At 44.8% G+C, this 57,671-nt stretch carries 48 protein-coding genes, 4 tRNA genes, 1 other RNA gene and 1 pseudogene (2 of these 54 cut by a window edge); 6 read left to right on the top strand and 48 right to left on the bottom strand.

The window, feature by feature from the left end; all coding sequences use genetic code 11:
* On the bottom strand, positions 1 to 45 hold the 5' end (the start) of the coding sequence (locus DU002_RS11210) for a hypothetical protein (RefSeq protein ID WP_114338480.1). It extends 327 nt beyond the left edge of the window; 45 of the gene's 372 nt are visible here — the first part of the coding sequence; it begins with the start codon at positions 43 to 45; its stop codon lies beyond the left edge, outside the window.
* Positions 46 to 95: 50 nt separating this feature from the next.
* Positions 96 to 593: a hypothetical protein gene (locus DU002_RS11205; RefSeq protein WP_114338479.1), complete on the bottom strand. Its 498-nt coding sequence runs from the start codon at positions 591 to 593 to the stop codon at positions 96 to 98.
* A gap of 243 nt (positions 594 to 836) precedes the next feature.
* On the opposite strand from DU002_RS11205, the gene DU002_RS11200 reads away from it, so the two are divergent.
* Entirely contained in the window at positions 837 to 1,331 is a 495-nt protein-coding gene (locus tag DU002_RS11200) for a M48 metallopeptidase family protein (RefSeq protein ID WP_114338478.1), read from the top strand.
* 12 nt (positions 1,332 to 1,343) lie between these two features.
* Here the strand turns inward: DU002_RS11200 and DU002_RS11195 are convergent, their stop codons facing one another.
* From DU002_RS11195 to DU002_RS11180, 4 genes are all read right to left on the bottom strand, one after another.
* Positions 1,344 to 3,557, bottom strand: coding sequence for an EAL domain-containing protein (locus tag DU002_RS11195; RefSeq protein WP_158538035.1), 2,214 nt, complete (start codon positions 3,555 to 3,557; stop codon positions 1,344 to 1,346).
* A gap of 143 nt (positions 3,558 to 3,700) precedes the next feature.
* Complete coding sequence (locus tag DU002_RS11190; protein WP_114338476.1) at positions 3,701 to 5,926, bottom strand: cation:dicarboxylate symporter family transporter; 2,226 nt, start codon at positions 5,924 to 5,926, stop codon at positions 3,701 to 3,703.
* A 136-nt stretch (positions 5,927 to 6,062) separates the two neighbouring features.
* Positions 6,063 to 9,149, bottom strand: a complete 3,087-nt coding sequence (locus tag DU002_RS11185; RefSeq protein ID WP_114338475.1) for an AAA family ATPase — start codon at positions 9,147 to 9,149, stop codon at positions 6,063 to 6,065.
* Positions 9,146 to 10,309 carry an exonuclease SbcCD subunit D gene (locus DU002_RS11180; RefSeq protein ID WP_114338474.1) on the bottom strand — a complete coding sequence of 388 codons (1,164 nt, stop codon included), beginning with the start codon at positions 10,307 to 10,309 and terminating at the stop codon, positions 9,146 to 9,148. Before DU002_RS11180 ends, DU002_RS11185 begins: the two co-directional genes overlap by 4 nt.
* A 255-nt stretch (positions 10,310 to 10,564) precedes the next feature.
* Between DU002_RS11180 and DU002_RS11175 the strand changes: the two genes are divergently transcribed.
* Entirely contained in the window at positions 10,565 to 11,422 is an 858-nt protein-coding gene (locus DU002_RS11175) for a PA4780 family RIO1-like protein kinase (RefSeq protein WP_114338473.1), read from the top strand.
* A gap of 67 nt (positions 11,423 to 11,489) precedes the next feature.
* Here DU002_RS11175 and DU002_RS11170 read toward each other — a convergent pair whose 3' ends face one another.
* From DU002_RS11170 to DU002_RS11125, 10 genes are all read right to left on the bottom strand, one after another.
* Positions 11,490 to 12,005, bottom strand: coding sequence for a YehS family protein (locus DU002_RS11170; protein WP_114338472.1), 516 nt, complete (start codon positions 12,003 to 12,005; stop codon positions 11,490 to 11,492).
* Between the two features lie 258 nt (positions 12,006 to 12,263).
* Positions 12,264 to 12,836, bottom strand: a complete 573-nt coding sequence (locus tag DU002_RS11165) for a hypothetical protein (RefSeq protein ID WP_147271842.1) — start codon at positions 12,834 to 12,836, stop codon at positions 12,264 to 12,266.
* A 252-nt stretch (positions 12,837 to 13,088) separates the two neighbouring features.
* Complete coding sequence (locus DU002_RS11160; RefSeq protein WP_114338470.1) at positions 13,089 to 13,823, bottom strand: VpsP family polysaccharide biosynthesis protein; 735 nt, start codon at positions 13,821 to 13,823, stop codon at positions 13,089 to 13,091.
* Positions 13,807 to 14,520 carry a tyrosine-protein phosphatase gene (locus tag DU002_RS11155; protein ID WP_114338469.1) on the bottom strand — a complete coding sequence of 238 codons (714 nt, stop codon included), beginning with the start codon at positions 14,518 to 14,520 and terminating at the stop codon, positions 13,807 to 13,809. Before DU002_RS11155 ends, DU002_RS11160 begins: the two co-directional genes overlap by 17 nt.
* Positions 14,517 to 16,745 (bottom strand): GumC family protein, encoded by a 2,229-nt coding sequence (locus DU002_RS11150; RefSeq protein ID WP_114338468.1) that lies wholly within the window; start codon positions 16,743 to 16,745, stop codon positions 14,517 to 14,519. Before DU002_RS11150 ends, DU002_RS11155 begins: the two co-directional genes overlap by 4 nt.
* Positions 16,746 to 16,772: 27 nt before the next feature.
* Positions 16,773 to 17,318 (bottom strand): polysaccharide biosynthesis/export family protein, encoded by a 546-nt coding sequence (locus DU002_RS11145; RefSeq protein ID WP_233496478.1) that lies wholly within the window; start codon positions 17,316 to 17,318, stop codon positions 16,773 to 16,775.
* Positions 17,319 to 17,341: 23 nt separating this feature from the next.
* Complete coding sequence (locus tag DU002_RS11140; RefSeq protein ID WP_158538034.1) at positions 17,342 to 18,547, bottom strand: outer membrane beta-barrel protein; 1,206 nt, start codon at positions 18,545 to 18,547, stop codon at positions 17,342 to 17,344.
* 10 nt (positions 18,548 to 18,557) lie between these two features.
* Positions 18,558 to 19,958 carry an undecaprenyl-phosphate glucose phosphotransferase gene (locus tag DU002_RS11135; RefSeq protein ID WP_114338466.1) on the bottom strand — a complete coding sequence of 467 codons (1,401 nt, stop codon included), beginning with the start codon at positions 19,956 to 19,958 and terminating at the stop codon, positions 18,558 to 18,560.
* A 353-nt stretch (positions 19,959 to 20,311) separates the two neighbouring features.
* Positions 20,312 to 22,384 carry a sialidase family protein gene (locus DU002_RS11130; RefSeq protein ID WP_114338465.1) on the bottom strand — a complete coding sequence of 691 codons (2,073 nt, stop codon included), beginning with the start codon at positions 22,382 to 22,384 and terminating at the stop codon, positions 20,312 to 20,314.
* A gap of 156 nt (positions 22,385 to 22,540) precedes the next feature.
* Positions 22,541 to 23,635 (bottom strand): acyltransferase family protein, encoded by a 1,095-nt coding sequence (locus tag DU002_RS11125; RefSeq protein WP_114338464.1) that lies wholly within the window; start codon positions 23,633 to 23,635, stop codon positions 22,541 to 22,543.
* 687 nt (positions 23,636 to 24,322) lie between these two features.
* Here DU002_RS11125 and DU002_RS11120 point away from each other — a divergent pair.
* A pseudogene (locus DU002_RS11120) lies at positions 24,323 to 25,234 on the top strand (IS5 family transposase).
* A gap of 256 nt (positions 25,235 to 25,490) precedes the next feature.
* Here the strand turns inward: DU002_RS11120 and DU002_RS11115 are convergent.
* The 9 genes from DU002_RS11115 to DU002_RS11075 form a co-directional block, all read right to left on the bottom strand.
* Positions 25,491 to 26,666 carry a glycosyltransferase family 2 protein gene (locus DU002_RS11115; protein ID WP_114338463.1) on the bottom strand — a complete coding sequence of 392 codons (1,176 nt, stop codon included), beginning with the start codon at positions 26,664 to 26,666 and terminating at the stop codon, positions 25,491 to 25,493.
* Positions 26,667 to 26,684: 18 nt separating this feature from the next.
* Positions 26,685 to 27,896: a glycosyltransferase family 4 protein gene (locus tag DU002_RS11110; RefSeq protein ID WP_114338462.1), complete on the bottom strand. Its 1,212-nt coding sequence runs from the start codon at positions 27,894 to 27,896 to the stop codon at positions 26,685 to 26,687.
* Between the two features lie 2 nt (positions 27,897 to 27,898).
* Positions 27,899 to 28,411, bottom strand: coding sequence for a serine acetyltransferase (locus tag DU002_RS11105; protein WP_114338461.1), 513 nt, complete (start codon positions 28,409 to 28,411; stop codon positions 27,899 to 27,901).
* A gap of 75 nt (positions 28,412 to 28,486) precedes the next feature.
* Positions 28,487 to 29,746 carry an O-antigen ligase family protein gene (locus DU002_RS11100; protein WP_114338460.1) on the bottom strand — a complete coding sequence of 420 codons (1,260 nt, stop codon included), beginning with the start codon at positions 29,744 to 29,746 and terminating at the stop codon, positions 28,487 to 28,489.
* Positions 29,746 to 30,594 (bottom strand): glycosyltransferase family 2 protein, encoded by an 849-nt coding sequence (locus tag DU002_RS11095; protein ID WP_114338459.1) that lies wholly within the window; start codon positions 30,592 to 30,594, stop codon positions 29,746 to 29,748. Before DU002_RS11095 ends, DU002_RS11100 begins: the two co-directional genes overlap by 1 nt.
* Positions 30,595 to 30,612: 18 nt before the next feature.
* Positions 30,613 to 31,914 (bottom strand): oligosaccharide flippase family protein, encoded by a 1,302-nt coding sequence (locus DU002_RS11090; protein ID WP_114338458.1) that lies wholly within the window; start codon positions 31,912 to 31,914, stop codon positions 30,613 to 30,615.
* Positions 31,904 to 33,142, bottom strand: coding sequence for a glycosyltransferase (locus DU002_RS11085; RefSeq protein ID WP_114338457.1), 1,239 nt, complete (start codon positions 33,140 to 33,142; stop codon positions 31,904 to 31,906). The genes DU002_RS11090 and DU002_RS11085 overlap by 11 nt, the downstream gene beginning before the upstream one ends.
* Positions 33,142 to 34,389, bottom strand: coding sequence for a colanic acid biosynthesis pyruvyl transferase WcaK (gene wcaK, locus DU002_RS11080; RefSeq protein ID WP_114338456.1), 1,248 nt, complete (start codon positions 34,387 to 34,389; stop codon positions 33,142 to 33,144). The genes DU002_RS11085 and wcaK overlap by 1 nt, the downstream gene beginning before the upstream one ends.
* Positions 34,390 to 34,418: 29 nt before the next feature.
* Positions 34,419 to 35,156, bottom strand: coding sequence for a WecB/TagA/CpsF family glycosyltransferase (locus tag DU002_RS11075; RefSeq protein ID WP_114338455.1), 738 nt, complete (start codon positions 35,154 to 35,156; stop codon positions 34,419 to 34,421).
* A 701-nt stretch (positions 35,157 to 35,857) separates the two neighbouring features.
* Here DU002_RS11075 and DU002_RS11070 point away from each other — a divergent pair.
* Together DU002_RS11070 and DU002_RS11065 are read left to right on the top strand one after the other, a co-directional pair.
* Positions 35,858 to 36,418, top strand: a complete 561-nt coding sequence (locus DU002_RS11070) for a hypothetical protein (RefSeq protein ID WP_147271840.1) — start codon at positions 35,858 to 35,860, stop codon at positions 36,416 to 36,418.
* 153 nt (positions 36,419 to 36,571) lie between these two features.
* Positions 36,572 to 37,846, top strand: coding sequence for an O-antigen ligase family protein (locus tag DU002_RS11065; RefSeq protein WP_158538033.1), 1,275 nt, complete (start codon positions 36,572 to 36,574; stop codon positions 37,844 to 37,846).
* 215 nt (positions 37,847 to 38,061) lie between these two features.
* Here DU002_RS11065 and DU002_RS11060 read toward each other — a convergent pair.
* The 23 genes from DU002_RS11060 to DU002_RS10950 all read right to left on the bottom strand — a co-directional run bounded on the left by DU002_RS11060 (position 38,062) and on the right by DU002_RS10950 (position 56,723).
* Positions 38,062 to 38,185, bottom strand: a non-coding RNA gene (locus DU002_RS11060) — RtT sRNA.
* A 50-nt stretch (positions 38,186 to 38,235) separates the two neighbouring features.
* Positions 38,236 to 38,323 (bottom strand) — tRNA-Ser (locus DU002_RS11055).
* Between the two features lie 153 nt (positions 38,324 to 38,476).
* Positions 38,477 to 39,298 (bottom strand): hypothetical protein, encoded by an 822-nt coding sequence (locus tag DU002_RS11050; protein WP_114338452.1) that lies wholly within the window; start codon positions 39,296 to 39,298, stop codon positions 38,477 to 38,479.
* Positions 39,298 to 40,545: a M48 family metallopeptidase gene (locus DU002_RS11045; RefSeq protein ID WP_114338451.1), complete on the bottom strand. Its 1,248-nt coding sequence runs from the start codon at positions 40,543 to 40,545 to the stop codon at positions 39,298 to 39,300. The genes DU002_RS11050 and DU002_RS11045 overlap by 1 nt, the downstream gene beginning before the upstream one ends.
* Positions 40,546 to 40,646: 101 nt before the next feature.
* The gene (gene nadA, locus DU002_RS11040; protein WP_114338450.1) at positions 40,647 to 41,684 is read right to left on the bottom strand and encodes a quinolinate synthase NadA; all 1,038 of its coding nucleotides are present in this window, start codon (positions 41,682 to 41,684) and stop codon (positions 40,647 to 40,649) included.
* Between the two features lie 138 nt (positions 41,685 to 41,822).
* A tRNA-Lys gene (locus DU002_RS11035) sits at positions 41,823 to 41,898 on the bottom strand.
* Between the two features lie 29 nt (positions 41,899 to 41,927).
* Positions 41,928 to 42,003 (bottom strand) — tRNA-Lys (locus tag DU002_RS11030).
* A 90-nt stretch (positions 42,004 to 42,093) separates the two neighbouring features.
* Positions 42,094 to 42,169, bottom strand: a tRNA-Lys gene (locus DU002_RS11025).
* A 120-nt stretch (positions 42,170 to 42,289) separates the two neighbouring features.
* Positions 42,290 to 43,027, bottom strand: coding sequence for a tol-pal system protein YbgF (ybgF, locus tag DU002_RS11020; protein ID WP_114338449.1), 738 nt, complete (start codon positions 43,025 to 43,027; stop codon positions 42,290 to 42,292).
* A 12-nt stretch (positions 43,028 to 43,039) separates the two neighbouring features.
* The gene (gene pal, locus DU002_RS11015; RefSeq protein WP_114338448.1) at positions 43,040 to 43,582 is read right to left on the bottom strand and encodes a peptidoglycan-associated lipoprotein Pal; all 543 of its coding nucleotides are present in this window, start codon (positions 43,580 to 43,582) and stop codon (positions 43,040 to 43,042) included.
* A 33-nt stretch (positions 43,583 to 43,615) separates the two neighbouring features.
* Entirely contained in the window at positions 43,616 to 44,965 is a 1,350-nt protein-coding gene (gene tolB, locus DU002_RS11010) for a Tol-Pal system beta propeller repeat protein TolB (RefSeq protein ID WP_114338447.1), read from the bottom strand.
* Positions 44,966 to 44,978: 13 nt separating this feature from the next.
* Positions 44,979 to 45,938 carry a cell envelope integrity protein TolA gene (tolA, locus tag DU002_RS11005; protein WP_114338446.1) on the bottom strand — a complete coding sequence of 320 codons (960 nt, stop codon included), beginning with the start codon at positions 45,936 to 45,938 and terminating at the stop codon, positions 44,979 to 44,981.
* A 6-nt stretch (positions 45,939 to 45,944) separates the two neighbouring features.
* Positions 45,945 to 46,370, bottom strand: a complete 426-nt coding sequence (gene tolR / locus DU002_RS11000; RefSeq protein ID WP_114338445.1) for a protein TolR — start codon at positions 46,368 to 46,370, stop codon at positions 45,945 to 45,947.
* 6 nt (positions 46,371 to 46,376) lie between these two features.
* Positions 46,377 to 47,069 (bottom strand): protein TolQ, encoded by a 693-nt coding sequence (gene tolQ / locus DU002_RS10995; RefSeq protein WP_114338444.1) that lies wholly within the window; start codon positions 47,067 to 47,069, stop codon positions 46,377 to 46,379.
* On the bottom strand, positions 47,059 to 47,469 hold the full coding sequence (gene ybgC / locus DU002_RS10990) for a tol-pal system-associated acyl-CoA thioesterase (RefSeq protein ID WP_114338443.1): 411 nt from the start codon (positions 47,467 to 47,469) through the stop codon (positions 47,059 to 47,061). Before ybgC ends, tolQ begins: the two co-directional genes overlap by 11 nt.
* A gap of 718 nt (positions 47,470 to 48,187) precedes the next feature.
* On the bottom strand, positions 48,188 to 49,195 hold the full coding sequence (gene ruvB, locus DU002_RS10985; protein ID WP_114338442.1) for a Holliday junction branch migration DNA helicase RuvB: 1,008 nt from the start codon (positions 49,193 to 49,195) through the stop codon (positions 48,188 to 48,190).
* Positions 49,196 to 49,204: 9 nt separating this feature from the next.
* The gene (ruvA, locus tag DU002_RS10980) at positions 49,205 to 49,828 is read right to left on the bottom strand and encodes a Holliday junction branch migration protein RuvA (protein ID WP_114338441.1); all 624 of its coding nucleotides are present in this window, start codon (positions 49,826 to 49,828) and stop codon (positions 49,205 to 49,207) included.
* Positions 49,829 to 49,926: 98 nt separating this feature from the next.
* The gene (gene ruvC, locus DU002_RS10975) at positions 49,927 to 50,448 is read right to left on the bottom strand and encodes a crossover junction endodeoxyribonuclease RuvC (RefSeq protein ID WP_114338440.1); all 522 of its coding nucleotides are present in this window, start codon (positions 50,446 to 50,448) and stop codon (positions 49,927 to 49,929) included.
* Positions 50,449 to 50,453: 5 nt separating this feature from the next.
* Positions 50,454 to 51,200, bottom strand: a complete 747-nt coding sequence (locus DU002_RS10970) for a YebC/PmpR family DNA-binding transcriptional regulator (protein ID WP_114338439.1) — start codon at positions 51,198 to 51,200, stop codon at positions 50,454 to 50,456.
* 73 nt (positions 51,201 to 51,273) lie between these two features.
* Entirely contained in the window at positions 51,274 to 51,723 is a 450-nt protein-coding gene (gene nudB, locus DU002_RS10965) for a dihydroneopterin triphosphate diphosphatase (protein WP_114338438.1), read from the bottom strand.
* The gene (gene aspS / locus DU002_RS10960) at positions 51,723 to 53,492 is read right to left on the bottom strand and encodes an aspartate--tRNA ligase (RefSeq protein WP_114338437.1); all 1,770 of its coding nucleotides are present in this window, start codon (positions 53,490 to 53,492) and stop codon (positions 51,723 to 51,725) included. The genes nudB and aspS overlap by 1 nt, the downstream gene beginning before the upstream one ends.
* Before the next feature lie 94 nt (positions 53,493 to 53,586).
* A complete protein-coding gene (locus tag DU002_RS10955; RefSeq protein ID WP_114338436.1) occupies positions 53,587 to 53,814 on the bottom strand; it encodes an FmdB family zinc ribbon protein in 228 nt (75 codons plus the stop codon).
* Positions 53,815 to 53,918: 104 nt separating this feature from the next.
* Positions 53,919 to 56,723 carry a transporter substrate-binding domain-containing protein gene (locus DU002_RS10950; RefSeq protein WP_114338435.1) on the bottom strand — a complete coding sequence of 935 codons (2,805 nt, stop codon included), beginning with the start codon at positions 56,721 to 56,723 and terminating at the stop codon, positions 53,919 to 53,921.
* Between the two features lie 323 nt (positions 56,724 to 57,046).
* Here DU002_RS10950 and cmoA point away from each other — a divergent pair, with 323 nt between their 5' ends.
* A protein-coding gene (cmoA, locus tag DU002_RS10945) for a carboxy-S-adenosyl-L-methionine synthase CmoA (protein ID WP_114338434.1) crosses the window boundary here: on the top strand, positions 57,047 to 57,671 show its 5' portion. Its footprint extends 104 nt past the window's final position; the window shows 625 of its 729 coding nt (coding positions 1–625); its start codon is at positions 57,047 to 57,049; its stop codon lies beyond the right edge, outside the window.

The raw sequence follows: 57,671 nt of genomic DNA, 5'->3' as shown, positions 1-57,671 counted from the left end.
ACTTCTTAACGCACTAGGTACTGCCTCTCTATTCACACATTCCATGCTATCCACCTCCGTTGGTGAGAAGTAGCGACAAAACCTAAACTCACGACTTAAAAACGCACTATGCCGACCAAGCGATAACTAGGAGGGTGATCCGTCGGTTGCAAATGCAGCAATAAACGTTGCCCTTCATAGGGTGCTTGCATGTCAAAACAGACCCAGAACACAGATGTTTCAGGATACTCACTGTGATGTGGGAAAACCGCCTGGTCGTCGGCATCACAAGCTCTGATCTTACCCGGATCGATATGCTGAAGCAGACTAAACTGCGCTATCCGCGAATCATCCAGCACGGCGATGTCAACAACATCATTTTCTACGCAGGCTTGTGGTGTTACTTGCTTATCACTGGCACAGCGATGAACCGCACTAGCCAGGAACATCGCACCGTAATACTGCGGCTCGGGAAACTCCAGATCGACTGACGGATGAAAGGCGAGTTCGGCGTCCTGATGCTGATCACAACCGGATAGCAGGAGCAGCAATCCCACCACCAACCCTATCAATAAGAGATCATAGCTGTGATGGCTAAGTGGTTTATGGCCCATATAAAAACTGCTCCCTAAGTTATCCTGAGTTCAACTTACTATGCCGTGCAGCGCCAAACAGTGTCTCAGCTAAACTCTGCAGCAAAACCAACTAAAGGCTTTAACGATTGGCTGAAACAGATGGGGCAAAAGTACAGTAACGCCATTGGAATGCTCGATCTGTAATATGTACGTCAGCAAATTGGTGATGTATTTAATTTATTCCTCGGTATCATAGCGTCAGGCTAAAACACCGGTTCTACCATGAACGAATTACGCTATCTAAACGGCTATCCGCCCGAAGTACTTGGGCAAGTCGAAAAATTGATTAAAAACGGTCAATTAGCTACGTGGATAGAAAACAAATATCCCACACTGCACGATCTAAAAACTGAAAAGTCGCTATACAACTATACGCTCGCGATTAAAAACCAGTTCCTGAAAAAATCCGCTCCACTAAGTAAAGTCATTTACGATCCCAAAATCCATCTGGTCAATCATGCTCTGGGCTTACACACGTTTGTTTCACGGCAACACGGCAAAAACCTGAAAGCCAAAAATGAGATACGGATCTCCAGCCTGTTTCGCAACGCACCGGAGCCACTGTTAAGAATGCTGGTGGTACATGAGCTAGCACATTTGAAAGAAAAGGAGCATAACAAAGCCTTTTACGCGCTTTGTTGTCATATGGAGCCCGATTACCATCAGCTGGAATTTGACGCCCGCTTATATCTGACTTATCGGGAATTTAATGAATAGAATAAATCGACGCTAACTACCCGTAACGTCCGCACTGTATTCGAACCAAAACTCCGGTTTATGATGATGATAGCCTTGGGCGTAATCCACCCCTATTGATGACAGGTAGTGCTGCGCGCTCTCAGTTTCTACAAACTCTGCCACGGTCTTCTTACCCATCTCTTTCGCCAAACGGTGCATCGTTTCCACAAACACTTGATTCAAGCGGTTGTCGCAGATGTTACGAATAAACACCCCATCAATTTTAAGGTTGTGCACCGGCAGTTGCTGTAGATAGCTGAACGATGATAGCCCGCTACCAAAGTCATCCAATGAAAACTCACAGCCAATCGCTGTCATCTGCTCAATAAAGGCGATCGCGGCGCTTAGGTGAGTGATCGCATAGGTTTCCGTTATCTCAAAGCCGATGCGTTGCGGTGCTACCTGATATTTTTCCAACATGGTATGAACAAAAGAGATGATCCCTTTATCGCCGAGGGTCACACCCGACAGGTTGATACTGTAATGACTGCTATTATCGCCGATGTCCTTTGCTATCGCAGCAAATGTTGCTTCAATCACCCAGTGGTCAACCTGGCTGATTAAGCCGTATTTCTCAGCCGCAGGTATGAATTTATCAGGCGTCAAAAGAGAGCCGTGATGATCGATTAACCGCACTAGCACTTCGTAACGTGACGCTTGTGATGCATCGCTTAATGCTCTGAGGCGCTGGCGATAAAGCTGCAAACGATTGTCATTAAGTGCAGCTCGCAGCTCGCGAACAACATTCATCTCTTGTGCATGCTGTGATAACGCGACATCGTCACTGTGGTAAAGCTGTACTCGATTACCGCCTTTCGATTTCGCAAGGCGAACAGCTTGTGCCAAGGCATTAAATACCTCCTCACTACCTAACTGTTGCCCATCTAAAACGAAAGCGCCAACGGAGGCTGACAAAGAAAGATCGGGTGCGATGTGGGTGAAGTCGAACTGTTCGATCTGCTGCCTAACCTTTTCGGCAAAGCCATGAGCCAGTTCATGATGCAATTCTGGCAACATCACAGCGAACTCATCGCTGCTAAGTCGACTTATTTTTGCCTGCGCTGGTAGCTGTCGCCGCAGGGCAAAAGAGAGCAAATTAAGGCAGCTATCTCCAGCGCTGTAACCAAAACTGTTATTCACCAATTGAAACTGGTCGATGTCGATGAGCAACACCACACCTTCCATCATCAGTTGGCCACTGTGCTGCGCAATAAATCCTGCTAACTGCCCCTCAAAAGTTGCACGATTCATGGTCCCTGTGAGCTCATCGTGGGAGGTCTTAAAGCTCAACTCTTTTTCCATAATCCGTTGTTTGTACAGGCGCCGGCGCTGGGCCTGATAGAATAGATATACGAAACCGGTAGTCACTCCCCAAAGCAATAACGCTTGTAGAATGCTTTCCAAGTAAACTCGCGCGTTATATTCAGGAGCCAAACGAATAGCCAACTGCCAACGCGTCCCCGGAATGGGCTTGAGGAAATCAAATTGATGCACCTCTTCCCCACTCATATAGATCGACTGATCATGACTTTTTTCAAGCGAGATCTCTGTACCAAACTCAATCTTGCCGGACTGGTCACTACGCATCAAAAACAGCTGCTGATAGGGAAGTTGGTGCTGGGTTAATATCCTCTCTAATACCGCAGGGTCAAAAGCAACAAAAAGAAACAGACCGGCCTGCTCATCAACAAGTAAGGGTTGCAACAGGTCATAGTGAAAACCATTCGGGCTGCGATGCAGAAACAGGTTCTCCTGACTGCCTCGCAGCAAGGTATCATCAATCTCTTCTCTACAGTCAGGCAAAAATTCCCCTGTTAACTGTGACAACACCCCCTTTCCTGAACTGTCGACAATGGCAAATAAGCGCACATCATCGACCTCTTCACGCAGCTGCGTTAACAGCTCCATGTACTCATCTTTCGAGGTCTGATTACCGGATAGAACCAACTGGGCCAACGCTGATGCGTGGCGAAATTGAAACTGGTCAATCGTTAAGCGAAGTTGCGTGAGGTGTTCCTGATACTCAGCCAAGACACTTTTAGTGACCGAATCCATCAGGGATTTTTGATAATTATAATGAAGCTGAATGGAAGAAAGCGCGCCCCAGATAACCAATATCAATAACATGATACTGGTTAAAAAAACGATCCATTTAGACTCAGCCAGTGCTCGGCTGCGATCATTGTCCTTTATGACATTCGCCAATTTCATTGCTCCATCAACTCATTAGAAGCTAACAGAGGCAAAAGTTTTACGTCAAGCTCAATATTGAAAATCAACCACTTGCATGGCTAATAGCGTGGATAATAATGGTCTGAAATACCAACTCAACTCCCACGTACGACGCATTATTCATCTGGCTCAGACTTATCACCGACCCAGCCCAAAAGATCCTTAATCACCGACCAACGAGGTGGTCGATGTTTGGCACCGCCGCCAAGGATCCAAAACTCATACTGTTGGCCAATAAAATCATTAGATTGCTGGATATCCAACCAATCATCCAGATAACTCAACAAATCATTATTCGAACGATTGAGGGCATAGGCAACAGGCACCCTCTTCTTCGCGTTAGTCGGGATCCAGACGCCAAATTCTGGATAGAGCACGGTCCAGGCATAGCCAGCCTCAGCACTAACCAACAAAGCATCATAAGTGCCCTCTTTTGCTTCGAAAAATTGCTCGTAATCTTTCAGCATAACCACTTCAGCATTTGGGTAGGCTCTGTTGATATGCTTGACGATGTCCGAATGATCTAATGTGGCAATCACCAACTTGGTTTGTTTCTTCAATAATTCGGGATCGGAAAGAACACTTAATTCATGATCTCTTCCGACGACCGCCACATGAAGTTGTAGCACGGGATCTGTAAACGACATATCGGCGATACGCTCGGCTGTCATCGCCAACCCTGACATCGCAATATCATAAAATCCACGCCCTAATTCGATGGGCAGCTTATTGTAATCGAGTGGTACAAAACGGATCTCGACGCCAAGATCGCTGGCCAACTGATGCGCTAGCGAGATATCAAATCCCACCAACTCCCCGCTAGCGTTGAAATAAGAGAACGGCACATTCTTCGGATGAAAACCAACACGAAGAATATTACGCTGCTTTATCTGCGCGACCGTTGTTTTAGAGAAACGACCGGTTTCATAAAGCTTTGGTAACTCTGCATACACTTTTTCAGGTACCTGCCCGACCATCTTCATCTCTGCAACTAATGAACTCTGGGTGTACTGATCCTCAACAAATGGGGCGGTAATCAATCGATTTAACAGCAGTGTTGCAACAAAACCACCCGCTAGAATTCCTAAATAAAATAGCCCCCGCATCAAGGTGATCCGTAGCTGGTTCTGCACCATAGTGATGGTGATTAGAACCAACACGACCAAATTCAGCGCCGCGACCATGGAATTAAACCGCGAAGTAATAACATTGCTGATCAAAAACAGTTGATACAGATCCGCAGGCACTTCCAGCAGATTAAGCATAAAGGGTACGGCAACCTGAACGCTGCCAAAGAGAGTAAACAGGCCAGAAATAGAGGTCATCGTAGCTAAAGAAAAGGGCGGCTCTTTGTCAACAAACCAAGCTGCGAACAGAACAAACAAGATAACGGTCAACTTGCCCAAATTAGGAAAAGTAAACGCGACAGGCATGGTCACACCGATCAACTTATCGGTCTCTTCTGTTGCTAAGCCTCTGGCATGAAAAATATTTTTACACTGTTCGGTTAAGACTGGCAGTAAAATCAGGATATTACCGGTGGCAAAAGCGGTGATCAGTGAATCTCGACTGATAGTCATCACTTCTCTGTAGGTAAACGGCGTTAACGCACTCAAGGTAAATGGTAGCAAGACAAAGGTCAGAAAAAGACACAGCACCATATAGGAGATAAGAAACACCTGTAGCGAACTGAACTCCTCCAATGTCATGGTACCGGCGGCCGCGGCAGTACTGGCAAAGACACCTATAGGCAGTATCTTCACTATCATGCCGGTCATTTTACTCAGCGCAGTCACAGAGGTTTCAGTCAGCGACATAAAGGCTTGCTTGTTTTGTATGCGAATAAGCGCCACACCAAACAACATGCAGAAGATAACAACAGCAGGAACGTAGCCTTCCGCTAATGAATGAAAAGGATTTGAAGGTATATACAGCTTCATGTAGTCGGGGCTTGGAGGCACTTCCAGCACACTGGCCGAGAAAAACGAGGCATTTAGCTGTTCAGGGAAAGAAAGCGGCAATAATAAAATCACCAGTAAACCCAGAACCCATAAAAGAACCAATACAATACTCGTTTTACTGAATAGTAGTTTGGCATGGCCAGTGGTTAACGAGCCAACCCCGTATAACAACGACATAACCATATAAGGCAACACAGTGGCTTGCAGTAGAAAAATAACAGCGCTCCCCAGCCACTGCATCCAACCCACCATTTCACCAAAAAACAATCCGGTAAACAGACCAGCAATTAGGCCAATAAAGATCCAACTGGAGCCACCTTTCAGCTTTATTTTTGGTTTCCGTAACTTGAAGTGAAACTTGGGTTTGCGGAGCCGCCCCATAAATCAGATCATCCTTAAATAGATAGATATCGCAGAGTAATTATACTGGCTGCTCACTGCTGTGTGACTGAAACTATTGAAAAACATTAAGATCAGGTATTACTCCCGTTAATCTTAACCGCTTCAGCGCATTTTTTTAGGCGATAAGTTGCACACTACTGCCTTTTGGCGTTGCAACTACATCAAGCCGCATCGCCATCTGCTCTTTCAGTTCACTGACATGACTGATAATACCAATCATACGTCCACTGTGTTGCAGATCCACCAAAGTACGTACAGCCAGATCCAATGACTCGGGATCAAGACTACCAAAGCCTTCGTCGATAAACAGGGTGTCTAACTTAATCCCCCCGGAATAACTCTGCACCACATCAGACACACCCAAAGCTAAGGCAAGCGCAGCCAGAAAGCTCTCGCCGCCAGACAGTGTCGCTACCGAACGAGTCTTGCCCGAATAGGCATCTTCGACCTCCAACTCAAGCCCTGACGCGCGATTGCCTTTACTACGGTCTTCTTTTCGCAGCAACAAATAGCGGCCTTTGCTCATCAGTTGCAGGCGGTGTGATGCCTGAATGAGCACGTCATCCAATAAAACACTCAAAACAAAACGCTGCAGGCTGATCTTGTTACCTGTCTGACCGTTAGCTACATCACTAAGCGTACCGTAAATCTCATATTGCGCTTCCAGCGCTTGGTTTGTCAGGTGAGCGGCCTGCAGGTTTTTCAGCGTATGATCGAGTGAAGTGAGGCGCGCATGCAGCGTACTTACTCGCTGCTCAGTTTCTTTGTACGTCTGCTGGCACAGGGCTAATTGTTGCGTTAATGCCTCTAGTTGCGGTGTTGCCTGCCCATCTAGCTCTTCCGCTAACTGCTTGACCTGTCCTTGAAGTTCACTGAAACGAAGTTGATATGTTTCGATCGTCAGTTTTATCGCTTGCAGCTCATCACTTGCTAAACGGGCTTGTTGAAAAGCGTTTTCATCTGCAAAACCTGAGTTGCTAAGCGCCAACTGCCATGCCTGCACACGCTGCTGCTGTTTCGCTCTACTTTCATCTAGCTGCTGTTGCAAACGCTTATCTCCCTCACCGGCTTTGTCCAGCGCAGAGCGCGCCTGGTCACGTGCCAGTGTCGCTTGTTGCAGCGCCAGCTCTAATGCTTGCCATTGCTTTTCAAACCGGGTGATCTCAGCTTCCAAAGCACCGTTAGCCCGAAAATGCTCCGGTACCTCGGTTTCCAAGCGCTGCAGTTCAGCGACGGCCACCGCAACAGCTTTTTGTGCATCCGCGCTTTGTTGCTGGAGTTTAAGCTGCTCGCTTTCCAAGCCGGTCAATTGCTGATGCAATGCTTCAATCTGTCTCTGACGCTGCGCTAATTGCTGTTGGCATTGTAGTAATCGATCAACATCAGCAGATAACTGAGCAAGCTCCTCGTCCAGCTGAACTAACGATTGCTCTGCAAATTCAGCTAGCTGCAATTCCACCGCCTGTACCTGTTTATTGAGCCCCTTCCAGACCTGCTGCAACTCGGTATATCTGTTTTCTGCCTGCTGTAACAGCCCCTGCTGGTCGTTCACCCGACGCCGCGCGTGTTCAACTTGCTCATGTGTCACTAACGCAGAACCATCATCCGTCATCGCCCGATGAGCGGGTAGCGGATGCTCTTTGCTACCACATACCGGACATGGTTCGCCAACCCCCAACTGCGCCGCTAAGAGGGCCGCCTGGCCGCTGTGCCATTGCATTTCTATCGCGGCCATGTCGCGTGCTAAACGCGCTGACTCTTGTTGCAAAGTTTGCTTTTCCAGCAGCGCTTGCTTACCGCTCATCTCTGCCTGCGATCGTTGCTGACGCAACTCATCTAATGCAACCCGGTGATCGCGCTGCTGCTTGAGCGTGGTTTGTCTGACCTGTAACTCCGGCATCCGCATGAGCTGCTGCTGCGCGGTTACATTCAGTTGTTCCAATTCGGAGAGTTGCCGTTTGCTGTCAACGAGCACCTGCTGAGCTTGAAGGTAAGTGTTTTCACTCGCTTCTGCAGCTTGCTGTGCAGAAGACCAACGCAAGCGTGCTTGACCTAAGTTAACCACTTGCGTTTGCAAACGAGCTAACTCATTTTGCTGGTTTTTCAGCTCATCAACCTGTTTGGCATTCTCTATCGCACGCTCGTAGCGAGTCGACGCCTGCTGATAAGTTGTCGTCGCCTGCGATAGGGAATGCTTTGCTTCTTCCCTAACCAGCAATAAGCTGTTTAATTCGCGTTCAGCCTCCACTACCGGCGTATAAATTGGATTGATCTGCTCCGCTTGCTCCGCCAGCAAGCATTGCTGCTTTAATCCTTCAATCTGCTCAGCCTGAACTTCGGCCTGAATAAGCTCTTGTTTTCTTTGCTGATAACGCTGAAAGCGTTCAGTTAGATTTTTACCCGCCTCAAGGGCATTCTGCGCCCCCAATTGTTGGTCAAATGCTCGCTTTTTCTTCTGTTCTGCTTCCTGCAACTGTGGTGCAAGCGCATTACGTTCAGCATTGAGAGCCTGTTCCGAGTCAACACCGGCGTTTTCCAAGATCCCTTTGATTTTGTTTCGATGGGCTTCAGCATCACGGCGGATAGCACTGGCTTTGATCTTCAAGCTGTCTTCTATCTTACGATAGATCTGCGTCTGGAATAGCTGACTAAAAATAGCTTCCCGGCTCTTCGAGTCGGCGAGTAAAAGTTCACGAAATTTTCCTTGCGGCAATACCATCACCTGACGAAACTGCTCAACACTTAGTCCGGTAATGTCACGAATGGCATCATTAACCTCACCGATTTTCTTACTCACTAACAACGTCCAAGCTGTGCTTGCGCTTGCTGAGTCATCGGTACCGTGCAGCCATAAATTCGCTTCAGCCGCTTGCGTTGTCGTACCCTCGCCTCTGGCTTTTGGTCTCTCTTGTTGCGGCTTACGTTGCACCCGATACCGCTTTTCAGCCAATTCGAACTCCAGCGTCAACTCTGTGACTAGCCCAGGATCGGCATGGTCACAACGCATTTGCGCCGATTCACGTTCGGCGCCTGTGGTTTGCCCATAAAGCGCCACACAGATCGCATCCAAAATAGTGCTTTTACCGGCACCAGTGGGGCCATTTATCAAAAACAAAGCATTATCGCCAAACGCACTGAAATCGACGATTTCAGTGGCAGAAAACGGCCCGAACGCCTGCATCGTCAGCATTAATGGCTTCATCGGTTTGCCTCGTCTTGATGCAACTGCTTAATCACTGTTTGTAAGGCTTGATCCTGTTCGCCTGTCAGTTCGTTGCCATGCACTTGCTGAAAGAAATCACGAAACATCGACAGCTCACTTTGCCGCAATTTTTCTCGCTGCAAGGCTTGCTCATTGTCACTGCGCGCCTGCAACATCCGCTTCTCTAAATGCAGCACATTTGGATAAACCGCTCGTAGCTTACCCATGGGATCAAGAATGGCGTGGGTATCAGTCAACCGCACCATCAAATAGTCGTCACTATGGGGATCGGTTTTTCCTTGCGCAATTAACGCGTTCAGCTCCCCTTCAATGATCCGCATATCACGCAAGGGCTGTAACGGTATAAGCTCAACGTGAGCGGCACCAGCCTCATCAATACTGACCAATGAAATGCTTTTATTCTGATTTTGCTCAGAAAAACTATATTTAAGTGGTGAGCCAGAATAGCGAATATGTTCAGCCCCCTGCTTTTGCGGACCATGCAGGTGACCCAGCGCGGTGTAATTGAAAGCAGAAAAGTGACTGGCTGAGACCTGATCAGCCCCACCAATGGACAGAGGACGTTCAGATTCGCACCCGGTGCCGCCAGCCACGAAACAGTGAGCAATCACAACTGATGGCAACTGTTTATCCCGTGCTGCATCAAGTTGCGCCATTAAATAGGCCATCGCTTGATCATGAGTTTTCAACTGAGCACTAGCCTCGTCGTTAAAAGCATCCCTCACCTGCTCAGGATCGCAGTACGGCAAACCGAAAAACTGCACTGTGCCCGCCGTTGCGCTGTGCAGCAACACGGGTGTGGTTAACAAGCCAAGATCGCCCATGATGTGCAAACCAGACTGGCGTAACTGGTTAGCAGCAAAACGTAAACGCTGGGCACTGTCGTGATTGCCGGAAATCATCAGCACTGGCAGCTGCATTTCATGGCACAGTTTATCGAGTACCTCATCCAACAACGCCACGGCATTAGCAGGTGGTACTGAACGGTCATATATATCACCGGCCACAATCACAGCATCTACATGCTCTCGTTCGGCAATATCCACTATCTGTTGCAAAATATGACGCTGATCTTCCAACAGCGACGCATTATGAAACTGCCGCCCTAAATGCCAGTCTGAGGTATGAATAAACTTCAAAAGAGAATCGCTCCAGCAACCAAGGTTAACAACGGCGTAGGCGCATTATCTGTAGCCAGCACACAAAAGCAGCACACCATCTGCATATAGAGTTTTCATTGTATTCAATCGCTAATAGCTATCCTACAGCCAATTAACGAAAGATGACTTAAAACCCCCAAAGTTAGCCGATAACATAGCAACAAATCCGCAGATACAGGCGGACACCGGCGCACAAGTTTTACATCACTTACGCAACTCCTGTATAAGGACGCTATGAAAATACCGAAACGCATACAGCCGCTAGTCGACGATGGCTTAGTCGACGAAGTGATCAGTCAGTTAATGAGCGGCAAAGAAGCCACTGTATACGTTGTCCGTTGTGGCGATGAGATACGTTGTGCCAAGGTTTATAAAGAGGCGATGAAGCGCAGTTTTAAAAAAGCTGTGCAGTATCAAGAAGGCCGAAAAGTACGTAATAGCCGCCGTGCTAGAGCAATGGAAAAAGGCTCCAAATTTGGTCGCGATCAGCAAGAAGCCGCTTGGCAAAACGCCGAAGTGGATGCTTTGTATAAGCTTGCCGCTGCAGGGGTGCGTGTACCACAACCATTTGGCTGCTATGACGGCGTGTTACTCATGGAGCTGGTCACCGATGACGAGGGTGATGTGGCCCCTCGCCTGAACGATGTGGTGATGCCGGCAGAACACGCGATTGAGGATCACCGGATCGTCATGCAATACATCGTACGTATGCTTTGTGCCGGTGTCGTTCATGGTGATTTATCAGAGTTTAATGTACTGGTAGATGACTACGGTCCAGTCATCATCGACCTACCTCAAGCGGTTGACGCATCAGCAAACAATAATGCTCAGCGCATGTTTGCACGCGATGTCGACAATATGACAGCCTATTACGGTCAATTCGCACCAGAATTACTCAGCACTAAATACGCTAAAGAGATCTGGGCCCTGTATGAAAGTGGCGAGTTAACACCAGATGCTGAGCTTACTGGTGACTTCGTTGAAAGTGAAGAGATCACGGATGTGAGCTCTATCGTTGATGAAATTAAAGCAGCATTTGAAGAGATGCAGGAAAATCAGCAACGGATTAAAGACGCAGAAGAGTGCAACTAACCTACTGAAAAATGCAGTCGAGCTGTCATCCCCGTCGTTACACCTTACACCTGCTCAGCAAAGGTGATTACTCTGCGGATTTGTCCTCTGCAACTGGCCACTCAAAGCCATTGGTCGCAGTCACCTTATCATGATATTTCAAACGCATACCATTCAGAAAATTGCGCAAGACCTGATCTTTACATTCACGGTAATTTTTATGACCTGGCTTGCGAAAAAACGCACTCAGCTCATGTTTGCCAATACTAAATTCAGAAAGATCCATTAACGCTAGGATGTCATCATCTTTCAGATCCAGAGCAATCTTTAACTTACGAAAGATCAGATTGTTGGTTAATCGCTTTTCTGGCGCAATCTGCGCGCCTTCCCGCTTGCCACGGCGAAGATTAATAAACCCGTTGAGAAACGTCGCAAACTGCAGATCATTAAGCTTCTCGTAAGCCTTATCATCATCTTTCTTTAACCAGTTACTCACCTGTGCTCTGCTCACCTGCAACTCAGCCAACTGAAAAATCTTAATCATCTTCGAGTCGTTCAATTCAAAGGTGTAACGTAGGCGTCTAAGGATATCGTTATTGGTCAAAGGAGTGTTCCGCAATTTTGTTAAGATTCTAATGAACTAAGTAACTTACCCAGATCACAATAGTAGACGTTAGACTTTAGCATAAAAGGCGATATCCTCCATAGAAGTCATCTGCACCAATAATTACTAAGATAACCTTTCCCGAAGATTACTTAAGTTGACCTTTTTCTAAGTGAGTACCACTCTGCCAATGATGAGGGATAGCAATAAATAAAAAAGCCGCCTAAAAGGCGGCTTTTAAAAGATCATTCGATAGCACTACGATTTACGGCGCAGCACTCCACCCGCAATAAGGGTGACAGCTAACAAAGCTAACGGTGCTGGTGCCGGTACACTTAACGACACTGCATCGTCATTACCATCGACAAGCTTAAATGTGTCAATCAACGTCTCACCACTATCAAATGAAACAGTGACAATTCCATTTAGTAAGTCATTACCGTAAACGGAAACGAACTCTAATGCTGGGTCCACAAAATCTACATCAACAATCCAAGAGAAGCTTTCACTTACATAATCATCAAAGCTCAACTCTAGAACATCATTAGATCCATCTAGAACCTCTCCAGAGGACTTTTGGTAAGCTTTATAGCTACCTATACCGTCATCTAGAAACTCAATTTTAGCTGGCCATCCTTGGACATCAAACACCAAATCGAGCGCTGATAAGTCTATAGAAACTGAAGTAATTAACTCACCTTCCGTAGACAGGTTTTCCAAAACGAAAGGCTGATTCCAAGTATTTCCATCAATACTCAAGTCAACCATTGGTGCAGCTTTCGCAACAGCACAAAAACACAACATCACTACTACTGATAGAACTCTATGCATAACGTCTACTACTCCCTTACGAGCATTTTGCTTGAATTTCGAAAGCAAATTAAAGCTTTAACTAATGAAACTATACCGTATTCTTTAAAGCGCGAAAACTGTCATCATTTTTAACACTCTATAACAATCGAGAGCACGCACACGCCTAACCCTTTGATTATAAATGATTAGGTACCTCCCCCAATTGCTAGCATGTTAGTAGTCAAATAAAAAATCTACGTCAAGACAACTCTTATCACCTTACAGAGCTGCTTATCGGCACTCATTTACGCTGAGCGGTAATGCAGAATCACCTTTTAAACTGCGATTGACAAGGCATACCACTCGCACTTTGCGATGCGCTGTAGCTAAAGCCAAAACTTTCCACGCCGTACTCTCTGCTGTCAGTCCACGCTTAAGTGCTGCAATCAACTTTTCCTTCATAAATGCACTTCTGTGTTCCCACGTTTCAAACCCTAACCGAATCAATTCGAGAGTCACGTCTTGCTTGTAAGCCCCAAGGCTCTCAGCGCGGTTGACCGCTTGCTGAAACCTATCATCATACCGGGATAGCTTGTGCTCTAAAAAGGCTAAGTCTAACCACGTATTAGGCCAGTTAGGTCGAAATGTCAGGGATGTTTGTAATGAACTAATCGCGTTTTTAAGGTGGGAGTCAGCATGATCTAGTTCGTAAAAAGCCTTCCACTCCATAAGCTTTGCTTGCAAAATGTAATAATGTGCATTGTCGGGCTGAAGCCGGATAGCTCTTGCAATACTCTGCTCTACACGAGGTAGTTCAGCTATCGTGATACTGTTCTGCAAAGCCCACTTGTGTAACTTTCGTTCAGCGTAAACACCACTCAAATTAGCAATGCCGTGAACAATCGCAAACCAACTGAGAGTAAAAATAACAACGACAGAGAGAAAACACACCAAGCGCTTACGTATATTGGGGATTGCACAAAAATATTGCTCTGTCCAATAGACTGCTTTACGAAATAATTGCACGTGGCAATTCCTCTATCGCAGAATGAGTACGCTCATCACCGATCCACTTACGCACTTCACTTAAGCCAACCTTTGTCAAAGGTGGACGCCGTTTAAGATTGTGCGCATCGGTTGAAAGTACATCAAGATGGCCTTTCTTGGCCAACGCTATAGCTGTTTCATACGCCTTAACACCAAAGCTTCCTGCAAATGAACCTATTGTTAACTGGAACAAGACCGCTCCCTTTGTTAAACGCGAGATTGCATTTACGTTCTGCATAATTTCTCTATTTCGCTCAGGGTGAGCAATCATAGGTATCACTCCGCGGCGATTAAGCCACTGAAGTAAATTTTCAGTTCCAGGTGGAATATGGCTATAAGGCAGTTCCAATAATAAAACGTCGTTGCCTTTATACGTACCTAACATAGGTATTTCGCTAGCAGGGAGCGCATTGATAATTTGCTCCGTTAAACGAACTTCACCAGCCAAACGAACCTTAAGTGGAATATTTGCTTTTACCAGCGCATGAGTAAATTCTGTAAAGGTAGCTTGAAGTGAACGAATGGAATTGTCGTATATTCCTGGATGGAAATGCGGAGTAGCAACCGCTGTATGTATTCCCTCATGAACAGCTATACGTGCCATTTCCAAGGATTCAGAGATTGAACTGGCGCCATCATCGACGCCAGGTAAAAGGTGGCAATGAAGATCTATCATGTGCCGGTGATATTCTTAGTACTCGACTCCGGCTGTTGATAAGCGTTAGAGCCATAAACATCACCATAATTGTAATCGTATATTTCTTTGCTATCCCTTTTATGTATCGCATTTAAGACGATACCGTCTACACGGACCTCTAACCTCTGTAAACGACCAATCGACTCCAATATAATTGACCGGCGAACTTGAGCTGCTCTAACTACATAGAGAGTTGAATCGGCCTGTTTTGCTACCACCAATGCATCAGAAACTACCCTAGATGGCGGCGTATCAATCACCACTCTATCGTACAAACCTCGTAACTTATTAATCAGCTCTTCAAATTCAGGTTTAGCTAGAAGTTCTAGCGGATTTGGCATAGGAGAACCAGCGACTAATATATCAACACCCGACGTCTCATCATGATAAATACACTGATCTAGCGAGTGAGTACCTGTAAGTAAGTTTGTAACACCGGGCTGGTAGTTGGGAATGCCGAAACGACGACAGATGCTCGGTTTACGAATATCCGCATCTAGTAATAACACACGCTCGACCTGACCCAACGCAAATGCAGTATTTATCGCTGTAGTCGTCTTTCCTTCATTAGGTAAAGTTGACGTCACAGCGATCACTTTAGAAGGCGAATCCAAGTGAGAAAGAACGAGACCTGTTCGTAAGGTTCTCCAAGCTTCGGAGAATGACTGCATATCTCCGTCGAAAAAAGCATGTGTTCGAACATTGCCCTTTTTCTTCACCTTCACTCGAGGAATAACCCCAACAATACGTTGAGACAAATAGCTTTCAACATCTTCAGGTGATGAAATCATATCACTCAAGCCGTGAATCAAAAATGCCATTAACACAGCTAAACCAAGGGAAGCAATAAACGCGGCAGCTATGATCATTTTTCTATTAGGTTTTGCAGGGCTACCAGGTTTAACTGCACGGTCAGTGAAGCGAGCATGCGCCGTATTGAAATCACCAACGGCACCGGTTTCCTTTAAGCGGTTAAGAAATGTTTCATGAAGCCGCCGATTACTGTCCACCTCTCTGCTAAGCTCACGGTAATTAGCTTCAGTTCTTGTTAATACTTGGTAGCGAGCTTTCGCCTTAGCTAGTTCAGAAACAAGTGCGACTTCGTTATCCCTACTTGTGCTGACCTCTTGCTCTATCCCTTTTATCAGCTTACCCACTTGTCGGTTAAGGTTTGCTCGAGCTTCAACTAGTTGAGCCTGAGCAGCCTTCATTTTATTGTGCTTAGGCCCATATCGCTTAGAAAGCTCAGCAACACGCTGCTCCGCAATACCTTCAGCTCTTTTTGCTTCTTGGATCCAACGATGTTCAGAAATCTCAGGCAGAGATTCAAGTTCAGATAGATTCTCTTTATCTCTGCTGTCTAAAACCCGCATTAAGGCTTCCATCTGAGAGCGTGTTTGCCTTGCTTTCGTTAATTGAGATGTAATTTCATTTAACTCGCGAGACGCTAAAGCAACAACCCCCTCAATATCCACAAGTCCTTCTTGCTCGCGAAAGTTTTGCAACTCAGCTTCAGACTCTCTTAAACGTATGCGAAGGCCTTCTAGACGTTCCCGTATCCACTGCGATGCCTTAGTTGTCGCAATAACTTTGTCTTCTAAATGGCTCGCAATGTATTCATCACCTAAAGCGTTAGCAACCTTTGCTGCAAGGCTTGGAGATTCAGCCTCAAATGAGATGCGTACCAACTGCGTTTTAGGCACTGCAGATATACTTAACCTTTGCAGAAAAATAGACACAACACGTCGTTTTTCTCGCTCAAGCCTTTCCTCATCAGAAATTTCAACGACATCACGCTCAACCGGAAGCATGTCTTTCAAAGACTGTATGTACAATTGTATTGAATTAAGAGGTTTTCTTTGAAATTCAGCGTGTTGAAGCAAAGAAAGTCTTTCAATAACATTCTCAGCAAGGCGACGAGACCTCAGTATTTCATATTGAGTTTGAAGGTACTCTTTCCGGCTAGAATCAAGACCATAAACCTCCTCAATGGAAACAGCCTTAACATGCTCCGCCTCTAACAACATCGTCGCTGTCGCTCTATACTTAGGCGTCAAAGCGAAAGTAACTACGGCTACAATTAACGTCACCATGGTAGCGAACGTAAAAATTCGCCATTTGTACAGATTCACGATGCGAAAATATGCTCGTAAATCAATAAGCTCTTCATTCTGAAATTTGGTATCAGCTGTGGATAGCTGCATAACTGCGGAGTCCTTTATATATCTCTCTTAGAAGAAACTATCTTTCACCAGGATCGTATCTCCCGGATGAATCTCTGTAGAAAGATTCGCGGTCAATTTTTCCTTCCCTGAATTAGTGTTAGAAAGCGTGAACTTACTCGTCGAAGCTCTCTCGGTAAAACCACCAGCAATCGCAACAGCCTTTTCAAGTGTTAAACCAGGTTGATATGGGTACCCCCCAGGCCTCTTTACTTCACCATAGATATAGAATGGCCGGTAGGTAACAATATTAACCAACACACTTGGATTTATAAGGTAATCACCCTTAAGGCCTTCCGATATGTAGGCCTGAAGCTCGGCCGTCGTTTTATTTCCAGCAACAATTTTCCCTAAATAAGGGTAAGAAATAATCCCATCTTTACCAAGGGTCGTTTCAACTGAAAGTTCATCTTCACCAAAAACGTGAATCCGAATAGCATCACCAGCACCTAGGCGATAATCGCTTGGCGCTTCGGCTGCAGACAGAGAGAGAGAAGCGCAACACAAAAGCAACGCGATCACGTATCTAATACATATTGTTAAGCTGAGCTTCACAGGTTAACCTCATTCGGTTGTGCTTATAACGATGCTTGCACTGACACTAGGAATAGATTCTTATTGTAAGTAACCTCGTCTACGTTGGAATCCTTATCACTCCAAACGTATTCGGCTTTAAAACGCAACCAGCGGCGAAAATCATAAACAGCCCCAATAGCCGCTTCCCAGTATTCATCGTCACGGTCAACACCCGTATACGATTCATCAACATATCGAACACTCAGCTCAGAACTCAAACGCTCTAACCATTTATGCTGCCATATCCCCTCGACATTTGTTTGCTTAATATAGTCACCAAATGTATCAGGGTCTTTGGAATCTCGTCCTGTAACAAATGTAAAGACGGTATGAGCTTTGGGCTGCCAAGATAGCTCAACGTCCCACGAAACATCATCAAAGTTTTCGCGGTCACCATCTTCGAAGTCTTTGTTTTGCCAACCTATTCGTGCGCGACCATCAGTCTTCCCAGTAATATCCCACTTTAATCCCATTAAAGCTGTCAGAACTTCACTGTCTCTGGAAATAGCACTAAGATCTAATGTATCGTACTCAATATCTTCATAAGAAACATCAAACGTTAAATCGGTTTTAGGCATGACGGACCAGTACGTAGTAGCGCCAACCTCAATCGAGTCGTAATCACGATATTTTGTGACATCCCGGAAGTTACTATACTCTTTCTTTTCATATCGACTACGGAGATCGAATCTCAAATCTGACGAATAGGCACCCATTCCGAGCGTTGCTCCTGCACGATAATAATCATACTCAGTAACATCATCGAACAACCCTTCATTACCTTCGGAAATACCTGTTCCTCGGGCGTCATGGGCTCTTTGATAGCCTCCCGTCACATCTACTCTATATTTAGCAGTAAACTCATGATGTAACTTGGCCAGCACTGTATGATCAAAATAGTCGTCATCACTTGAATCAAAATACCACGCTTTATCAAAGCCATATTTTAACGATGCATTGGAAATATCACTTCCACCAGCGAGGACAGCATGGGGGGCTATCTCCGTATACATACTATCTATTTCGTCAACATTGCTATTCGCAACATTGTCATCATAGCCCACGGAAGTTTCTAACACTGGGGTCAACGTAAGGCCCGACTCCATTTTGTATGGCGCAGGATCAAACTCGGCACTACAAACCGCAGAGGAAAAACTACAGAAGACAACGGCAGTCGTTAACGTTGTTTTGATCTTAAAGTTCAACATAAAGGTTCCCTTAATACGCATTACTGCCCACAAATCCTTTGAAAATCGTTAAAAATACAATTTTAATATCCAGCCAAACTGTCCACTGGCGAATATAATTGAGGTCAAATTCAACCCGCTTTTCCATCTTCTCCAATGTATCCGTCTCACCACGGAAGCCACTAATCTGAGCTAACCCTGTAATACCTGGCTTCACTTTGTGACGAAGCATGTAACCAGAAATCAGTGAACGATATTCTTCGTTATGAGCGACTGCATGGGGACGTGGTCCCACGATAGACATAGAACCCTGTAATACATTGATAAACTGCGGTAACTCATCTAAGGATGTCTTGCGAAGAAAAGATCCAAGCTTGGTTATACGGGGATCATCTTTGGTAGCCTGTTTAACTACACCGCCATTGTCCATAACCCGCATGGAGCGAAATTTCCAAACACGGATAGGAGTACCATCGATACCATAGCGATCCTGTTTAAAGAATACAGGCCCCTTTGACGTGAGTTTTATCGCTAAGGCGATGACCATCATAGGAATGGCAATCAAGGTTAAGATCAAAGAGCCGAGAACAAGATCTTCAACGCGCTTAAGCCAAGAAGGAAAACCGTTAAGTGGTGAATCAAAAACACTTAACGTCTGTACATCTCCTACGCTATGCCAACGAGCATGTAGCATCTTGTAAATAAATAAATTAGGTATTATGTGAACATCTACCGTGGTATCACCACAGCGCTCCAATATTTGAAAGATCCGATCTTCCGCTTTCAATGGCATGGCGATATACAAAAGGTCAATTTCATTGCGACGAGCCATGCCAATAGCATCTTCGATATTGCCGATAATTCGCGAACGATCGTATGAGGAAAATCTATCCATGTCGCGGTCGTCAAAAATACCTTTAAGGCGAATCCCCTGCTGCGGATTCGACTCGATTTGTTTAGCAAGTTCCAAGCCTGACTCTGTCATACCAATAATGGCGACAGTGCGGGTATTGTGACCTTGTTCCCGCATAAAGAAGAGAATTTGGCGATACCATAACCGCCACACACACAAGAGTACCCAGCAAAAAATAATCCAAGCCAAAAAACTCTTTCGGGACATGCCTATTTTCTCTTCAAAGAGGAACAGACAAATCAAACCAGCAAAAGCGACAATTCCCCAACTCAGGCTCACCGTACCTAGTAACTCGGCGCCGGTAGAAAAACGCCAAGAACGGTACAGCTCCATGCTCTCCGCTGTAAGCATGAAGCTAATGGCCGCAACAACGGCCATCAGAATGAACGTCGAGCTGACTTCAAGATTCAGCGAATGACAAGTCAGCAAAAAGCTACCGATGATGATAAACACATCAAAGAAACGGTATAGCGTCGAAAACTGATTCTGATGAGACCGGATAAAACCTTCCCTAGCCATCGACCTGCTCCCTTATGATTAATGTTAGTGACACGACTTTACTTCGCTCGAATCTGCCAAAGGTATATTTTCAGGATCTATGTCACATTTGCAACCTTTTTATAACAGTTTCAGCAAAATTAATGCCACTACCACCACTCAGGAGAATACCCAAATATAATCAATTAGTTAATAAGATGAGCAACCTTTTCGAGAAAGAGAATTACACTATAAAAACTAGAAAAGCCAGAGAATTCGCACCAAAAAAGTGCAACTCCTCTAGCTTATTGAATCCAGAACTAGTTAATCAGGCAAGCTCAACGCAACTTTTTACTCGACACAAACCGCATCATTAGATAACAAACAGACTCAGCTCATGGCAGCGGGATGTGTATCACTCCACCAGCATATTGCAAAGCACTCAAGACATCAGAGCAAGGAGAAAACGCTAAATCCGCAACACCCACACCAAACTCTCCCTCCACTTTTATCCAATTTTTTCCGCCGTCGCGAGACAGATAAACTTCGCCAATATTTTCACTACTCCAACCGTTTGTTCCAACAGCTATAATCTTCGAATTATTGGGATCTATAGCTATTGCTTCAACAGTTCCTGAATTATCAAAAGCCCGCAAAAGACGCCAAGGCTTCCCTAATCCATCTTTGACGTATAGCTCCGGGCGAGCTCCCTGAGTTGCAGCATAAAGGCGGCCATTTACATCCATCTCCAAGTCATATATTGCTTTACCCCTTAAACCGGTAATAAACCAGCTCTGCCCTCCGTCCTTAGATACGTAAACACCTGTTCCTGGCGATGCTAAATAAAGATATCCCTGATTATTAGGATCAGCAACAAGGCCATTATACACTTTCAAGCTTGAAGGCTGACCAGAGGTTTCATGCCAATGATAGCCTCCATCATTAGAGACAAAAACACCGGCCCCATCAATAGCGAGGTATAGTCGCTCTGAGTTAAACGGGTCTGCCACTAAAGCTCTTGCATACCCCTTTTCCCAAACGGTGTTTTCAGTGGAATAGGACTCAGGTAACCCAGACGTAACAACGCTCCAGTTTCCACCATAATTTTCACTGACAATTATTTGGTTTGCATCACCAGACCACGGACTGCTAGCAGCGACGATTCGTTCACCCTGACTAACAATGCTCCAAACATGACCCGCAACATCCCATGTACCCATAAAGAGGCTATCAATATAGCTGGAGCCAGCTTGGGGAAATAGAGATGAATGGGAAGCTGGGCTAGGCGAATATTTAATCAAGCCAACATCCATAGAACCTGTTAAGAGATCACCTTTAGAGGTATAGACCAACGCTGAACCCGCAGTATTTGCTGCGCCTGTAATAAAGTCTTCTACCCAATTTTTCCCACCATCAGTACTTTTCCAGTGCCCCCAATAAGTTGTTAAAAATACAGTTTCAGGGGAATTAGGGACGATAAAAACAGACATGATCTGATCGAAGCTACCGCTTTTCCATGCCCTAGTTGGGTTAGATGACGAAAAATTACGTTTTCTGACCGGATTGCTCCACGACCCACCGGAGTCAGTACTCAAGATTATTCCAGAACGCCAATCCCGATACCAAGCTACGAAAATAGTCAGCTTACCATTGGTATCGTATGTTAAAGAAACTCTGTGTGCAGTAGCACCGGAAGGGAGGCTATCTGCAATAGAAATGCGTTCCCAACTTGCCCCATTATCAAAACTTAAACTCAGTACAGTCCCGCCAATAAGTGCGGTAGCTATTTTTCCTTTATGCTGGGATGAACTTGTATCTATAGTTCCGAAAGAGTCAGATGACTCGATACTCCAAACCTGTTCAGAGACCGTATAAATAGTAGTGGTTTCTGTTGTTCCAACTAAAACACGGCTACCATCTCCCAATGGAACAACTGCTGTCGCCGGTTTATTAGTGGGGGTACTACCAATTACGACATGACTGTCATCAGATAGTAGGTAAACATCACCTAATAGATCGCCAACAAAAAGCTGCCTACTGTCTGAAGGGTGTACTGATAACGGCTTAACGTTACTCCAACGTTTAAATCTTAGACCTTTCGCGAATTCGCTATAACTTTGCCAAGTTTCTCCGGCATCTGACGAATAAAAAATACCTTTGGCCGTGCTGGCATACAGCCTGCTTTCATCAAAAGGGTCGATCACTAAAGCGGCAATATGGAGGTTATCGAGTCCATTATTAATTGCTGTCCATCTGACATCATCACCGCCTGCCCTCCAAAGTCCGGCCACATCAGAAGTTAAAAAGACGAATTTATCATTCGTAATAAGCTGAGGATACGCCCCCCCTCCGGACCAAGGCGAGTAATTACTCCAATCAGGACAGCCAAGTTCTGCTCCCTGAGCATATTGCACACTGGACAAGCAAAAAACAGCGGCCAACACCACATGCAACAATTGGATTTTCATGTGAATACCCTTATCCGTAGAGGATGAAACCGGAATACCTAGCCATAACTAAGTCATCATCAAATAATTACCACTTCAATAAAATGTGCAACAATTCAAAATACTAGTTCAGTTAGTCACAGTCATTCGGCGATAAACCTGAAAAAAATCGAACAGTTACACCTTGCAACTTTGTCTCGGGGAGATCTTAAAAAAACTCTTAGGCAAATTATAAAGTAATCTACCCGCCCCCCTATTTGTGATGCTCCAAACAAGCAAAGATGACAACACTATAATGATGGACATTAACGTAGGGTATAAGCACGCCCACCATGTTGCAGAAAAACCTTGAAGCGGACTATTTTCACTCGCAAACGAAGGAAGCAAACAAATAAGAGCAACTTCTATAAAAATTCTATGTAGCACGTATATTTGAAGTGTATTACGTCCAATCCATCCCAACAAACCTAATGGCAGCTTACGCTGAAGTAATGAAAAAAATACAGCACCAAAAAAAACAAATAACATGCTTTCAAAAAGGGGAACCGTCACACCAAAAATTTTTGTTATAAAAACCAAGACAAATGGAATAGAAACAAGAACAACTGTATTCAAGCTAATACTATTAAAAAAATGAAAAATACGGGTTCCAAAAAAACAACCAAAAGAAAAATATATACCATTCATCAAAATACTTCGAGAAGGCCACTCTCCAACAAAGAGCCACCCAACCAAATGCATAGCCAACATAATAACCATAGCAATTTGAGGCTGCTTACACAACAATTTAGTCAATGTAAAATAAACCGCCAATGCATAAAGATACCAAAGGCTACTAGACCCCTTAATCATCGACACGGCAAAGCCTTTTAAACTAGTACTATACAGAGAGTTATTAGACTGAGAAAAATCCATACTAGAAGAAAAATACATATGCAGCAGTGAAACTAGTGACCACTGTATCGTGCCCCAAAGAATGAAGAGATATATTAACAAGCATATTTTATTAATAAAAACATCTTTCCATTGATTTCTAACTACTGCCTTATAAGCCAAAAAACCTGACAAAGTAAAGAATATCGGCATTCTAAGTGGAGATAAATAACGACCAATCGCTTCATGCACTCTTAAAAAAAACATTCCAAAATCTGAAAGGAGAATATCCTGGGAAATATAAGAAGTAATCGTGACATGGTGAAAGACAACAAGAAGTATGCACACTCCTTTAGCTAGGTCTATCCATTCAATTCTGCTGCTTTTATAACTATCCATAAAAAACCATATTTTTTTAAAATATGAGTCATTACCGACAAACTAAATCCAGAGCCATTCTTAAAGCAATACTTCAACGCTTACAACATATAAGAAACAACAACACCGAAACTATAGTAAATAATGCACTCAACTAGGGCGCAGAATCATGCATCAATTTTTCCAAAACAATTCCATCTTGAAAACTAATCAAAGTAATTAGCAACATCGTTACAAGCTTTTATTATTAGAAGAACCTACAGCAGTCTATGCGCCAGAAAAATTTGTGACATCAGAGATGGTGATCGAAACAGGATTTATAAATCATCAAAACACCAAATTAATACTAACATGATAAAATAGAAAAACAACAAGCCTAAACCGAAAAATACATACCGGCTTTCGAAAAGAAAAACCTGAAAATTCTCACCCATCAAAACAATTGATAAAACAGCACTTCCTTTAATAAAGAAAAAATAAATAATTAAAACTTAATACAACATATATAAAGCAAAATAAGGAAAGACACGTTGGGAAAATTAATCTGAAAAAAATTTGGAATAAACATTTAAAAAACCGAAATTTTCCAAGCTGATAAAACTAACGAAATCAGCTTCAAGCTTTGGAAGGAGTTGTTGCCTAAATATCTGAACTTTCCACAACTGTTGCGATCAGATCCTGCAAGCATGTCACAGGCTCTGGCGAAACATGAAAAAGAATACGCGTAGAACCACCAATTGGTCTCAATACAACAAAGCCTTGGTTAATCGAGGCTCTCTCACGTTTTGGATAGATGAACACGCCATTCATCAATGCTGCTGTACTGAACATCATGGTGGCCGGGAACGAGGTTTTCAGCTTAGCGACACGGCCATCGAGACGGCGTTAATGCTCAAGGGGCTGTTTAATCTTCCCTTGCGGGCACTTGAAGGGTTTATCAATTCGGTGTTTAACCTAATGGATGTGCCTTTATCCTCTCCCGGTTATAGCTGCATTAGCAAGCGCACCAAGACCGTTGATATCAAGTATTGGAACCCTTGTCGTGGTGCGGTAGCCCACTTGGTTGTCGATGCCACGTCTGAAGGTATATGGCGAAGGCAGTGGAAGATACGTAAGCATGGCAAGGAAAAACGCCGAATCTGGCGTAAGCTTCACTTGGCGGTTGATACCGCGACGCATGAGTGATCGCCGCTGAGGTCAGTTTGGTCAATATTGCCGATAGTGAGGTGTTACCGAATCTGGTCAACCCGTTAAGACGCACAATTAAACAAATGTCGGCAGACGGTGCCTACGACACTAAAGCCTGCCAAAAACTGCTTAAACGCAAAGGTTGTAAGCTGACTATCCCGCCGCGAAGAAATGCGGGCTATTGGGAGGAAGACCACCCAAGAAACGAGGCCGTTAAAGCACATAGAAATGACACGCTAAGCAGTGGAAGAAAGAGAATGACTAACACCAACGCTCCTTGTCGGAAACCGCGATGTACCGCTACAAGCAACTAATTAGCCCAAGCTGAGCTTGAGGGACTACAACGCTCAAGTCGGCGAGGCGCTGGCGGGTGTGAAAGTCATGAACAAAGTGGTAGGGCTAGGTATGCCTGTTCGTCAGGTCATCAACTAACCCTGGGAAAGCCCATGGGGCTGGGCGGCCTAGAGGCTGATTTGATCAACAAGGCCGCTTTGGAAGAGTAAATTTAAAAAATCATATCTAGAAATAGAGAAAAGGAAAAGTGCGCCTCCTACTGAGGAGGCGAAATCAAAATAATCTGCAACAATAAATAATATTGAGAACACCAGAAATAGTAGAGTTATTCCATAACTAACCAAAACATATCCTTTGTTTTACCAACTCTCTTTTCTATAAGAAAGTATAATTATTAGTCACGTTCTGTCTTTATCCACTTTTTGTCTTTAGTAGCTGATATTTTTTTATAAAGAGAAAACTTCCCCATTACAAAAATTAAAATCCCGCCAATATCTTTCAGAGATATACAGTCCCTTCCACGAAACCACCAAACCAACATCAGCGAAAGAACCAACGCAAAGTAAGGAACACTCAACACAACAAAAACAGCTGGCATGAAATCGACGAGAAACATCATTAGTGACGATAAAAAACACAGCGTTGATATAAAGATCCAAAGTACAGTGGGCGGTATCATTGCATCCAACATCATTAAGCTCGCTTTAAACTTACCCGTCGCGAATGCTCGAAGAAACCGTGGAACAAGATCGAATATCGATGCTAAGTGACCATGTTCCCAGCGCGTCCGTTGAGTCTCAAGAGCCTCGTCGGAACAGGGAAAGTAACTTTCAACTATCGCAGTGGGTTCGTACCGCACCAGGTCACCCTGTTCAGAAAGCTTCAAGCCAAGTTCAAGATCCTCAACAATACTGCCACTCGCCAATGATACCTTTGACAGGAGCTCCCATGGAAAGGCCATACCGGATCCTTGTAACTGGCACCCCAAACCAAATCTTCTCATTCCCCCAGGTCGCACTTGGTTCTTTACCCGCCAGGCAAATTCCGCCAGACGAACTTTTAACGGTGCATCATCAGGCGCTTTCATTAGGTAGAGAGATTGCACTGCACTCTGCTCTGACTGACTGACCATGACAAGCTCTTTAAAAGAACCAGCCTGAAACTGGCAATCAGCATCAAAAATTACTACGGTAGCTGGTGGACTATCAGCGATGTACTGCATTCCAAAATCTAACGCGAACCCCTTCCCCTTATTCGTATCAGAAGTCCGCTCTAACACCTCGACCGCAAACGATCTACAAATTTCAGCCGTATTATCGGTACAATTATCAGCGACAACGACAACTCGATCATGTTCAGAGATCTCTGACATCAAGGCGCCCAAAGTCTCTCCAATAATCGATTCTTCATTATGGGCAGGGATTAAAATGACACATTCTTTGCGCTCGCCAGATACGATCGTTCGCTTACCGAACGTGCCAATCCCAAAAAAGTACTCTATAGATAAATATAAGCATGGGAGCCCAATAACGATAAATAGTAGCGTCGACAACAGGATTTCGAGACTCATTGCTGCTCTCTCTTTGCCTTAGCTAAGGCTTTCAGAAAAATATAAGGCGAGTTTCTTTGCTTCAGTATCAATACAGTGTCTCGATTTGACTGCCAAAAATGCTTTCTCAGTAATTTCATTAACCAGCTCCGTCGGTGTCGCAGCAAAGTCAATAATACTTTCGGCAATAGCATCAGGATCGCCTGCGGCACATAACCAACCAGTTTCCCGGTGCTCAATCAATTCAGGAATGCCAGCAATATACGTTGTAATCACTGGAGTTTTAGTGGCTAAAGCCTCCATTATTGCTACAGGTAACCCTTCGCCAAAACTTGGAAGTATCATGGCGTCAGATTCCCTGAGCAGAGATTGCACCTTAGATGAGCTTATCCAACCGGTAATTGATACATATTCACTTAACTCTAAGCGCTCTACCAAGGCTTCAACTTCGTTTCGCATTTCGCCGTCACCCGCAAGTACTAAACGAATATCAGCGCCGGAATCGCGAGCCTTCTTTACCCCTTCAATCAGGAGTAACTGCCCTTTTTGCTCACATAAACGCCCGATACATAGCAATTGCTTCTGCCCACCAAGCACTTGAGTTTTATCAACTGCACCAAAAAAATCCGCATCTAATCCACAATGAACAACCTTTATTTTGTCCCAATCAGCATAATCGCACCAACGATACAGCTGCGACCGACCAAAACTGCTTATCGCCGCAACAAATTTTGAGTGAGCAACCTTTTCTTTCAGATGAAGCCCCTGAGGTTTATCGAACTCTTCAGGACCATGCACAGTAAAGCTATAACCCGGGCCTCCAAGAAGGTGGCACAACATTGCAATTTCTGTCGAGTTCGTTCCAAAATGAGCATGGATATGCTCACTTCCCTCATTTTCACACAGTTGCTTTAACTTACACGCCTCTAAGAGATAAATGATATGATAAAGCGCATTTCGCTCGGACATACGGCTCATTTTAAGCGCAGAACTTAGTGCCTTGAAAAACGCCCGAGGACTATTGAAGAGTGCTGAACAAGCTAAGCCGAGGAGACTTTTTATTCCCCCTTGTAATACATAGGAAGTCTTTCCCTTTTCTTCCTTATCTAACGGGTCGACAACGTCGGCATCCCATCCTCGTATTGAAACTCGATGCACACATACACCAGCCTGCTCTAATGCTAAAATCTCTCGGCGAATGAAGCTATGGCTAACCTTCGGGTATTGGTTAACAAAATATGTTATTTTCATTCTCAATCCTGCTTCCTAATCCTAACAATTTTTGCCGGGTTACCGACTGCAACAGCATTATCGGGTAAATCATCCAACACTAAAGACATTGGGCCAATCTTTACATTGTCGCCGATAGTAACGCTTCCTATTACAATACAATTCGCACCAAATTCAACGTTATTGCCAATCACGGGAACATCATCGTCTGACCGGCGATTACCTAACGTAACTCCTTGCCGCAATGTGCAGTTTTCACCGATAACAACCTTAGGATGTATAAATATCTGCCCAAAATGCCAAATACGAAGCCCCCCACCAATATCAACTTCTTTGGGAATACTTATTCCTGTAAGCGTTTCAAATAAACGATATATCGGAAAATAGAAAAGACAAGCAAGCCTTCGGAGTAATGAATTAGAAATAGAATCAATACGACATCCAAGTCTATACAACAAAACACTATACAATGATTGCTCCCTAAAAAGAGAGCGCCAACCACCATATCGCTCAACATCCCGCTTGAGTGCACTCATATCACTCCCTAACACTAAAGTAATCCAGTATAAACTGCGTCATGACTTCCGAAAAATTATTAATTCAACATCAATTCAACTTAAAACAATTTTTTTAGATTCAACATCAGGAACCAAATAATTCTGACACGCACAAAAAACGCCACAAACCAACCAAAAGTACCAATTAAATGATAGATAGAAAAGCATATTGTCGGAATAACCCACGAGGAGATAGGACGTAACTAAGCCGATTAAAACAGCGCCACCTTTCGGATCTAACTTTCGATATCTAAAAAGCCTACGCAGCACAAAAATGAATATTCCAAGATAACCAATAATGCCAATCACCCCCATATCAAAGGCGATTTGAACATAAACATTATGAGCATCAAACATTGTATTTTCTTCCAAAGGAAAAAACTCAAGAAAATAGTATTTAAACGTATCATAACCATGCCCAAACAGCGGCCTATCGGTAATGTAACTCCAGGATGATTTCCAAACAACTTTCCTCCATGCATGTGAGTTCAGAGCCTCTCCAGAGGACACTAAGTCAGCATCATTCCCGGAAAATATATCTACAATTCGGTCTTGAATAGAAGGTATCAACATACTAGCAAAGCCTGCTATGACCAAATAAATTAGATATTTCTTTTCTGACATAATGCCATAGACGAGGATAACCATGACAAATGCTGCCCATGCACTCCTTGTCTTTGTTAAAATAAGTAAAACAAAACCGAAGACTGCAACAATTAGCATCCACTTCCGAAACGTTACAGACATCTTGAATTGAGTAGATTTCAGGAAAAACAAAGACAAAGACAGTATCAAAACCAAATAAAACGCAAAAATATTTGGATGAGAAAACGTAGAAAATATACGAGTACCTTGAAGTGAATGAGTTCCGCCAAAGACGATAAACTCGAACAAGCCATATGTAATAGGAATAATACAAGAAACCATGACCAACCGCAGTAACAACTCTGCATCGTCACGACTCTTCACGAGAAAAAACGGAATAGAAAAGATAACAAAATAGGTAATAACAGCAGCAAAAGAGCGAAAAGATTGCAACAAAACTGGCGAAATAATTATGGATATCAGTCCTGAAGCCAGAAATATCCCCCATGCTTTAACCAAAAAGGTTGGAATCATTCTTCTGAATTTACTAAAAACAACAACGCCGTAGCCAATCACTGCCAAATTTAATAGAGCACCGATACCAATACCACCGACTTTTGTCATATTTAGTATAGGATCAAGTGAGCAACGCGTAAGTAAAATCAACAGCAAAAAATGCGAACTAATAAGCACCTTGGAAAAATTAGCTTTTCGCATAAAACCAGCCATTACTGATGTCTCGCAAAAAGCATTCTTTTCACACAACTAACGAACAATCGCACATCACCAACAGCTAGAGTTGCGATTGTTTCAAGTAATTTAGGGATGATTTGACGGTAATCGACAAGCTTCTGATTCAGCAACAGCCTTTCTTTAAAAGACATATGTCCCATCTTTTGACATAACAATGTATGCGCTTTACGTATTTTATCAGGATTCTTTGCTGTGATACGATTTAAGTCATGAGTCGCATCCCCCAAATAGGTCGTATGGCCACAATTAACAAAATCACCAAACTTCTGGGCCATTCGAAGCCAACAATCCCAATCTTGCCAAGCTGGCATTTTCGGGTCGAATCCTCCTATATCAACAAATCGATTTCTTGGAGCAAACACTTGATTGCCCACACCATTCCTTTGCCTGAGGCTCCGATATGAGCAGCTATTTTTTCGATACCTTTTTAGCTCTTCACCACCTGGGTGGTATTCTATGGTGTCTGAATATAAACCACTTACTTTTTTTTGTTCGTCAGCTTCTAGCTGCTCCCAAAACTGTACAAATTTCTCGATGCGATCTTCTGTAAACCAGTCATCATCATCCATACCGGTAACATAATCTCCACAAGACAGTTTGATCGCCTCGTTTCGACCAACACATGCCCCTAGCGGTTTTTCATGATGTAAGTACTTAACTCTTGGGTCATCGATATCGTTGAGATACTCTTTCGTACCATCACTCGATCCGTCGTCTGCGACTATGATTTCAATATCCGAATATGTCTGATTTTGTACTGACTTCAATGCCCGCTTAAGTAATTCGAGTCTATTACAGGTCGTTATATATACCGATACCTTCATATCATTCTCTCTTAAAAATCACATAGTGGCATAGAATACCGATAGGACGGCACCATATATCCCAGTGATTGACACGATAATAATTATGTGAGACCCAATATTTAGGCCGACTAAATTTCTGGAAAAAAATGGCCCAGAGACAAGCGATAGAATTAACTGTGTCACAGCCATGGCAATTGCAAAAGCATATATTGTTCCAATGTACGCAGCGACTAAAAGAATGCTTAAAGAAATAACACTAGCAAATCCATTCCAAAAGAACTCAACATTGCTTTTCCCTTTAGACTGAGAAAGCGCACCAAAAAGACTACCAACAGGGCGTAGTAAGCCCACAAGTAATATAATCATAAGGATTTCAATAGCTATAGAGTATTCGTCTCCAAAAACCACAGGAATCAAGAAATATGAAAATATAGCTAAAGATAGGTATATAAACGTATTCACCGAGCACAGAATTAGTCTAGCCTTATCGAAATAACGATTATATTCATCCATATTCGACTGTAGCATCGCGAAACGTGGCATCAACAACTTTGATACCATAGGTCCAACGAATTTTGTCGGTTGCATAACAAGCTCTTTAGCAAGAGCGTATACACCTAAAGATTCAACCCCTAGCGATTTACCTATTATCAACTGATCGGCCTGGGTTCTAAGTTGGTTTATTACCTGAGAACCAAGTTGATATACTCCAAAATTTAAGGCAGGTCTAATTACTTGCTTATCAAATTTAAGTTTTGGATGCCAAGATTTTTCCGCAAAGCCTAGTAGGAGAAAGAACTTAACAGCACTCGCAAGTAATATTGAATACAGATAGCCTGTAAGTCCCATATTAAAATAAACGATTAAAAAGGCAGAAACAGATAACACACACAATTTTGAAAAAATTTCAATTTTTGCTAACTTGTCATTTTTTAGATATTTAATATAGCTTGCCTGATACTGTGCGCTAACGCCTAAAAAAAAGAAATTCAAAGAGATCAGTATTAAACCGTTCGCGATAGCATCTGATTCATAGAAAGAGCCTATCGGAACAGATGATATAGCCAAGACCAGTGCAGATATAATGCCAAAGGCTGTATTTACGGCAAACAATGTTGAACGCTGCTCTGCTGAAATTGATTGCCTATGTATATAATAACTAGAAAGTCCCATATCCTGTAAAAGGAAGGCAATGCCTAACGCAACGTTAATAATAGCGAGCTGACCGATGACTTCAGCTGAAGCAGATCTTGAAAGTAACGCATATATAGTAAGTTGAGACAACCCGCCGATGCCGGTAGATATTAATATCCAAAGGGCTTCTGTTCTAATTCTCATAAATATTCTTTGATATTAGAAAAAGCTCTTCGTAGAGACTTTTCTGATTAAACTTAGTTGAAATTTTTAATAAAGATTTTCGACGAAGCTCTTCTAAATCAAACTTATTCCCGTTAATTTCACAAAGAATATCGGCCAGCGCTTCGCTATCGCGTTCATTAGCTAAGAATCCATCAACCCCATCATCGATTAGTTCAGGTATCCCTGAATGGTTAGTTGAGACAGTAATAAGCCCTACGGCCATTGCTTCCATCAACGAAACGGGGATGCCCTCTTTATCCCCGCAACTCGCCGTAACGGATGGCAATAAGAACAGATCCGAATCATCCAATAGCTTTTTGACTCCTTCTTGTGGAATATACCCAAGAAGGTGTACTTCATCATTGAGACCGTATTTATTAATGAGGAGTTCATAATTCTCTTTTAAAGGACCGTCGCCAATGATTTTATATACAAAGTCAACGCCTCGGTTTTTTAAAACGTGCATAGACTTTAACGCGTATTCAATCCCTTTCTTTTCAACAAAGCGGGCGACGCTAACAATTTTAATAGGGACGTTTAATTTTCTTCCAAACTCTCTACTTACAAAATCGTCTAAATTTATCCCCATTCGATTGACAAATATTTTTTCTTCAGCACATCCTAAGTCGATTAGTTTATCTTTCCAATGTTCACTTATCGGCAACATGGCTTCTGTTTGCTCAAATAGAGATATGTAGTCTTGCTTATGACGGGCAAGCAAATCAGCTTGAGACATATCATAGCCATGGAATACCGTTGCTATCTTTCCTCTTATTACGCCTAACTGCCTTAATCGATGGGCAAAAACACCAATAAAACCAAAGTGGCATACAAAGACATCCGACGATATAGGTTTGTCAATTCCTGATGCCGCAGCAAGAAATTTCAAAGAACGTCCATATTTACCTAATTTACGAAAAGAAAACATAGCCTTGAAAATTCGAAAAAACTTATATGTCCGAAAAATATCTTTCAGCCTTCTTATGTTTCTTTTAGATTGAGAATCTGAACGCTCTTCGCTTAGTAAAAATCGGCATCGAGATAGCAAATTATATTTTATTAACGCTGGATGATCACAGTCCATATCGCCTTTGCTAATCGAAATGATAGAAACATCAGCGCCCTGGGAAATAAGCCCAGCGATTTGATTAATAACAAAGGTCTCAGTTTTAACCGGAAACTCGCCAAGAAAATATGTAACTTTCATCAAGACACCTGCTTAATATCTTCAATTATTTCAGCAATCATCTGTTTCCCTCTACAACGTTCGGCTTCAACCGCTGTAGAAACCCTAGCCTTTTCAACCTCAATGTTATCCAGTACGTGTGTTATGTGCTCACCTAACGCATCACTAAATAAAGCTTTTACTTCAAACGCATAATCTTCAAGCCCCAACTGCTGCATGATACCTAACGACTTGTGTTCATAATTTAGGGCTATTGCTGGTGTACCGTAATTTTTGGAAATAATGGCGCTATGAAGCCTAGTACCAACTGTTAACACGCAATCACTTAATACAGAGCCTAACTGCACATCATTAAGTTCATCCATAGCAATGTGATAAGCATTGCTATCTGTAACATTCTGACCAACGCTGTAAGCAATCATACGATCATCGTTGTGATAACTATCGATCCCAGTACAGGTTGACAATGCTATGACCTGGTATCCCTGGTCATTTAGGCTGTTTACGATCCGAGAGAAGGCTAATTCATACTCTTCTTGACTAACGCCTAGTCGCTTATCAAAAGGTGCTAGCTTTCTCAAAGTAATAGCTACCGTTCGCCCCTTAGATATAAAAGATTTTATTTCCGATGGATAAGCAACTTTCTTCGGTGGAACAAGCCAAGCAGTGTCAGATCCTTCACGCACATTTTCCAATGAGAAGTTTGCATCTTGCATCAATTTCAGACTTACGTCCTCTCTTAGGTATAGCGCCTTGGTTGCCTTAAATACACTTCCAGCAAGACGATTATACCCTTCAATCTGAAAAGGCCCGACTGAGTGACCTACCATGTATATCGGTTTAGAGGCCAACATAGCGCATAGTGAATGCTCAAATTGACTCTCGCCGTAAAGATCAACAAAAAATGAACCACCAACCTGAATTACAGCATCATATTTTTTATTATCTTCGATCTGTTTTAGAATATGTTTAGGTAACGTTTTCTTGGAGTCATTTAGACGACAGCGGTTCATCCACCGTGCAAGTATCCTTCGACTGTAACGTTTCCAAATCTGATCTAATCTTCCATAAGTTTTTTGATGATATACATGCAACTCATCACGAACTACTTTTTCTCCAAGCAAATATGATGAGCTAACAGGGTAACGAGATAGAATATCTATCTCTGCATCACTCTCTTGAACACGCAATTCCGCTAGCAGCCCTCGTAAAATAGCTGCATCGCCTCGGTTACCACACGTATGATTCCCTACAAGAAGTAATTTCATATCATCACTTATAAATTAAATTTTAATTATTAATTACTATTCGAATATATAACTGAACGAATAATAAATAGAAAATTTCCAATAACATAACGCTTAAATAGGCGTTTAGGCTCACTCACCAGACGATAAAGCCATTCAAGCCCGTTATCCCTGTAAAATTTTGGTGCACGATTCACTTTACCAGCCATAAAATCGACAATCGCACCACCATTAATAATAGAGATGGCTGAATTTTCAGACTTAAGAGCAACTGCCACCTTTTCTTGTTTTGGCATACCCATGGCTAACAGAACCACATCAACCTCTAGCCCCTCAAGTAAAGCTAGATAGTCAGCCTCAGGCAAAAAGCCATGCTGGGTCAGCACCACGTTTAACCCCATCGCTTCAATTTTTTCCTTTGCAATCACAAGTTCTTTATCTGTAGAACCCAGCATCGCAACTTTTTTCCCTTTAAAGCTGTTAGCTAAGAGCTTAGGAATAAGATCTGTACCATTAAGGTTGTATCCGGGGTCCTTCCCGAGCATTCGAAATAGCAGTTTGACTCCGATGCCATCTCTCATCACTAAATCACTAGCACTTAAGGCAGATAAAAACTCTTTGTCGTGACTGCACATATTGAAAGCATGGGCATTTACAAAGCTAATCACCATGCCAACGCCTTCAGCAGCTCGTTCTGAAATCAAACTTTCAGCAGCCTCACTTGACGGAAACACCGTAATGGATTCGATCAATGTCTGGTAAGTAGCTTTCAGATTCTTAAACATCATTACTTCCAATAAAAACGCGAGTTATAGACACCAACACAGCCATCATGGCCATAGCAAAAAAGCTTACCTATATCACCTAGAGCCAAACCACACACTAAAACAGCAACTTTCGATAGCTACCAGCAATTTCCATACACAAACGCACATAATCAGAAAAATGTTTAAGTTTCGTTACAACTAAATCGCTAGAGAAAATACTACTGGAGAGGTAACTGAAGAGAAATCCGGCAACAAATATTATGTGGCAATCCCTTGGAAATCGACTGTACATCTGTTGCGCCCCCATAAAACTCCATGTACTCAATCTTCCCTGCAAATGACAGTCCCTAAATTCAAAGGGTTAGCGGCATCATCGCAACATTCTATTAACAGCATGTAAACTGTGCCACCGATCACAATATTTGTCAAATCATGCCCACCATCAACCTGCAACACTCTATCATTATTAAACAGAACAGATCGGATACAAACCTAATGATCACGCTGTTTTTATTGATAAAAACGAGAGTAAAAGCTAATACATAAATAGATTGATTAACGCAAACGCTCCGTCATGGTGCAAAAAGCGTCTTTTTGACCATTTGAGGCGCATTTGCTTTCGTAGCGTTACTTTGTTTCGTTTTTGCTGATTCAATGTTATTGTATTAGCAGTTATGCATGGGAAGCCCCATGCAATGATGTCTTATATTGAGGAGCAGGACATGCGGAAGTCTGTCATATCGACCTGTTTAACAGTCGTACTGATGAGCACGTCTATTAGTGCTTGGGCAGTGGAAACTGCGCCGTTGGAACCCAGCGTGGCCGACACTTTAAACTTGGAACGACTTTTCTATGCAAACGATCAGGAAGAAATTTGCACAGAGGATGCTATAGCTGTTCTAACCGCGCAGCTAAAAGCTGAGCTATTTTCGGCCAGCGACCTTCTAACGGCTGCAATCAACGTCTGCGGCTCACTCGCCAATGAGTTGGCACTTACCGCCATAAAGCATTCAAGCATGGAAGAACTAGATAGCGTGTTAGCGACCGCTTTCGATATGGCCACTCCCGATGCTTATCAGACACTCTACGATACAGCCTACAACCGAGGGCTAGACGAAGCATCATTAATTACGGCAGCAATTCTTGGCGGCGTTGACCCGACAGCACTTGCGCCTGTCACCGCGGCAGGTGACGCCTCCGATAACCTAACCCCACTATCAGCCCCTACGAATCTAGGTGTCGGTGGCGGTGGCGGTGGCGGTGGTTCTATCTCTGCCAATTAGGTTTTAAATCTAATACAATAAAGAGCTCACCAGTGAGCTCTTTATTTTTGTCAGGTCGATAACGCTGTGGTTAGCAATTACCTTGATCGTTTTGCATTTTCAACAATGCTATTCCTACTTATATGGCTACCTTTACCACTAGGGAGCAACAGGTTGTGGGCATGGTCGATCATTGAAATTCTCACTTTCTCCATTTTATTATCTGCCATTGCACTCTGTTACTTTAACTACCATCATTACGCTCAACGCTTAAAAAAATTCTATCCTCTGTGGCTTAGTCTGAGTGCACTTCCTGTTGTCGCTATCATACAAATAGTACTTAACCCCTCTGCAGCATTGCCTGTGAATGCTGGTTCATCAGCCGCTCTTTATACCGAAGATATTGCTAGGACGAAGTCAGTCGCTTTACTAGGCATCAGCTATATAGCTTTCAGTTTTTGTATTGCTTTTTTTACTCATTCACCTCGCAGACTTAGACTCATTGCCACGGCGCTAGTTTGTTCAGCAGTGTTGCAAGTCCTTTATGCTGCAACATTACTTTTTTCAGGTTTAGAGAAAACGCCTATTTTCGCTGTCGACATTACAGACAGAGCTAGCGGCTCCTTTATCTATCACAATCATTTAGCGAATTATCTACTGCTTTGCGGATCATTTGGAATAGGCCTCATGATCAGCCAGTTCAAAAATAGGTACTATCATTCAACGAAAGTAAAAATGTACGAACTTCTACGAGCAATGACCGGTCGAAAGATGGTGCTTCGCAGCGGGCTAATTTTGATTGTTATTGGTATCGTCCTGACCCGCTCCCGCATGGGAAATGTCGCTTTCTTCACCAGTCTTCTGTTCACCAGCCTTATTGCACTAACCACATACAAATCCAGGCCTAAGGCACTGGTTTATTTCATTATATCTCTCCTTATTGTTGATATTTTAGTTGTTGGGTCATTGGTCGGACTAAAAAATGTTGAGGAGAGAATTAAACAAACCAGCATCACAGCCGAGTCACGAGATGAAGTTATCCAACAAGCACTTCCTATGATCAGTGAGAATCCACTACTTGGTTTTGGCGCGGGAAGCTTTTACACCGCTTTCAACCGTTTTCAACAGACTGACGTTGGAGGGTTTTATGATCACGCCCACAATGACTACCTCCAAATAGCTGTTGAGTATGGTTTACCAGCTTTGGGAATTGTATCCATCAGCGTTCTTTTTGCGCTAATTTTATGCGTACAGACTATGAGGACGAGACAAAGTCAAACGATGAAAGGTCTAGCTTTTGGAATATGTATGGCAATCATAGGGATGCTCATTCATTCTTTTGTCGATTTTAATCTTCAAGCACCAGCAAATGCCCTTACATTTATCACACTACTAACTCTTGCTGTGACTGTAAGATACATGCCTCAAAAAGGATGGTCAAAGCAGTAGCCTGGACGGCAATTCCTAACATCCTACATCTTGTTCTCAGGCTTGTTTTACTTGTTGGTACTTTCCGGAACGAGTCACTGGCCATCTGAAATACCAGATTTGATGACGGGATTTAACCAAGTAAGACATAGATTGTGCCCCTTATTGTGCCACCTCACGGCAGCAACTAGGCACCTAAACCAAAAAACCGCTGAATAATCAGCGGTCTTGAATAATGGCGGTGAGGGAGGGATTATACGGCGCTAGCGCCTTCCCTTCGGGCCATCGCTACGCGATGTTGTCTCGCGAGGCTCGGCGCGAACCCAACGAGAGTTCTCACCCTCCCATGAGGTATCGCTGCGTCATTTAGAAAGTCAAAAGGCCGCTAGTTATAGCGGCCTTTTATAATATGGCGGTGAGGGAGGGATTCGAACCCTCGATACGTTGCCGTATACACACTTTCCAGGCGTGCTCCTTCAGCCACTCGGACACCTCACCAATTTACAAATTGTCTGCTGTTTAGCGTGTCAGCTCACTATGCGTTGCGGAATAAAAAAACCATTAATCTACAACAAAACCAGCCCTTAAGGCGCGGCGTATATTAAGTAAATGCATCGACGGCGTCAACGCGGTCGATGCATAAAGTAGGGGTTAAAGGCTGATTTCTTTCGTTTCTGATGATTCTTCAACCAAGTCAACATCAGCTTCTGTCAATTCGGCATTAACCGATACAGGTGCCTCGCCCGGTAGAGGGTCAATATCATCTTGTAACGCGGCAAACGCTTCGGGTAGTGCTGAATTATTTGCCTGGGCTTTACTCGCCGCATTCACCCACAATACGTTCCCAGTAATGCCATCAAGTACCGCGACTTCGATAAACTCCCCTTCCGCTTCTTGAACTGGGACATACCCCGTTAGCAACCCCACAAGTACGCTCACAGCGACATCTTTAGCCAATGCGCCGCCAGTTTTCTCAAAGCCACTGTAACGCATTAACAATACTGCATCAGCATCGGCATAGCTGGCCACAATCGAGGCAGCCTCGCCGACTGACTCTTGAAAAGACACCGACTCTTCAAAGCTCACATGGTGCTGCTTGTACAAACGCTCACTCGCTTGCTGATACTGCTCCCGCAGCTTTCCTAAATCGACATTGAAGTTAGCCAGCTCATGACTAACCTCTTCCCTATCGACTACCACGGGTGTGTAGCCGCGATTTTGCAATGCTAATACTGCTCGCTCAATAAGCAACTTTTCAAACCTTGCTTCCTGCTCTAAGTTCCTCACCCCTTCACCGGAAAATTCCACCGTATGAAATTCAACGATAGGAGGTACTACTGCAACGCGCTCAATATTGACTTTATTATTCGCAAAATCAGGATGCGCCCTGACAGAGGTTTGCTGTTGCGCGCAGCCAGCAGCAAATAACAGTGTTAAAAGAGCAACTAAACAATGCTTTGGCACCCACTTCATTACAACACTTCCTTCGTTTTCATCAATTTTTCAATTTGATAGCGCACATACTTGGCATCACGTGACTTGGGTTTTAGCGCTAAGTAGTTTTGAAAAGCAGCGATGGCTTCCACCGGTTCGCTATAGTAAGTTACCGTCCCCAGCGTCTTATAAAGCTGCGCTTCATTAGGATTAAGGGCGAGCGCCGCCTTAGCCTCTGTGATAGCAATCACTGAGTTCTCTTCCACAGCCGATTGATAAGGCGCAGCATCCTCATCAGTAAAATCGCGTCCTTGCCATGCAGCCTTTTCTTTACCAGCAGCTATGGGCTGTTGTGCCAACTGAAAATGTAATAGTGCTGCCAATTGGTGGGCTTTCCAGCCGGGCAGCAAGTCCGGAGCATAAGAAAGTGTTCTCTGCGCCATTAAGGGCAGATCACTATGCAGCATTGATTCAATCGCTAAAGCGAAAATCTTCTGCCGTATCTTCTTAAACTCTTTTTGATTTTTATCATTCGAACAGTCCGTTCGGTAATATGCCGACAGCTCCTCAATACGAAGGTCTATATGCGGGTGGGATGCAAACGTCGAATCAGCATTATTACTAGCTGGCATCACCTCTTTAATTCGCATTAACGCCGATGGCCCGAGGCACGTTGCATATCCTGCACGCTGCAATCTAGCTAACGCTTGCGTATCAGCGTCCAGTTCAAACTCCCGGCTGGTAGAAGCAAGGGAACTGTAGGCTCCTAGATAGCTAAGCTTGGTACCCAGTAAAAGAATATCCAGCGTACTTGCTAGCTCCAAGGACTGTTTGGTGTCGTAATACGTTTTATAGGAATGGCGCCGATTGATATGCTCAATTTCATGAGCCATCACAAACGCGAGTTGTTCCGGACTTTTTAGGCCGGCAGCCAAACCAATATTCAGATAAATATTGCCATTAGCGATGGCGAATGCGTTGAAGTCGGGTAAACGAGTCAAATAGATGTGATAAATATTCGCCTGCCTTTCTTCAGCGGAAAGCAAGCTAAAAAGCAGCGTATCTAGGTAGGTTTGTAACTCATTATCAGCAGCAAGTAGCACGCCGTTTTCGGAAAGCTCTTTGTGCATACCGTCGGAACGTGAAATAACTTCATGCTCACCTGGCAACAAGCCAAAGCTATTCGGGCTGCTCTGCACATCACTGACGTGATGTGCAGTTGATGTACACCCGTTAACGAATAAGGCTATTACGGCCACGGCTAGAAAAAAACGAGAGACTTCCATGTTAACACTGCTTTGTTATTTTTTTGTTAAAAACTAATTAAGCAGAATATCCAGACCCAATCCGATTTACAACCACCAGCCGAATAGAAATAAGACAGAGATCAAAGCGTGCTTTGAAAATTCACCATGCGATTAAGCGGCACCAACGCCTGCTCACGGAGCTCGTCCTCAACAAACACCTCGTGCCCTTCAGTATCACCGATAAGAGCCTCTTCGACCGCCTTAAGCCCATTCATCGCCATCCACGGACAATGAGCACAGCTGCGGCAGGTTGCGCCATTACCACCGGTAGGCGCTTCAATGAACTCCTTCTCAGGTGACAGTTGCTGCATCTTGTAAAAGATCCCTTTGTCTGTCGCAACAATAAATTGTGTGTTTGGTAGCGCTTGGCTGGCTTTAATCAACTGCGTGGTCGAGCCAACAGCATCCGCAATATCAACCACACTCGCCGGCGATTCAGGATGCACTAGCACAGCTGCATCTGGGTACTGTTTTTTCAAATCCAACAGAGCCCGACTCTTAAATTCATCATGAACAATACAGGCCCCCTGCCACATCACCATCTCGGCACCGGTTTGTTTGGCAATATATGAGCCCAGATGGCGATCTGGTGCCCATAGTATTTTTTGCCCGTCACTATCAAGATGCTCAACCACATCTAATGCAATGCTTGAGGTCACTACCCAATCAGCCTTAGCTTTAACGGCTGCAGATGTATTAGCATAAACAACCACGGTGTGATCAGGATACTGCGCTTTAAAAGCTTCAAACTCATTCTCTTCACAACCAAGATCTAAAGAGCAGGTGGCTTCAAGCGTCGGCATCAAAATACGCTTTTCTGGGCTGAGAATTTTGGCTGTTTCCCCCATAAAGCGCACACCGGCAACAATCACAGTGTCTGCGGGATGGTTAGCACCAAACTTAGCCATTTCCAAAGAGTCGCCGATAAACCCACCTGACTCCTCAGCCAACGCCTGGATCTCATGATCGGTGTAGTAATGGGCTATCAAGACAGCATTCTTCTCTTTGAGCAACTGCTTAATACGTTCTTTATAGGCCAATTGCTCAGACTCACTTAACGGAACGGGCTTTGGCGGGAACGGATAGCTAGACTGCTCGAGAATATCGATCTGGCTCATTACGGAATTACTCATGGTCACTTCAATAGCTGAGATTATACGCGAAGCAACTACACGAACGCCAATGGCTCTAACGATTAAAGATAGAAATAGCAGCAGTTTTAAAACGAGGTATTGTGTGGAGGAGAGTATCTAGAATGGTGGGTCGTGCTGGATTCGAACCAGCGACCAATTGATTAAAAGTCAACTGCTCTACCAACTGAGCTAACGACCCATTCTAAAAGCTAAAACGGTAATTTGAGATGGTGGGTCGTGCTGGATTCGAACCAGCGACCAATTGATTAAAAGTCAACTGCTCTACCAACTGAGCTAACGACCCAACTCAAATTCTCGCGATACCTTGCGGTATGATAACAGGCAAGAGGTTGGTGTATCTGGCCTGTTTTTTTCTCAGCAAACTGAGAAATGATGGTGGGTCGTGCTGGATTCGAACCAGCGACCAATTGATTAAAAGTCAACTGCTCTACCAACTGAGCTAACGACCCATCATGCGCCTCGAGGATTAAGCTTAGCCCCCCTCGGCGACGGCGGCTAATAATACTTATTTGGCAGCCGGTTGCAATAGCTTATTTGCTGTTTTTCACACTTTTCAACGCGTTCGCTTGTTATTTGAGCGAAGAAACCTTAGTTCGAGCAATTTGTGCACTAGGAGAATCTGGATATTCCTTGATCACGCGGTTGTACCAATTCTTCGCACCGGTATTGTCACCGTCCAGTTGCGAGATCATTGCCATTTTCAACATCGCATCGGCACGCTTAGGTGAATTAGGATATTGGTTTACCACGGCTTCAAACTGCGCATTAGCGTCTTTACGTTGACCTTTATTAAACAACAACTGACCTAACCAATAACGTGCATTGGGGGTTAAGTCCGATGCCGGATACTGATTAATAAAATCATAAAAAGCAGGTATCGCCTGATCATACTGCTTATCTTTTAAAACCAGATTAACGGCTTTTTCATACGCAGCAGTTTCAGTCAAACCCTCCGCCGGACTAACTCCACCCGCGGTGCTGTCAGGCACAGTAGGCGTTGTCACCGGGCTATTCGCCAACCGCCGGTCCAACTCTTGATACAATTCACGCTGACGTTGCAAGATCTGCTGCATCTGGTGATTCTGTGTTTCCAGCATACCTCTTAGCTCATCCACCTCGGATTGCAAAGCTTGGAGGCTCTGTTGCGTCTGGAGTTGCAAGCGATTACTTTGCACCAACTGCTGTTCTAACGCGGCGACCTTCTGCTCCGAAGCCCCCCCCAGATCCTTAACCGGCGCAGGCTCTGCGAGAGACTGCGCCGGGATCAAGGAAACACTGAGCAGTACGCCTATAACTGCGTACTTCATAGTATTTACTTCTTAGTAGACCAGAACTGCACGGCGGTTCTTGTCGAATGCGGCTTCAGTGCGGCTGGTATCAACAGGCTTCTCTTCACCGTAAGAGACGATAGAGATTTGTGAATCAAGCACACCCAAACCCTGCAGGTACATAGCCACGGCTTTAGCACGACGCTCGCCTAGGGCGATGTTGTACTCTGGCGTACCACGCTCATCTGCATGACCTTCGATCAATACTTTCACCTGAGTGTTAGCGCGCAGGTAGGCGGCGTGTGCATCCAGGATCTGAGCAAAACGGTTTTGCACCGTTGCCTGATCAAATTCAAAGTAGATGATGTGCTGCTTACGCAGTTCTGCCTGCTGCATTTCACGCTCTTGTTCAGGCGTCAATACTGGCTCAACTACGTTGGTTTCAGTCGTAGTATCTTCAACCACCGTAGTTGTCTGCTCAGTGGTCGCAGTTTCTGACGTTGTATCTACTTCATCAGAAGTAGAAGAACAAGCCATCAAAGCAAACAGTGGCAGCGCAACAACAACACCCTTAAGCAGATCTTTGAGACGCATTCTTACGTTCCTTTCGATTAATTATTGTTAGACCTAGTACAAATATGGAGACCACGCAGGAGCTCGAACCTCACCATTCGCCGCTGGCAGCCTAGCCTTAAATCGCCCGTCGATAGAGACCATTCCTAACACTTGCCGTTCACCGTGCAACGTGCTGTAAATAATCATACTTCCATTCGGGGCAAGACTAGGTGATTCATCCAACCGGGTTTGTGTCAGTACTTGCAACGCTCCTGAAGTCAAATCCTGTTTGGCAATATGATAACGACCGTTAGTTCGATTAACCACGATCAGCTCATCACCGTTTGGCGAGATAGAACCTCCTAGGTTCATCTCACCGTCAAAAGTCAGACGCGTGACCTTGCCAGTTGCTAAATGTACGCGATAAATCTGAGGTTTACCACCCCGCTCTGAGCTAAACACTAACGATTCTCCGTCAGGTGTCCATGAAGGCTCGGTATCAATGGTTCTATGACTGGTTACTTGAGTTAACGCTTTGGTTTCAATATCCATTACATAAATGTCGGGGCTACCATCTTTCGACAAAACCATCGCCATTTTTTTTCCATCTGGCGACCAGTTAGGTGCACCATTGATGCCCGGGAAGGAGGTTAATTTAGTGCGTTTTGCGGTATAGATATCCTGGATAAATATTTCAGACTTACGTTTCTCAAAAGTGACATATGCCAACTTTTTGCCATCAGGAGACCAACTAGGAGACATAATCGGTTCTTTGCTACGAACCAAAGGCGTTTCATTGTAACCGTCATAGTCGGCGACCATTAGTTGAAACGGTACCTTGGCGTCGTGATTCACCACCACATAGGCAATACGGGTTAAAAACGCTCCTCGCTCACCGGTCAAACTCAAATAGATCCGGTCCGAAATCAAGTGAGCGTATTGCCGCATCTGTCTAGATTTCACGACTCGCTGACCTTGAGTCAAAATAAATTCTTTACTTTCAACCAACTGCCGATCTTTCAGCATCGGCTTGCCACCATTGAGTTCTTTCCCCTCAATGACATCCACCAGTTCGTAGTTAACGACAAAATTACCATCGGCTTGCTGTTTCACACTACCAACTAGAACCGCCTCGACGCCCAATATCGCCCAAGCATTAAAATCTACTTGATTAGCTAAATAAGGTTGCTGCGGCATTTGTTGAATAGCTACAGGATTAAAACGGCCACTGCGGCGCAAATCATTAGCGACCACATCAGCGATGTCTGTTGGCGGCACCTTGCCGTCCAAACTCTTAAAAGGCACCACCGCAATCGGTCTGGCCTCAGACATTCCTTCGGTGATCACTATCTCCAAGGCAGCATAGGCACTGTTTACATAGCCAAACAACAAGAATACAGAGGCTGTGAGAAATCGATTCATTGTGAGTCCTGTATTAATTATCAATATCTAGTGAAAGGTTAATCTCTTTCAACTGTGAAAATACTTCGGGATCTTTAGAGACAGGAAGAGGCTCAGCCTTACGCACCGCGCGTATGGTTTCACTGCAAGCCACTTGCTCCCCTTCAAGACGTCGCACATCAAGTACTAAGCCGCCTGGAGCCAGTTTCAAGTAAATTCGGCAGGTCTTGCCTTGCAGACCGTCAGCGTTAAGGTTGCGCTGGATCTTCTGTCGGATCATCGCTTCATATTTCGCTCGCTCAGACAAAATCATCTGCTGCCGTTGTTCGGATATCTGAGCTTGCTCTGCGGCCATTTCAGCCATCATCATCTGCTCAAGCTCGGCGCGTTGGCGCTCTTCCTCTTTACGCTTACGTTCAGCTTCAGCTTTGCGTTTCTTCTCCGCTTCAGCCGCCTTCTGCTTTCGCTCTTCCTCTAGCTTTTTCTTCTTTGCTGCTTCTTCAGCTTTGCGACGAGCAACTTCCTGTTTTTTCCGCTCTTCTTCAACTTTCTTGGCCGCCTCTTCCGCTTTCTGGCGCTCTTGCTCTTTTGCCTTACGATCCTTCTCTTTCTTTATCGCCAATGCTTTGGCCTTCTTTGCTTCCTGCTCAGCCTTTTTGCGTTCAGCTTGTTTACGCTTTTTCTCTTCAGCCTGCTTCTTCCGTTTCGCATCTTCGGCTTTACGCTTATCCTCTGCTGCTTTTTCTTTACGCTTTTTCTCATCTAACTTGCGTTGCTCAGCTCGCTCAGCCGCTTTCTTCTGATCATCTAATTTCTGCAGCTGCCGCTCAACTAACTTGCGATCAACGGTCACCGCTTGGATCGGCGCAGTGTTAACCTGCTGCGCCTGCTTATCGGGCTTGGTAAATTGAACACTGACAAATAGCACTAACCCCAAGACCACGTGGGCAAGAACAGAAATGATGACGAAATGGTGTAGTGGACGCTCAGACACTCCGTCTTATCCCCCGCTCGGATCTGTCATTAAACCGACGGTTTCGATACCTGCGTTTTCCAAATCGGCCATCAGTGACACGACATAGCCGTACGGTACTTTCGCGTCGCCTTTCACAACCACATGGGTAGCTGGTGCAAGTTCAACGATAGCGGCGATCCGAGCCACCAAATCATCTTTCGGTAACTCTTCTGAAGAGCCTTTATCATCAGTAAACCAATAGGTGCCATCCGACTCAATAGTGGCAATGATTGGCGGTTTAGCATCTTCAAGTAGCGGATTAGCATCCTGCTTAGGCAAGTTTACCTTCACCCCTTGCGTAATTAACGGTGCAGTTACCATAAAGATGACCAGCAATACCAACATGACATCGATATATGGCACTACGTTAATCTCAGCCTTGGGCTTCCGCCGTTTACGCTGATAACTCATGTCCAGTTACTCCTGCTCGCGGGCAACGGATTGCCGATGCAGGATACTTGAAAACTCTTCCATAAAGTTGCCATAGCTATTTTCTAAGCGTTCAACTTGGTGACTGAACTTGTTGTAGGCGATGACCGCAGGGATCGCAGCAAATAGTCCCATCGCTGTCGCAATCAAGGCTTCAGCAATCGCAGGAGCGACCAGTGACAAGGTCAACTGCGCTTGATTCATGCTACCTAAGGCAACAAAAGCATTCATAATTCCCCACACCGTACCGAAAAGACCGATATAAGGACTAATTGAGCCAACCGTAGCCATAAAAGGCAGGTGTTGCTCAAGTTCATCAACCTCTCTGGAGAGTGCCACACGCATCGCCCTATCCGTACCTTCTACCGCACTGACACCGGTATACGAGCCTCCTTGGTGATAGCGCGCAAACTCCTTAAAACCAGATTTAAAGATCTGCTCCATGCCCTTCGCCTCAGCACTTCTCGCACTCACTTCCTGATAGAGCTTATTTAAGTCGACACCTGACCAAAAACGATCTTCAAAACGGTCGGCATTATCCTGAGCTTCTTTCAAAGCTTTAGCGCGTTGGAAAATCATCCCCCAGGAGAGCACGGACATCGCTAAAAGGATTAGCATGACCAATTGCACCAGTAAGCTGGCATCAAAGATCAGTTCAAGAAACGATATTTCAGTGGACACGGGGCAAAACTCCTGCGACTTGTTTTGGAATAGCGATTGGTTTGGCGCGGTTCAGGTCCACGCAAGCAACTTTAATCTCTGCCGTAGCAATTAGCCGATTGCTCTGATCAACGATGGCTTGCTTAAAAATCAAGCTCGCTCTCTTTTGTTCAGATATCTCGGCAGAAACGCTAAGCTGATCATTGAATTTGGCTGAAGACAAATTTTCCATCTGTACCGAACGAACAACAAAAGCTACACCCTCGGCCAACAGACCATCCTGTTCAATGCCGAGGGAGCGTAACCACTCAGTACGAGCTCGCTCAAAGAACTTAAGATAATTGGCGTAGAAAACCACGCCACCAGCATCAGTGTCTTCATAATAAACACGTACCGGCCAATTGAAGATCGTATCGCTCAAGGCAGCCCTGCCAAAGTCCAATCAGACAAAATAATTTTTATTTGTAATGATGGCAGCTAACTATACAGAAAGTTCCCCACGGATGATAAGCCCAAAACGTTCTGAGGAGATAATGTGATCGGACTCGACTAAAAAACAACCAAAGCAAGCAAAAAACCATCACTTTAATAAAAACAAAAGCTTACCCACAACATCATCTAAAACAGTTAAATAGAGTGTAGTAAATTGATCTCAATCAATTTACCAAACTACGCTGGCACGATGCAGCGTCATGACCAACCATCCATCTTTTAACGCAAATATAAGTAACTGCATAAATATGCCTTACACCTGAATACATAACACACAGATAAAAACAAAAGACCGTAAAAACAACACTATAAAGATAAAAAAGAGAGTGCGCCGCCGCCTAAAAAACAACTTTGACATTAGTTTTTTTCATGACTAAAGCTAAAATAACTCGTTTGTTTAGCTGCGCGCTCGCACCTAAAATGGTCGGCAGTTGAAGGCAACTACTTGTAGTTTTTTGATCATCATATTCTGATGATTGCGGTGAGTGTCTTCTCTCCCTGGAATCGAGGCTTTGCCTCTTTTGTATCAGTTCTGGATTTTGCCATTTTGGCGCTTCCCCGTGAATGATATAGTTCATTTAACCCGCGAGTTTCGCGGGTTTTTTTTGTCTGGATTTTATAGCCATATTCGATAGTAGTAGGCGTACTTAGCTAGCTGGACGATCCAAGCCAAAATGCAAATATGCTCTCTGGGTAGCTAACCGCCCACGCGGGGTTCGTTGCAAAAAACCTTGCTGTATCAGGTAGGGCTCCAACACATCTTCAATGGTTTCTTTTACTTCTCCGATAGCGGCGGCCAAGTTGTCCAGTCCGACGGGGCCGCCATCAAATTTGTCGATCAGTGCTAGAAGTAGTTTTCGATCCATAAAATCAAAACCGGCATCATCGACATCCAACATATCCAAAGCTTTGGCGGCAACGGCATCATCTATATTCCCCGCAGCTTTCACCTCTGCATAATCCCTTACCCGACGCAGCAAGCGATTAGATATCCTAGGTGTACCGCGGCTCCGACGTGCTATCTCCTTTGCGCCAGTCGGCACCAATTCCATTCCTAAATGAGCCGCAGAGCGCTGCACAATTTTAGTTAATTCATCCACGGTGTAGAATTCTAGACGTTGGACGATACCAAAACGATCACGCAGTGGAGAGGTCAATGAACCAGCTCGGGTTGTTGCGCCGATCAGTGTAAACGGCGGCAAATCAAGTTTAATTGAGCGTGCGGCAGGGCCTTCACCAATCATGATATCCAGTTGATAATCTTCCATTGCTGGATACAAGACCTCTTCAACGACAGGGCTTAAACGATGTATCTCATCAATAAACAACACATCATTGGGCTCTAAGTTGGTCAACAGTGCCGCGAGGTCCCCTGCTTTTTCCAACACAGGCCCAGAAGTGGTCTTTATGCTCACATTCATCTCATTGGCAACAATGTTAGCCAGTGTCGTTTTACCTAAACCGGGCGGGCCGAAAATAAGCAGGTGATCTAGGGCTTCGCCGCGTCTTCGAGCAGCCTCAAGGAAAATGTTCATTTGCCCCACAACATGGGGCTGCCCTGTATAGTCGGACAAAAGCTTAGGGCGGATCGCGCGATCTACAGCTTCTTCTTCGTGAAGCGTTGTACCTTGTATCAGTCGATCAGCTTCTATCATTATTTACCCTTACAGCATGTTTCGTAATGCATCGCGGATCAGCGCTTCGCTACTCATCCCTTCAACCGCCACCTTGCCAACGGCACGGCTGGCTTGCGCCGGTTTATAGCCCAGTGCGATAAGCGCGGCAACGGCATCTTCCGTCGCGTCCACAGGACGCACGAAAGTATCTTCAACTTGTCCACTCAATGCGAATCCGTCTGCGGCAGAATCAACAGGCTGTGTATTCCAATCCTTAAGCCTGTCTTTCATTTCCACTAACAAGCGTTCTGCGGTCTTCTTGCCAACACCAGGTAACTTCATCAATGATGTGATATCGCCGTGGTGTACAACTTGGGCAAACTGTTCTGCGGACATTCCAGATAGAATGGCGAGGGCGAGTTTCGGCCCAACACCATTCGTTTTTATCAGCTCACGAAACATCGCTCTTTCATGCAAAGCACAAAAGCCAAATAGCAGCTGAGCATCTTCTCTAACCACAAAATGGGTCACCACTGTAGCTTCGGCTCCCACCTCCGGCAATTGGTAAAAGCTGGTCATAGGTAACTGGACCTCATACCCTACCCCACCAACATCTAACAGAAGATCTGGGGGTTGCTTAGAGATAATGGTTCCGCGAAGCTGTCCTATCAAAGTGATTCCTTAATTCTATAGCGAGAAGAGCAAGACAATCAGTTAACGTGAAATGAACTGAAGATACAGGCTAACTGAGCGTTAGCGATACAACAAGTCTAACGCCAACGCCCTCGTGCCTGCCCCGACACCTTGCCCGACATGGCGATTAAACTTTGTCGCGTATGGCTATGGCAAAGGGCGATAGCTAAAGCATCAGCCGCATCCGCTTGTGGGGTCGCTGGTAATGACAAAATTTGCTTCACCATGTGCTGGACTTGAGTTTTATCCGCCCCACCAGTACCAACCACAGCCTGTTTAACCTCTCTGGCAGAGTACTCGTATACAGGAATATCACGACAAGCGGCCGCCACAATGGCCGCGCCACGTGCTTGACCAAGCTTTAATGCGGAGTCAGCATTGCGAGCCATAAACACTCTCTCGATGGCAAACTCGTCAGGTTGGAACTGTTGAATCAACTCACTGACACCATCATGGATAATACGTAATCGTTCAGGCAACTCTGGCGCAGTGATGCGGATACAGCCACTCCCCAAATAACTAAACTTGGCACCCAACTGCTTAATCACACCATAACCGGTGATCCGCGAGCCGGGATCGATACCAAGAATAATACTCAAAAGGGTTAACCTAGCTGTTCCATAACATCGTCGGTAATATCAGCATTGTGATATACCTCCTGCACATCATCATCATCTTCAAGTCCATCGACCAGACGGAAAAATTTCTCAGCAGTGGCTAAATCTAGCTCAGCTTTGGTCGACGGAATCATAGTGACCTCCGCGTTAACCGCTGCTAAACCTGACGCATCCAGTGCATCTTTCACGCCACCAAAATCTTCCGGCAAAGTGTAGACATCTATCGAACCATCATCATTGGTTTCGACATCTTCTGCACCGGCATCAAGAGCTGCTTCCATCACCACATCTTCGTCGAGACCTTCAGAATAAGAGATAACCCCTTTCTTACTGAATAGATAGGCGACGGAGCCATCGGTGCCTAAATTACCGCCGGCTTTGGTAAACAGGTGGCGGATATTTGAAACCGTACGATTACGATTATCCGTCATCGTTTCCACCATCACTGCTGTGCCACCGGGGCCATACCCTTCGTAGATGATAGTTTCCAACTCTTGGCCATCGAGCTCGCCGGCACCGCGTTTAACCGCTCTCTCAACCGTATCACGGGTCATATTATTGGACAGTGCTTTGTCGATAGCGGCACGCAAACGAGGATTGCTGTCGGCGTCAGAACCACCTTCCCGCGAAGCAACGGTGATCTCACGGATCAGCTTGGTAAAAATCTTTCCCCGCTTGGCATCCTGAGCTGCCTTACGGTGTTTGATGTTCGCCCATTTACTATGACCAGCCATATCTATTCTCCACGCTTACTGCACCGTCTTGTGGCGATGCTTTTCTATACCTAACTAAGAAGCTCTGCAGACATTACTTAGTGAGCCGTTTTTGCAAAGTGATCAAGGCATCGCGGTTACTCGAAGAGCTAACTTTGCGTATCGCATGCTCGAAGTCCAGCCATACATACTCAAGATGTTCTGTCGCCGACAGCTGGATCTCAGTGGTGACCGGTACTCGAAGATAAAACCAATGCTCAAGATTGTGGGTGGTGCCCGGCGCATATCGATGACGCCATTCAGGGTACAAAAGATAGCGAACCTGAACGTCCGCATCCTCTAACACTGAAGGCAACATCGCCACATCAATACCGGTTTCCTCTTTTAACTCTCTCGCCGCCGCACGAATCGGTAGCTCGCCCACTTCCAATGAGCCGGTAACAGATTGCCAGAAGGTTGGCAGGTCCAACCTTCGCATAAGCAGCACTCTGAAATCCTCACGGTAGATCACTACCAGGACAGATTCAGGGCGCTTGTAACTCACTATTTAGCATCTTCCTTCGCTACCAACGCAATACCCAGCTCAACCAACTGCTCCGGATTTGCTTTTCCAGGTGCATCGGTCAATGGACATGCTGCGGTAGTAGTTTTTGGAAATGCCATCACGTCTCGGATAGTGTCGGCACCACACATCAACATGACCAAACGATCTAAACCAAATGCTAAACCCGCATGTGGTGGAGCACCATACTGCAGCGCATCCAACAAGAAACCAAACTTCTCACGGGCTTCTTCATCACTGATCCCAAGAATACGGAAAACAGTGGCCTGCATAGTTTGGTCGTGAATACGTACCGAGCCACCGCCAACTTCACAGCCATTTAATACCATGTCATATGCATCGGATAACGCACCGTAAGGGTTAGCTTCCAGTTCCGCTGCGGTAGCATTTGATGGTGCGGTGAACGGATGATGCAGCGCATGAGCACGGCCATCAGCTTCCTCGAACATTGGGAAATCAACAACCCACAACGGACGCCATTCATCGGCAACCAACCCAAGGTCTTCACCTAGTTTGATTCGCAACGCGCCCATTGCTTCGGTAACGACCACTTTATTATCTGCACCAAAGAACAGAATATCGCCACTTTCAGCGTTAGTTTGAGCAAGCAATGCTTCCATCTGTTCAGCAGAGAAGAACTTAGCAACAGGAGATTGCACCCCTTCCAGCCCTGCGGCACGATCATTAATTTTCATCCATGCCAGACCTTTGGCACCGTATATACCAACAAACTTACCCAGCTCGTCAATCTGTTTCCGGCTGAATTTATCGGCACCTGCAGGAACACGAATTGCTGCAACGCGGCCATTGTCATCATTCGCCGGGCCAGCGAACACCTTGAAATCGACCGTTTTAACCTGTTCAGCGACATCGACCAACTCTAACGGAATACGCAGATCGGGTTTATCACTACCGAAACGGCGCATCGCCTCTTCGTAAGTCATCCGCGGGAAATCACCTAAATCAATATTCATCAATTTCGTGAACAACTGACGGATCATCTGCTCCGTTACCGCCATCACTTGATCCGCAGACATAAATGAGGTTTCGATATCAATCTGAGTAAACTCAGGCTGACGATCAGCACGAAGATCTTCATCACGGAAACATTTAACGATCTGATAGTAACGGTCAACGCCAGACATCATCAGCAGCTGCTTAAACAACTGTGGTGACTGTGGTAAAGCGAAGAATTTGCCTTTGTGAGTGCGACTAGGCACTAAGTAATCTCGTGCGCCTTCAGGCGTTGCCGCCGTTAAGATGGGAGTTTCTACATCCATAAAGCCCGCCTCTTCCATAAAGCGGCGAACTTCATTAGTCACTTTGGCACGGAACTTAAGCTTTTCGCTCATTTCTGGCCGACGTAGATCCAAATAGCGGAAGCGTAAGCGCTGTTCTTCACTATTCTGTTGGTTAAAGTCCAACGGCAGCGGTGCAGCGGCGTTAAGGATCTCAAGTTGCAAACCCAGTAATTCAATGCCACCACTGGCCATCTCTTTATTGATCTGCCCTTCAGGGCGCGGACGGACTTTGCCCGTCACTTTGACACAAAATTCGTTACGCAGGGTATTTGCTAGAGCGAATACATCTTCGATATCCGGATCGTAAACAACTTGAACGATACCTTCTCGATCACGCAGATCCAGAAAGATCACTCCCCCCAAATCACGACGACGATTAACCCAGCCACACAAGGTGACCTCTTGGCCAATCAGTGATTCGTTAACCTCTCCACAATAATGGCTGCGCATGTGTACTTTCCTGTTGTTCAGAATAAAGATGCGCCGCCTTGGAGGCAGCGCATAAATTGATTAAATATCATTCAAACTAAAACGTTGGCTCAAATCAGTTCGATTTCGAATGACTGTCCGAAGCCACGTTTTTCTTACTGCCACTCTTAAAGTCAGTCTCATACCAGCCACTACCTTTAAGCCGGAAACCAGCTGCAGAAATCAACTTCTTCAGCGCAGGGGCCGCACAATCGGGACAATCCACCAAAGGCGCATCACTGATACGTTGGAGTTTCTCTAACTGATGGCCGCACGACCCACATTGGTACTCATAAATAGGCATTGCCGTTGTTCCCCCGCTTCGCCAGATAAAGATTGACGGACAGTGAGGCATTATATGCAAACGGCATCAGTTGTCACGCGACCGGCTGCTACATAACAGATAATTTAACTCAATAGGTAACCGTTCTTGTCTTGCTGCTTAATCTTATACATCAAGCTATCCGCCACCCGTAACAAGACATCAGGCGTTTCACCATCCTCCGGATAGACTGCCACACCAATACTGGCACTTAATGAACACTTGGCATCTCCTACCTTGAATGGCTTTTCAAGGGCAAAAATGAGCTTCTTCGCCAATTCAGCCGCGTGCAGACGGTGATGCAAGTTAGTTGCTAAAACAACAAACTCATCGCCACCAAAACGCGCTAACGTATCAGAGCGCCTTACTACTCCCTGAAAACGCTTTGCTACCTCTTTGAGTACCTGATCGCCAGCACCATGACCATGTTGGTCATTAATCTCTTTAAACCCATCCAGATCAATAAACATCAAAGCCATAAGATTCTTAGTTCGCGCATGGTTCTCTAGCGCCCCTAGAATCTGTTCCTCAAACTGCCGCCGATTAGCTAAGCCAGTTAGTTCATCATGGCGAGCCAAATGGCGGATCGTTTCTTCTGCGGCTCGACGACGTTCAATCTCTTTATTTAAGCGACGGTTCCACAAGACCATCAATGTCATCACCACGATAACCAAGGCACCAATCTGGACACTGATGCGCCAGACTTTCTCACTAGAAACCCCTTGTTCAATGGTCAAATCTAACCATTTAGATAGAATTTTGCGGCGCTCGTCTTCCGTCAACATCAGTAATGCTTTATTCAATATACTATTGAGCTCAGGCCAATCTTTTCTAATACCGAATTGAGAAGACTCTTGCTTTATATCGTGCAAAGTAGACAGTTTCAGATTACTCAGGCTCAATTCCCTCACCATGGAAACGGCAACAGTAAGGTTATCTAACGCTCCGAACACTTCACCGGAAGATACTGCCTGCAGCGCTTCAGCCCCCGATTCATATACTTTCAATTCGATTTCTGGGTGATTTCGCCTGATCCAGGGGATCACTTGATAGCCAGCGATGACCGCCAGCGTGCGACCTCGCAACTGGCTGAGTTGAGAAACTAAAAGCTCCTCTTCACGTATCGCTATCGCCCATGGGGTTGGCCAATACCCATCTGAAAAAATCAGTGATTGTCGACGCTCCGGTGTATCGCTGATAGCGGCGACAAAGTCGACTTTATGCCGCATAGCAGCCTCAAGCACTTGCTGCCAATGCTCGAAAAGCACCACCTCAATTCGTAATCCTGTGCGGCTTTCCAACCACTCAACCAGATCGGCATTAACCCCAGCGAACTCGCCAACTTCATTAACGAACTCAAATGGCGAGTAGTCCTTAACGGCCCCCATACGGATCACAGGGTGACTAGATAACCAGCGGTTCTCCTCGTCACTGAGTTCGACCGACAGTGGCAGATTCTCAAAATAGCGGTCCTGAGGCGCAAGTATCCAACGTTGCTCAATCTCTGCTAAATCTGAGAGTTCAACAGCTTCAAAACCTAGCTGCACTCTTTGTTTAAGATTCTCATTGCCCTTGCCGACCAAGGCGAGCACTTCGGCGGCAAAGGTGGGGTTGTCCAAACGCCGAAATTGATTAAGTTGATTGCGTTGAATAAGGACATATTCCGTCAAGTTAGATAAGCCGAAAAAGCCAGCGATCTCACCACTAATTGCCGCTTGTATTAACTCGAAATGGTCTGAAAAATAACTAAAGCTTAACTTGGGATATTGGCTGGTAAGCTGCGGTAAATAGCTCGCTTGCTCTAAAACTCCAATGGGTAATTCGCTGACCTGGCTTAATGCATTAACACCTGAATTTTCAGGTGTATAGAACTGCACTTTGAGCGTCATTAATTGATTTGCTGGCTCTAAAGCCTGGCTATCATTCTCGGCGCTGGGTAATGCAGAAACAATATCCACCAGCTGCATGTCCATCTGGCTATCCAGCGTGTGTTTTTCCTGCACCATAAAGTTAACTTCATAACCATTACGCTCACCCCAAAGCTTCCATATATCGACCAACATGCCACTGGGCACACCGTCCTCATCCAGCATCATGTATGGTGGTGCGTCCGGTAAAATGGCGATCATGATGCCAGCTTGCTCACCGGATGTTCCGAACCAACGGCGATTGATTGCTGCTCTCTCCTCGTCGGAGATCAGCTTAAAGCCATCATTGATTTTAGCCAGTAAAGCATCATTGCCTGACTGAACAGAGGGGTGAAGAGACGTGGTGTGATAAGTCAGTTTACGGTGGTTGGGAAATCGCTGCTCTAACTCTAATACCGGTTCATATTGCGATGAAACCCGATCCAAGCCCGTAAAAGCCAGTACTTCCCCACGCATCGCAGCATCATAAACACTGAACTGGCGGTCATACTCTGCGATAGCGAGGTGTGGGTAAAGACGATTCAACATCGTCACATGGTTGGCTTCTTTTACCGCACCGACTAAGTAGGGACGCAGTTGTTCCGGCTGCTTAATATCTGGCAGCGAACGGTGAACAAAAATATTGGAGTGTACGGTCGCCAGAGAATCTGCAAAGGCCAAGTAGGTCGCGCGCTGTTCATTAACAGCCATACCTGCATGGATATCTGCCGTTCCGCTACGGATCATCTCGAGGCTATCAACCCAGGACGCAGAAACGAGCACAATCTTAGTATGGGTCTTCTCGGACCATAGCCGCCAAAGATCAACCAACATCCCCCGTGGCTGACCATCTATAGCAAAGTGATAAGGATAGGTCTCTGCACTGGTCACAATAACCAGCGGCTTATCCTGTGCGGCCACAAAGGGCTGGGCCATAAAACAGAATAAGTAGATTAAAACAGCTAATAGAGTTCGCGCAAACATCGCATTCCTTTGACTTCTCAGTACGACTACCTAATGCACCGACCAACGCGTTGAATTATAAACCTTTGAATTTCTTAAGTGCCGACCACAAACATGCAGCAATAAATACGGCTATTTGCTCCCTACAAGCAGAAAATACAAAGCAACAACAAAAAGGCTATTGGCTCAGTATAACTGGAAGCGGATAATATATCTAAATAGTAAAAAGGTTAGTGCAACCAGAAGGCTGAGACACACGGGTTAGTGATAAGTGGCTCGCCGCGAAGTCGAAGAATGAGTTACAATAGCTGCTCCATACTGCTAACTCGATCGCTTTGTAATCCATGGAAAATAAAGACACTATTTTTTCTCATCCCTTAAGTAACATTGGTGACTTTCGTTTCGATGAAGGGGTTGCAGATGTCTTTTCTGACATGATCCAGCGCTCAGTGCCTGGTTATACCAACATCATCTCCACAATCGGCGAACTGGCCAAGCACTACATTCAGGAACAATCACAGGTTTACGATCTAGGCTGCTCTTTAGGGGCTGCCACCTTGGCAATGCGGCGCAATATCAGCCAGCAAGGAGTCAACATGATCGCTGTTGATAACTCGCAAGCGATGATTGAGCGCTGTCAGCGTAACCTCGGCGCCTATCGTTCAGACGTGCCGGTAACCGTGGTGCTTGACGATATCAGAGAGGTCGCGATCGAGAATGCTTCGATGGTGGTGATAAACTTCACTCTACAATTTTTGCCACCAGATGAAAGAGAGGCTCTGTTAACCAAGGTCTACCAAGGGCTAAAGCCCGGAGGGCTGTTGGTGCTATCAGAAAAAATACGTTTTGATGACCAATCGGTCGACGACCTGCTGACCGAACTACACCACAATTTCAAACGTGCCCATGGTTACAGCGAATTGGAAATCAGCCAAAAGCGCACAGCCTTAGAAAACGTGATGCGAACCG

The organism is Corallincola holothuriorum, assembly GCF_003336225.1.
Taxonomy (GTDB): domain Bacteria; phylum Pseudomonadota; class Gammaproteobacteria; order Enterobacterales; family Neiellaceae; genus Corallincola; species Corallincola holothuriorum.
Note: the sequence above shows the minus strand (reverse complement) of the source record. Positions and strands in the feature narration are given on the sequence as shown.

Coding starts and splice junctions, on each gene's coding strand:
- tolB (WP_114338447.1), bottom strand. CDS start 44,965: ATGAATCGATTTCTCACAGCCTCTGTATTCTTGTTGTTTGGCTATGTA.
- DU002_RS11190 (WP_114338476.1), bottom strand. CDS start 5,926: ATGGGGCGGCTCCGCAAACCCAAGTTTCACTTCAAGTTACGGAAACCA.
- DU002_RS11150 (WP_114338468.1), bottom strand. CDS start 16,745: ATGCAGCTATCCACAGCTGATACCAAATTTCAGAATGAAGAGCTTATT.
- wcaK (WP_114338456.1), bottom strand. CDS start 34,389: ATGAAATTACTTCTTGTAGGGAATCATACGTGTGGTAACCGAGGCGAT.
- ybgF (WP_114338449.1), bottom strand. CDS start 43,027: ATGAAGTACGCAGTTATAGGCGTACTGCTCAGTGTTTCCTTGATCCCG.
- DU002_RS11165 (WP_147271842.1), bottom strand. CDS start 12,836: ATGCATAGAGTTCTATCAGTAGTAGTGATGTTGTGTTTTTGTGCTGTT.
- DU002_RS11085 (WP_114338457.1), bottom strand. CDS start 33,142: ATGAAAGTTACATATTTTCTTGGCGAGTTTCCGGTTAAAACTGAGACC.
- DU002_RS11140 (WP_158538034.1), bottom strand. CDS start 18,547: ATGTTGAACTTTAAGATCAAAACAACGTTAACGACTGCCGTTGTCTTC.
- aspS (WP_114338437.1), bottom strand. CDS start 53,492: ATGCGCAGCCATTATTGTGGAGAGGTTAACGAATCACTGATTGGCCAA.
- DU002_RS11050 (WP_114338452.1), bottom strand. CDS start 39,298: ATGAAGTGGGTGCCAAAGCATTGTTTAGTTGCTCTTTTAACACTGTTA.
- DU002_RS11100 (WP_114338460.1), bottom strand. CDS start 29,746: ATGGCTGGTTTTATGCGAAAAGCTAATTTTTCCAAGGTGCTTATTAGT.
- DU002_RS11075 (WP_114338455.1), bottom strand. CDS start 35,156: ATGATGTTTAAGAATCTGAAAGCTACTTACCAGACATTGATCGAATCC.
- DU002_RS11200 (WP_114338478.1), top strand. CDS start 837: ATGAACGAATTACGCTATCTAAACGGCTATCCGCCCGAAGTACTTGGG.
- DU002_RS11095 (WP_114338459.1), bottom strand. CDS start 30,594: ATGAAGGTATCGGTATATATAACGACCTGTAATAGACTCGAATTACTT.
- DU002_RS11110 (WP_114338462.1), bottom strand. CDS start 27,896: ATGAAAATAACATATTTTGTTAACCAATACCCGAAGGTTAGCCATAGC.
- tolR (WP_114338445.1), bottom strand. CDS start 46,370: ATGAGTTATCAGCGTAAACGGCGGAAGCCCAAGGCTGAGATTAACGTA.
- DU002_RS11135 (WP_114338466.1), bottom strand. CDS start 19,958: ATGGCTAGGGAAGGTTTTATCCGGTCTCATCAGAATCAGTTTTCGACG.
- DU002_RS11155 (WP_114338469.1), bottom strand. CDS start 14,520: ATGATAGATCTTCATTGCCACCTTTTACCTGGCGTCGATGATGGCGCC.
- DU002_RS11175 (WP_114338473.1), top strand. CDS start 10,565: ATGAAAATACCGAAACGCATACAGCCGCTAGTCGACGATGGCTTAGTC.
- DU002_RS11130 (WP_114338465.1), bottom strand. CDS start 22,384: ATGAAAATCCAATTGTTGCATGTGGTGTTGGCCGCTGTTTTTTGCTTG.
- DU002_RS11045 (WP_114338451.1), bottom strand. CDS start 40,545: ATGGAAGTCTCTCGTTTTTTTCTAGCCGTGGCCGTAATAGCCTTATTC.
- DU002_RS11125 (WP_114338464.1), bottom strand. CDS start 23,635: ATGGATAGTTATAAAAGCAGCAGAATTGAATGGATAGACCTAGCTAAA.
- ruvB (WP_114338442.1), bottom strand. CDS start 49,195: ATGATAGAAGCTGATCGACTGATACAAGGTACAACGCTTCACGAAGAA.
- DU002_RS11205 (WP_114338479.1), bottom strand. CDS start 593: ATGGGCCATAAACCACTTAGCCATCACAGCTATGATCTCTTATTGATA.
- DU002_RS11115 (WP_114338463.1), bottom strand. CDS start 26,666: ATGAGTCTCGAAATCCTGTTGTCGACGCTACTATTTATCGTTATTGGG.
- DU002_RS11185 (WP_114338475.1), bottom strand. CDS start 9,149: ATGAAGCCATTAATGCTGACGATGCAGGCGTTCGGGCCGTTTTCTGCC.
- DU002_RS10955 (WP_114338436.1), bottom strand. CDS start 53,814: ATGCCTATTTATGAGTACCAATGTGGGTCGTGCGGCCATCAGTTAGAG.
- DU002_RS11090 (WP_114338458.1), bottom strand. CDS start 31,914: ATGAGAATTAGAACAGAAGCCCTTTGGATATTAATATCTACCGGCATC.
- DU002_RS11070 (WP_147271840.1), top strand. CDS start 35,858: ATGCGGAAGTCTGTCATATCGACCTGTTTAACAGTCGTACTGATGAGC.
- nadA (WP_114338450.1), bottom strand. CDS start 41,684: ATGAGCCAGATCGATATTCTCGAGCAGTCTAGCTATCCGTTCCCGCCA.
- DU002_RS11105 (WP_114338461.1), bottom strand. CDS start 28,411: ATGAGTGCACTCAAGCGGGATGTTGAGCGATATGGTGGTTGGCGCTCT.
- DU002_RS10950 (WP_114338435.1), bottom strand. CDS start 56,723: ATGTTTGCGCGAACTCTATTAGCTGTTTTAATCTACTTATTCTGTTTT.
- pal (WP_114338448.1), bottom strand. CDS start 43,582: ATGCGTCTCAAAGATCTGCTTAAGGGTGTTGTTGTTGCGCTGCCACTG.
- DU002_RS10970 (WP_114338439.1), bottom strand. CDS start 51,200: ATGGCTGGTCATAGTAAATGGGCGAACATCAAACACCGTAAGGCAGCT.